Annotated in this window: 51 protein-coding genes (2 of these 51 only partly in view); 35 read left to right on the top strand and 16 right to left on the bottom strand. The window is 71.3% G+C overall.

Going from position 1 to position 57671, the window contains the following annotated elements; genetic code table 11:
• Positions 1-1718: the 3' portion of an ABC transporter ATP-binding protein gene (locus tag ACNYC2_RS22205; protein ID WP_419703865.1), read on the top strand. 112 nt of this gene lie to the left of the window's left edge; the window shows 1718 of its 1830 coding nt (coding positions 113-1830); its start codon lies off the left edge, out of view; its stop codon occupies positions 1716-1718.
• A 141-nt stretch (positions 1719-1859) separates the two neighbouring features.
• Here the strand turns inward: ACNYC2_RS22205 and ACNYC2_RS22200 are convergent, their stop codons facing one another.
• Together ACNYC2_RS22200 and dapD are read right to left on the bottom strand one after the other, a co-directional pair.
• The gene (locus ACNYC2_RS22200) at positions 1860-2828 is read right to left on the bottom strand and encodes a hypothetical protein (RefSeq protein ID WP_419703864.1); all 969 of its coding nucleotides are present in this window, start codon (positions 2826-2828) and stop codon (positions 1860-1862) included.
• A gap of 38 nt (positions 2829-2866) precedes the next feature.
• A complete protein-coding gene (gene dapD, locus ACNYC2_RS22195; protein WP_419703863.1) occupies positions 2867-3814 on the bottom strand; it encodes a 2,3,4,5-tetrahydropyridine-2,6-dicarboxylate N-succinyltransferase in 948 nt (315 codons plus the stop codon).
• 43 nt (positions 3815-3857) lie between these two features.
• Between dapD and dapE the strand changes: the two genes are divergently transcribed.
• The 4 genes from dapE to ACNYC2_RS22175 all read left to right on the top strand — a co-directional run bounded on the left by dapE (position 3858) and on the right by ACNYC2_RS22175 (position 7163).
• Entirely contained in the window at positions 3858-4997 is a 1140-nt protein-coding gene (gene dapE / locus ACNYC2_RS22190; protein ID WP_419703862.1) for a succinyl-diaminopimelate desuccinylase, read from the top strand.
• A gap of 9 nt (positions 4998-5006) precedes the next feature.
• Positions 5007-5861, top strand: coding sequence for a TIGR00730 family Rossman fold protein (locus tag ACNYC2_RS22185; RefSeq protein WP_419703861.1), 855 nt, complete (start codon positions 5007-5009; stop codon positions 5859-5861).
• Positions 5862-6851, top strand: coding sequence for a dihydropteroate synthase (locus ACNYC2_RS22180; RefSeq protein WP_419703860.1), 990 nt, complete (start codon positions 5862-5864; stop codon positions 6849-6851).
• A gap of 144 nt (positions 6852-6995) precedes the next feature.
• A complete protein-coding gene (locus tag ACNYC2_RS22175; RefSeq protein ID WP_419703859.1) occupies positions 6996-7163 on the top strand; it encodes a DUF3117 domain-containing protein in 168 nt (55 codons plus the stop codon).
• Positions 7164-7215: 52 nt separating this feature from the next.
• On the opposite strand, the gene ACNYC2_RS22170 is transcribed toward ACNYC2_RS22175, so the two are convergent.
• Entirely contained in the window at positions 7216-7788 is a 573-nt protein-coding gene (locus tag ACNYC2_RS22170; protein WP_357445173.1) for an O-methyltransferase, read from the bottom strand.
• Between the two features lie 245 nt (positions 7789-8033).
• On the opposite strand from ACNYC2_RS22170, the gene sigE reads away from it, so the two are divergent.
• From sigE to ACNYC2_RS22135, 7 genes are all read left to right on the top strand, one after another.
• Positions 8034-8567, top strand: a complete 534-nt coding sequence (gene sigE, locus ACNYC2_RS22165) for an RNA polymerase sigma factor SigE (RefSeq protein WP_377139156.1) — start codon at positions 8034-8036, stop codon at positions 8565-8567.
• Entirely contained in the window at positions 8564-9514 is a 951-nt protein-coding gene (locus ACNYC2_RS22160) for a zf-HC2 domain-containing protein (protein WP_419703858.1), read from the top strand. The genes sigE and ACNYC2_RS22160 overlap by 4 nt, the downstream gene beginning before the upstream one ends.
• A complete protein-coding gene (locus ACNYC2_RS22155; RefSeq protein ID WP_419703857.1) occupies positions 9511-10962 on the top strand; it encodes a S1C family serine protease in 1452 nt (483 codons plus the stop codon). Before ACNYC2_RS22160 ends, ACNYC2_RS22155 begins: the two co-directional genes overlap by 4 nt.
• A gap of 55 nt (positions 10963-11017) precedes the next feature.
• Complete coding sequence (locus ACNYC2_RS22150; RefSeq protein WP_419703856.1) at positions 11018-11404, top strand: twin-arginine translocase TatA/TatE family subunit; 387 nt, start codon at positions 11018-11020, stop codon at positions 11402-11404.
• A 40-nt stretch (positions 11405-11444) separates the two neighbouring features.
• Positions 11445-12518: a tryptophan--tRNA ligase gene (trpS, locus tag ACNYC2_RS22145; RefSeq protein WP_419703855.1), complete on the top strand. Its 1074-nt coding sequence runs from the start codon at positions 11445-11447 to the stop codon at positions 12516-12518.
• Positions 12515-13051, top strand: coding sequence for a 2'-5' RNA ligase family protein (locus tag ACNYC2_RS22140; protein ID WP_419703854.1), 537 nt, complete (start codon positions 12515-12517; stop codon positions 13049-13051). The genes trpS and ACNYC2_RS22140 overlap by 4 nt, the downstream gene beginning before the upstream one ends.
• Positions 13052-13178: 127 nt before the next feature.
• Entirely contained in the window at positions 13179-14069 is an 891-nt protein-coding gene (locus ACNYC2_RS22135; protein ID WP_419703853.1) for a YihY/virulence factor BrkB family protein, read from the top strand.
• A 56-nt stretch (positions 14070-14125) separates the two neighbouring features.
• Here the strand turns inward: ACNYC2_RS22135 and ACNYC2_RS22130 are convergent, their stop codons facing one another.
• The 4 genes from ACNYC2_RS22130 to sdhC all read right to left on the bottom strand — a co-directional run bounded on the left by ACNYC2_RS22130 (position 14126) and on the right by sdhC (position 17652).
• Positions 14126-14884, bottom strand: a complete 759-nt coding sequence (locus tag ACNYC2_RS22130; RefSeq protein ID WP_419703852.1) for a succinate dehydrogenase iron-sulfur subunit — start codon at positions 14882-14884, stop codon at positions 14126-14128.
• On the bottom strand, positions 14884-16716 hold the full coding sequence (sdhA, locus tag ACNYC2_RS22125) for a succinate dehydrogenase flavoprotein subunit (protein ID WP_419703851.1): 1833 nt from the start codon (positions 16714-16716) through the stop codon (positions 14884-14886). The genes ACNYC2_RS22130 and sdhA overlap by 1 nt, the downstream gene beginning before the upstream one ends.
• An 88-nt stretch (positions 16717-16804) precedes the next feature.
• Entirely contained in the window at positions 16805-17269 is a 465-nt protein-coding gene (locus ACNYC2_RS22120; protein WP_357505714.1) for a succinate dehydrogenase hydrophobic membrane anchor subunit, read from the bottom strand.
• On the bottom strand, positions 17269-17652 hold the full coding sequence (gene sdhC / locus ACNYC2_RS22115; RefSeq protein ID WP_357505716.1) for a succinate dehydrogenase, cytochrome b556 subunit: 384 nt from the start codon (positions 17650-17652) through the stop codon (positions 17269-17271). The genes ACNYC2_RS22120 and sdhC overlap by 1 nt, the downstream gene beginning before the upstream one ends.
• Before the next feature lie 269 nt (positions 17653-17921).
• On the opposite strand from sdhC, the gene ACNYC2_RS22110 reads away from it, so the two are divergent.
• From ACNYC2_RS22110 to deoC, 12 genes are all read left to right on the top strand, one after another.
• Positions 17922-19055 (top strand): mannose-1-phosphate guanylyltransferase, encoded by a 1134-nt coding sequence (locus tag ACNYC2_RS22110; RefSeq protein WP_419703850.1) that lies wholly within the window; start codon positions 17922-17924, stop codon positions 19053-19055.
• Positions 19056-19268: 213 nt separating this feature from the next.
• Positions 19269-20498 carry an amidohydrolase gene (locus ACNYC2_RS22105; RefSeq protein ID WP_419707884.1) on the top strand — a complete coding sequence of 410 codons (1230 nt, stop codon included), beginning with the start codon at positions 19269-19271 and terminating at the stop codon, positions 20496-20498.
• Positions 20499-20652: 154 nt separating this feature from the next.
• The gene (locus ACNYC2_RS22100) at positions 20653-21729 is read left to right on the top strand and encodes a BMP family lipoprotein (RefSeq protein ID WP_419703849.1); all 1077 of its coding nucleotides are present in this window, start codon (positions 20653-20655) and stop codon (positions 21727-21729) included.
• Positions 21730-21851: 122 nt separating this feature from the next.
• Positions 21852-23375, top strand: a complete 1524-nt coding sequence (locus tag ACNYC2_RS22095; protein WP_419703848.1) for an ABC transporter ATP-binding protein — start codon at positions 21852-21854, stop codon at positions 23373-23375.
• Positions 23372-24721 (top strand): ABC transporter permease, encoded by a 1350-nt coding sequence (locus tag ACNYC2_RS22090; RefSeq protein WP_419703847.1) that lies wholly within the window; start codon positions 23372-23374, stop codon positions 24719-24721. The genes ACNYC2_RS22095 and ACNYC2_RS22090 overlap by 4 nt, the downstream gene beginning before the upstream one ends.
• On the top strand, positions 24718-26016 hold the full coding sequence (locus ACNYC2_RS22085) for an ABC transporter permease (RefSeq protein WP_419703846.1): 1299 nt from the start codon (positions 24718-24720) through the stop codon (positions 26014-26016). The genes ACNYC2_RS22090 and ACNYC2_RS22085 overlap by 4 nt, the downstream gene beginning before the upstream one ends.
• Entirely contained in the window at positions 26013-26453 is a 441-nt protein-coding gene (locus tag ACNYC2_RS22080) for a cytidine deaminase (protein ID WP_419703845.1), read from the top strand. The genes ACNYC2_RS22085 and ACNYC2_RS22080 overlap by 4 nt, the downstream gene beginning before the upstream one ends.
• Positions 26450-27826, top strand: a complete 1377-nt coding sequence (locus tag ACNYC2_RS22075) for a thymidine phosphorylase (RefSeq protein ID WP_419703844.1) — start codon at positions 26450-26452, stop codon at positions 27824-27826. Before ACNYC2_RS22080 ends, ACNYC2_RS22075 begins: the two co-directional genes overlap by 4 nt.
• 112 nt (positions 27827-27938) lie before the next feature.
• Positions 27939-28871, top strand: a complete 933-nt coding sequence (locus tag ACNYC2_RS22070) for a hypothetical protein (RefSeq protein WP_419703843.1) — start codon at positions 27939-27941, stop codon at positions 28869-28871.
• Positions 28868-29080: a hypothetical protein gene (locus tag ACNYC2_RS22065; protein ID WP_419703842.1), complete on the top strand. Its 213-nt coding sequence runs from the start codon at positions 28868-28870 to the stop codon at positions 29078-29080. Before ACNYC2_RS22070 ends, ACNYC2_RS22065 begins: the two co-directional genes overlap by 4 nt.
• Positions 29081-29116: 36 nt before the next feature.
• Positions 29117-30265 carry an adenosine deaminase gene (locus ACNYC2_RS22060; RefSeq protein ID WP_419703841.1) on the top strand — a complete coding sequence of 383 codons (1149 nt, stop codon included), beginning with the start codon at positions 29117-29119 and terminating at the stop codon, positions 30263-30265.
• The gene (deoC, locus tag ACNYC2_RS22055; protein ID WP_419703840.1) at positions 30262-31014 is read left to right on the top strand and encodes a deoxyribose-phosphate aldolase; all 753 of its coding nucleotides are present in this window, start codon (positions 30262-30264) and stop codon (positions 31012-31014) included. Before ACNYC2_RS22060 ends, deoC begins: the two co-directional genes overlap by 4 nt.
• 134 nt (positions 31015-31148) lie before the next feature.
• Here deoC and ACNYC2_RS22050 read toward each other — a convergent pair whose 3' ends face one another.
• Positions 31149-33905: a glycosyltransferase gene (locus ACNYC2_RS22050; protein WP_419703839.1), complete on the bottom strand. Its 2757-nt coding sequence runs from the start codon at positions 33903-33905 to the stop codon at positions 31149-31151.
• An 81-nt stretch (positions 33906-33986) separates the two neighbouring features.
• Here ACNYC2_RS22050 and ACNYC2_RS22045 point away from each other — a divergent pair, with 81 nt between their 5' ends.
• Positions 33987-34604: a DUF402 domain-containing protein gene (locus ACNYC2_RS22045; RefSeq protein WP_419703838.1), complete on the top strand. Its 618-nt coding sequence runs from the start codon at positions 33987-33989 to the stop codon at positions 34602-34604.
• Positions 34605-34652: 48 nt separating this feature from the next.
• On the opposite strand, the gene ACNYC2_RS22040 is transcribed toward ACNYC2_RS22045, so the two are convergent.
• Complete coding sequence (locus ACNYC2_RS22040; RefSeq protein WP_419703837.1) at positions 34653-35456, bottom strand: siderophore-interacting protein; 804 nt, start codon at positions 35454-35456, stop codon at positions 34653-34655.
• 150 nt (positions 35457-35606) lie between these two features.
• Here ACNYC2_RS22040 and ACNYC2_RS22035 point away from each other — a divergent pair, with 150 nt between their 5' ends.
• Entirely contained in the window at positions 35607-36773 is a 1167-nt protein-coding gene (locus tag ACNYC2_RS22035; protein WP_419703836.1) for a nucleotide sugar dehydrogenase, read from the top strand.
• 3 nt (positions 36774-36776) lie between these two features.
• A complete protein-coding gene (gene rfbB / locus ACNYC2_RS22030) occupies positions 36777-37772 on the top strand; it encodes a dTDP-glucose 4,6-dehydratase (RefSeq protein WP_419703835.1) in 996 nt (331 codons plus the stop codon).
• 59 nt (positions 37773-37831) lie between these two features.
• On the opposite strand, the gene ACNYC2_RS22025 is transcribed toward rfbB, so the two are convergent.
• Positions 37832-38452, bottom strand: a complete 621-nt coding sequence (locus tag ACNYC2_RS22025) for a dTDP-4-dehydrorhamnose 3,5-epimerase family protein (protein WP_419703834.1) — start codon at positions 38450-38452, stop codon at positions 37832-37834.
• Positions 38453-38512: 60 nt separating this feature from the next.
• Here ACNYC2_RS22025 and rfbD point away from each other — a divergent pair, with 60 nt between their 5' ends.
• Positions 38513-39385 carry a dTDP-4-dehydrorhamnose reductase gene (rfbD, locus tag ACNYC2_RS22020; RefSeq protein ID WP_419703833.1) on the top strand — a complete coding sequence of 291 codons (873 nt, stop codon included), beginning with the start codon at positions 38513-38515 and terminating at the stop codon, positions 39383-39385.
• A 73-nt stretch (positions 39386-39458) separates the two neighbouring features.
• On the opposite strand, the gene rfbA is transcribed toward rfbD, so the two are convergent.
• Positions 39459-40322 (bottom strand): glucose-1-phosphate thymidylyltransferase RfbA, encoded by an 864-nt coding sequence (rfbA, locus tag ACNYC2_RS22015; protein ID WP_419703832.1) that lies wholly within the window; start codon positions 40320-40322, stop codon positions 39459-39461.
• 131 nt (positions 40323-40453) lie between these two features.
• Between rfbA and ACNYC2_RS22010 the strand changes: the two genes are divergently transcribed.
• From ACNYC2_RS22010 to wecC, 3 genes are all read left to right on the top strand, one after another.
• Entirely contained in the window at positions 40454-40675 is a 222-nt protein-coding gene (locus ACNYC2_RS22010) for a hypothetical protein (protein ID WP_419703831.1), read from the top strand.
• 342 nt (positions 40676-41017) lie between these two features.
• Positions 41018-42826 (top strand): glycosyltransferase family protein, encoded by a 1809-nt coding sequence (locus tag ACNYC2_RS22005; protein ID WP_419707883.1) that lies wholly within the window; start codon positions 41018-41020, stop codon positions 42824-42826.
• Positions 42827-42848: 22 nt separating this feature from the next.
• On the top strand, positions 42849-44102 hold the full coding sequence (gene wecC / locus ACNYC2_RS22000) for a UDP-N-acetyl-D-mannosamine dehydrogenase (RefSeq protein ID WP_419703830.1): 1254 nt from the start codon (positions 42849-42851) through the stop codon (positions 44100-44102).
• Between the two features lie 13 nt (positions 44103-44115).
• Here wecC and ACNYC2_RS21995 read toward each other — a convergent pair whose 3' ends face one another.
• Positions 44116-46551, bottom strand: coding sequence for a polysaccharide lyase 8 family protein (locus ACNYC2_RS21995; RefSeq protein ID WP_419703829.1), 2436 nt, complete (start codon positions 46549-46551; stop codon positions 44116-44118).
• Positions 46552-46680: 129 nt separating this feature from the next.
• On the opposite strand from ACNYC2_RS21995, the gene ACNYC2_RS21990 reads away from it, so the two are divergent.
• Genes ACNYC2_RS21990 through ACNYC2_RS21975 form a run of 4 tightly spaced genes read left to right on the top strand, consistent with a single transcriptional unit; the run spans position 46681 to position 53425 of the window.
• Entirely contained in the window at positions 46681-49599 is a 2919-nt protein-coding gene (locus ACNYC2_RS21990) for a glycosyltransferase family 2 protein (RefSeq protein WP_419703828.1), read from the top strand.
• Positions 49592-51163 (top strand): polysaccharide pyruvyl transferase family protein, encoded by a 1572-nt coding sequence (locus ACNYC2_RS21985; RefSeq protein WP_419703827.1) that lies wholly within the window; start codon positions 49592-49594, stop codon positions 51161-51163. The genes ACNYC2_RS21990 and ACNYC2_RS21985 overlap by 8 nt, the downstream gene beginning before the upstream one ends.
• A 1-nt stretch (position 51164) precedes the next feature.
• On the top strand, positions 51165-52226 hold the full coding sequence (locus ACNYC2_RS21980; protein WP_419703826.1) for a glycosyltransferase family 4 protein: 1062 nt from the start codon (positions 51165-51167) through the stop codon (positions 52224-52226).
• Entirely contained in the window at positions 52223-53425 is a 1203-nt protein-coding gene (locus ACNYC2_RS21975) for a hypothetical protein (protein ID WP_419703825.1), read from the top strand. Before ACNYC2_RS21980 ends, ACNYC2_RS21975 begins: the two co-directional genes overlap by 4 nt.
• 16 nt (positions 53426-53441) lie before the next feature.
• Here ACNYC2_RS21975 and ACNYC2_RS21970 read toward each other — a convergent pair whose 3' ends face one another.
• The 4 genes in view from ACNYC2_RS21970 to wecB are tightly spaced (at most 4 nt apart) and all read right to left on the bottom strand, a layout consistent with a single transcriptional unit that may run on beyond the window.
• A complete protein-coding gene (locus ACNYC2_RS21970) occupies positions 53442-54560 on the bottom strand; it encodes a hypothetical protein (protein WP_419703824.1) in 1119 nt (372 codons plus the stop codon).
• The gene (locus ACNYC2_RS21965; RefSeq protein ID WP_419703823.1) at positions 54529-55206 is read right to left on the bottom strand and encodes a sulfotransferase; all 678 of its coding nucleotides are present in this window, start codon (positions 55204-55206) and stop codon (positions 54529-54531) included. The genes ACNYC2_RS21970 and ACNYC2_RS21965 overlap by 32 nt, the downstream gene beginning before the upstream one ends.
• Before the next feature lie 4 nt (positions 55207-55210).
• Positions 55211-56932: a DUF6270 domain-containing protein gene (locus tag ACNYC2_RS21960; protein WP_419703822.1), complete on the bottom strand. Its 1722-nt coding sequence runs from the start codon at positions 56930-56932 to the stop codon at positions 55211-55213.
• On the bottom strand, positions 56929-57671 hold the 3' portion of the coding sequence (gene wecB, locus ACNYC2_RS21955; RefSeq protein ID WP_419707882.1) for a non-hydrolyzing UDP-N-acetylglucosamine 2-epimerase. It continues 466 nt past the right edge of the window; only the last 743 of its 1209 coding nucleotides appear in the window; its start codon lies off the right edge, out of view — the gene reads right to left on this strand; it ends in the stop codon at positions 56929-56931. Before wecB ends, ACNYC2_RS21960 begins: the two co-directional genes overlap by 4 nt.

Here is a 57671-nt window from a genome sequence, read left to right as displayed (position 1 = left end):
CGGTCAAGGGGATCGACCTGGAGGTGCGCCCCGGCGAGGTCGTGGCGCTCGTGGGCGAGTCCGGCTCGGGCAAGTCCGTCACCTCGATGACGGCGCTGGGCCTGCTGCCCAGCAACGCGCGGGTCAGCGGCACCATCCGCGTGGGCGACAAGGTGGTGGGCGGCCTCGACGGCCGGGGGCTGCGTGACATGCGCGGCAACGACGTGGCCATGGTCTTCCAGGAGCCCATGACCGCGCTGAACCCCGTGCTCACCATCGGCGACCAGCTCACCGAAGGCCTCCAGCTGCACGGCATCGCGTTCGGCAAGCAGGCCATGGCGCGTGCCGCGGAGCTGCTCGCCATGGTCGGCATCCCCGAGCCGGAGCGCCGGCTCAAGCAGTACCCGCACGAGCTGTCCGGCGGTCAGCGTCAGCGCGTGGTCATCGCCATGGCCATCGCGTGCGACCCCAAGGTGATCATCGCCGACGAGCCCACCACGGCCCTCGACGTGACCGTGCAGGCCGACATCCTCGATCTGCTGCGCTCGCTCAAGGACAAGCTGGACACCGGCATCCTGCTGATCACCCACAACATGGGTGTCGTGGCGGACATGGCGGACCGCGTCGCCGTCATGCTCAAGGGCGATCTCGTGGAGACCGGCACCGCCGACCAGGTGCTCAACCACCCCCGCCACGAGTACACGAAGCGCCTGCTGGCCGCCGTGCCCCACCTGGGGTCCGGGCCGGGCCAGTTCGGTGACGTCGCCCCGGTGGCGGCGGCTCCGGAGGACCTGCCGGCGCTCGACCTGGGCAACCTGGTCATCGAGTACCGCCGGCTGGGCAAGCCCACCTTCCGGGCGGTCGACGACGTGTCGCTGACCGTGGCGCAGGGCGAGATCGTCGGGCTGGTGGGCGAGTCGGGTTCCGGCAAGTCCACCATCGCCAAGTGCGCGCTCGGGCTGATCCCCGCCGCGTCCGGCTCGGTCTCGATCCTCGGCAGCGACTTCACGAGGACGCGGGGCAAGGAGCTCAAGGCCCTGCGCCGCCGCATCGGCGTCGTGTTCCAGGACCCGGCGTCGTCCCTGAACCCGCGCCTGCCGATCGGCGACGTGATCGCGGAGCCGCTCGTGGTGCACAAGGAGGGCGACGACAAGTCGCGGCGCCGCCGCGTGCTGGAGCTGCTCGACGCCGTCGAGCTGCCCCGCAGCGTCTACAACCGCTACCCGCACGAGCTCTCGGGCGGCCAGCGCCAGCGCGTGAGCATCGCCCGCGCGCTCACGCTCGACCCGGAGCTGCTGGTCGCGGACGAGCCGACGTCGGCCCTCGACGTGTCCGTGCAGGCCAACGTGCTGAAGATGTTCACGGCGCTGCAGGAGCGGTACAAGTTCGCCTGCCTCTTCGTGAGCCACGACCTCGCGGTGATCGACCTGCTCGCCCACCGCGTGGTGGTGCTGCAGAACGGCAAGATCGTGGAGCAGGGTCCGCGCGACGAGGTGCTGCACCACCCCCGCGAGGAGTACACGCAGCGCCTGATCGCGGCGGCGCCCGTGCCGGAGCCGCTGGAGCAGCGCCGTCGCCGCGAGGCGCGGCACGCGCTGCTGAACAAGCTCGGCGACGAGGTCGCGGAGCTGCACGTGGACGAGGACTACGAGCGTCCCCGGCCGCGGCAGGACGAGGGCGGCAACTCCTCCGGTTTCGGCGGCTTCATGGCGGCCGGCGGCGGCGACAGCAGCAGCTGACCCGCCGAGATAGAACTGCAGCGAAGTAGAACCGAGGTTGGTTCTACTTCGCTGCAGTTCTATCTCGCCAGAGTTCTACTTCGCCCTGGTTCTACTTCGCCAGAGTTCTGTCTCGCCCTGGTTCTATCTCGGCGGGGCCGGCTACTCGGCAGTGTCCACCGTGATGCGGACCTCGCCCGGGGCGAGCCGGGTCTCGGCGCCCACCCAGGCGGCCTCCTCGCGGAGCCACACGCGGTCGGCCACGTGCACCTCGACGGCCCGCGTGGCATGGGCCGTCGCGACGGCCCACTGGCCGGTCGCCCAGCCGCCGCGCTGGGGGTCGTCCGGCGTGAGCGGCGTCGCGTCCACGGTCACCGTGGAGGACGCCGGGTCCTGCCGGTTCGGGTCCGCGGCGCCGGTCGCGGGAGCGAGCCCCAGGTCGCGGCCCAGGCGCCCCGCGACCACGTCGCGGGCGGCGTCGGGCGCGAGCTGGTCGCTCTCGGCGACCGGACCCAGCTCGCACGACAGGGCCCCGGGGGAGTTGCCGGTGAGGGCCGACGCCCAGGCGCGCGACCGCGTCTCGTGCTGGGCGTAAGCGTCCGGGTACGCCGAGCGCTGCACGGTCTGCGCGGCCTCCGTCACCGCCATGTCCTTGTACCCGTCGACCTCCACCAGCACGTCGTAGAACGCGTTGGTCGAGTACACGGGGTCCATGATCTCCTCGACGGTGCCCCACTGCTGCGAGGGGCGCTGCTGGAAGAGGCCCACCGAGTCGCGGTCGCCGTAGTCGATGTTGATGAGCTTCGACTCCTGCAGCGCGGTGGCCAGCCCGATCGTCGCCGCCCGTGCGGGCAGCCCGCGGGCGACGGAGGTGCCGGCCACGAGCGCCGCGTTGTCCGCCTGGTCGGGCGACAGGTACCAGTCCGAGCCGTTCAGCTTTGCGGCGCACCGTTCGGTGACCGGACCGGCGCCGGTCAGGCTGTTCAGCCCCACGACCACGCCCACCGTCGCGACGGCGCACACCGACCCGACGGCCAGGACGTACTTGAGGGCGCGTCTCAGCGGCCGGTGCGACCGCGGACCGTCTACGGGCGGCGGGGCCGGTGGACCGGCCTCGGCCAGGAGTGCCATGCGTGCTCCCTGTTGTCCGTGCTGGTCAGAGTTGCAGGTCAGTTGGCGTGCAGAGCCTCGTTGAGCTCGATCCCGACACCCGTCCGGTCGAGGACCTCGACGGCGCCGTTCGTGGAGTTCCGCCGGAACAGGAGGTTGCTGCGGCCCGCGAGGTCGCGCGCCTTGACCGCGGCGGTGCCGTCACCGGTCGGGTCGACGGCGGCGCCCAGCACGGTGACCTTGCTCCCCGCCGTGAGGTACAGGCCCGCCTCGACGACGCAGTCGTCCCCGAGCGGGATACCGAGGCCAGCGTTGGCGCCCAGGAGGCACCGCTCGCCGAGCGAGACGACTTCCTTGCCCCCGCCGGACAGGGTGCCCATGATCGAGGCGCCGCCGCCGACGTCCGAACCGTCTCCGACGGTGACGCCGGCCGAGATGCGGCCCTCGACCATCGACGAGCCGAGGGTGCCGGCGTTGTAGTTCACGAAGCCCTCGTGCATCACGGTGGTGCCCGGGGCGAGGTAGGCGCCGAGGCGGACCCGGTCGGCGTCGGCGATACGGACGCCCGACGGGACCAGGTAGTCGACCATGCGCGGGAACTTGTCGACGCCGAACACCGTGACGTGGCCGCGGGCGCGCAGACGCAGGCGGGTCTCCTCGAAGCCCTCGACGGCGCACGGGCCGGCGCTGGTCCAGACGACGTTCGTCAGCACGCCGAAGATGCCGTCCAGGTTGAGCCCGTGCGGGCGCACGACCCGCGCCGAGAGCAGGTGGAGCCGCAGGTAGGCGTCGGAGGTGTCCTTGGGCGGGTCCGCGAGGTCGATCTGCGTGCTCACGACCTCGAGCCGCACGCGACGGGTCTCGTCCGTGCCGACGAGCGCCGTGAGGGCCTCGGGCGCGGTGGCGCCGGCGGGTGCCTCGCCGAGGGCGGGCTCCGGGTACCAGGTGTCGAGGGTGGTGCCGTCGTCGGCGATCGTGGCAAGGCCGAAACCCCATGCGGTCGTCATGGCTTCAGCCTAACGGCCCTGACCAGCACCTAGGGTTGGGCCTGTGGACAACGTGATCGACCCTGCTCTGCTCGACCCGACGGGCAACCCGACCGGTAAGAAGTCCGACCTCGTCGCCCTGACCAGGGCCATCTGCGACATCCCGTCCGTCAGCGGGGACGAGACGGCCCTCGCGGACGCGATAGAGGCTCTGCTGCGCGGCTGTGCGCACCTCGAGGTGCTGCGCGACGGCGATGCCCTGGTCGCACGGACGAACCTGGGCCGGGACCGGCGCGTCGTCGTGGCCGGGCACATCGACACCGTGCCGATCGCGGACAACCTGCCCACGCGCCTGGTGGGTGCGGGGGACGACGCCGTGCTGTGGGGGCGGGGGACCGTCGACATGCTGGGCGGGGTGGCCGTGGCGCTCGCGCTGGCGGTCGAGCTGGGGGCGCCGGGCAGCGAGCCGGCGCACGACCTCACGTGGATCTTCTACGACCACGAGGAGGTCGACTCGGCGCTGAACGGCCTGGGCCGCCTCGCGCGCAACCACCCGGAGCTCCTGCGGGGCGACTTCGCGATCCTCGGTGAGCCGACCGACGCCGGGATCGAGGGCGGATGCAACGGCACGATGCGTATCGAGCTGCGCACCCGCGGCGTCGCCGCGCACTCGGCGCGGGCCTGGACCGGCGAGAACGCGATACACGCCGTGGCCCCGGCGCTGGCCCGGCTCGCCGCCTACGAGCCGCGCGAGGTGGAGGTCGACGGCCTCGTCTACCGCGAGGGCCTCAACGCGGTGCGGATCGAGGGCGGCATCGCGGGCAACGTGATCCCCGACGCGTGCGTGGTCGAGGTGAACTACCGCTTCGCGCCGTCACGTTCCGTCGAGGAGGCCGAGGCCCACCTGAGGGAGGTGTTCGAGGGCTTCGACGTGGTCGTGACCGACGCCGCCGGCGGCGCGCGCCCGGGCCTCGACGACCCGCTGGCCGCCGAGTTCGTGCGGTCGGTGCTCGCCACGACCGGCGGTGTTCCGGCGCCGAAGTACGGGTGGACCGACGTCGCCAGGTTCTCCGAGCTGGGCGTCCCGGCGGTCAACTTCGGCCCTGGCGACCCCCTGCTCGCGCACAAGGACGACGAGCACCTTCCGGTGGCGCAGCTCGCGCAGTGCAGGGACGCGCTGCGAGCCTGGCTGCTCGGCGGATAGTTTGGGCGCATGAGCGACGACGGCATTCCACAGTCCGGCCGCGGTTACCGCCGCGGCCCGGTACTGCTCCGCGGGAACCAGATCCCGCAGACCACCACGGACCAGCGGCTCCTGGCCTCCGACCAGGGCAGCGACTGGCTGCACGGCGACCCGTGGCGCGTGATGCGCATCCAGAGCGAGTTCGTCGAGGGCTTCGGCGCGCTCGCGGAGCTCGGCCCGGCGGTGTCGGTGTTCGGTTCGGCGCGCACCAAGCCGGATCACGAGGACTACCTCGCCGGGGAGACCGTGGGCAGGTTGCTCGTGGAGGCCGGGTACGCCGTCATCACGGGTGGTGGACCCGGCGTGATGGAGGCCGCGAACAAGGGTGCCGCCGAAGCGGGTGGCACATCCGTGGGTCTGGGTATCGAGCTGCCCTTCGAACAGGGCGTCAACGAGTACGTGAATCTGGGCATCAACTTCCGGTACTTCTTCGCGCGAAAGACGATGTTCCTGAAGTACGCGCAGGGATTCATCGTGATGCCCGGGGGATTCGGCACCTTCGACGAGCTGTTCGAGGCAGTCACCCTTGTTCAGACGCACAAGGTGACGCAGTTCCCGCTCGTCCTGGTGGGCAAGGAGTACTGGGGCGGGCTCCTGGAATGGATCCGGTCCACGGCGCTGGCGCACGGCACCATCAGCCAGGCCGACCTCGACATCATCTACCTCACCGACGACCCCGCCGAGGCGGTGGAGCACGTCGTCGAGCGGGTGCACCAGATCGAGGCGGAGCAGGCCGCGCTGCAGGCGGCCGCGGCCGCGGAGCGTGCCACCGAGGAGGCAGCGCTCGAGGGCCCCGGCCTGCCGAGCACCGTGGGCGGCGCATAGGTGGACGGTCCCGACGTCCCCGCCGCGGCGGTTCCGCGCGGGTCCGCGCCGCTGGTGCTGCGCGGACGCGAGGTGGGGCGCGACGGGCGCGCCGTGCGTCCCGTCGTGATGGCGGTCCTGAACCGCACCACCGACTCGTTCTACGCCCCTGCCCGGCTGCCCGACGACGCCGCCGCGCTGGCCGCGGCGGAGCGCGCGTACGAGGACGGCGCGGAGATCCTCGACGTCGGCGGTGTCCGGGCCGGCCACGGGTCGCCGGTCGACGAGGCCGAGGAGATCCGCCGCGTCGTCCCGTTCGTGGCGGCGGTCCGCCGCGCGGTGCCCGACCTGCTCGTCTCCGTCGACACCTGGCGTGCGGGCGTGGCCCGCGCGGCGATCGACGTCGGCGCCGACCTGATCAACGACACCTGGGCCGGGCACGATCCGGCCCTGGTGGAGGTGGCGGGAGCAGCCGGCGTCGGCGTCGTCTGCTCCCACACGGGCGGGGCGACGCCGCGCTCGGACCCGTACCGCGTCGAATACCCCGACCTGTCAGACGCACAGGTCACTGCGGTGACCCACGCGTCTGACACGTCGGGGGGTGACGGGCGGGACGGCCTGCTGGCCGACGTCGTGACCACCCTCCGCGCCGCCGCCGAGCGGGCCGTGGAGTGCGGGGTCCCGCGCGGGTCGGTCCTCGTCGACCCGACCCACGACTTCGGCAAGAACACCTGGCACTCCCTGCACCTCCTGCGCCGCACCGGCGTGCTGGCGGGGCTCGGCTTCCCGTTGCTGATGGCGCTCTCCCGCAAGGACTTCGTGGGGGAGACGCTCGACCTCCCGCCCGAGGAACGGCTGGAGGGGACGCTGGGCGCGACGGCGGTGGCGGCATGGCTCGGAGCCCGCGTCTTCCGCACCCACGACGTGGTCGCCACACGACGTGTTCTCGACCTCGTGGCGGCGGTCCGGGACGAGGCGCCACCGGCCGTCGCGCTGCGCGGTCTTGCCTGATCCGGGCCTGATCGGACGAGGGGCGACGAATTGGCGCGTGGAAAGTAAGGGGCGCCAATTGAACTAGAATGGTTCTGTGCCCTCGGCGTTCGCCGGGAACATGAATGCTGCTACACACCGGACAACGGAATGGGAGAGCCACACATGGCTGCGATGAAGCCGCGAACGGGTGACGGACCGCTCGAGGTCACCAAGGAGGGGCGCGGCATCGTCATGCGTGTGCCGCTCGAGGGCGGCGGTCGGCTCGTCGTCGAGCTCAACGCGACCGAGGCAAGCGAGCTCGGCGACGCTCTCCAGACCGTCGTCTCGTAGGAACTGATCCTCGCGCTGGCCGTCCGCCGTGGAAACCGGCCCTCCCGGCGGGTCAGCGACGGACGGCCAGCAGCAAACCGTCTCCGCTCGGCAGCATGGCAGGCAGCACCCGCTCGTCGTTCCGCAGGGTCCGGCCCACCTCGCGCACCACTGTGGTGAGCTCGTCGCGGCGGGCAGGATCCGCCACCCGGTCCCGCAGCAGCGCACCGTCGATCGCGAGCACGCCCCCCGGGCGGAGCAGCCGCAGGGCCTCTTCGACGTACTCGGGGTAGCCGAGCGGGTCGCTCGCCACGAGCACGAGGTCGTAGGCGCCGTCCGCCAGGCGCGGCAGCACATCACCCGGCCGGCCGGGGATGATCCGCGTGCGCTGGGGGGCGACGCCGTCCTCGGCGAACGCCGCCCGCGCCGCCCGCTGGTGCTCCACCTCACGGTCGATGGTGGTGAGCTGGCCGTCGTACGGCATCCCCCGGAGCAGCCAGAGCGCCGCCACACCGGCACCGGTGCCCACCTCCACCACGGCATGCGCCCTCGTCGCGGCGGCGAGCACCCGGAGCACCGCGCCGACGCCGGGCAGCACGGCCGGGCAGCCCAGCTCGGAAGCGCGTTCGCGGGCGCGCAGGAGCACCTCGTCCTCGGGGACGAAGGCCTCGCTGTAGACCCATGCCGCGACCTTGCCGTGGCCTGACGGCTCCGCTGTGCTGATGGCTTCCTCCGCTGGAGTCGGACAGTTGTGTACATCACGTGCGGCGTCAGGGTACAGCCCGTGGGAACGCCTGGGCTTTGACGTACGTTGAGAGGACGATGACTTCTGTGAGCACTCGCGCAGCGGACCTGAGCGCGTCGGCACCTTCCGGGGCCGGCGCCGTCGACATGCCATGGCAGCCGCCTACCTGGGAAGAGATAGTCCGTGAGCACTCCGCTCGGGTCTATCGGCTGGCCTACCGGCTGACCGGCAACAAGCAGGACGCCGAGGATCTCACCCAGGAGACCTTCATCCGGGTGTTCCGCTCGCTGTCCAGCTACACGCCCGGCACGTTCGAGGGCTGGCTGCACCGCATCACGACCAACCTGTTCCTCGACGGCGCGCGCCGCAAGAAGCGCATCCGCATGGAGGCGATGGGGGACGACGACGGTCACGTCGCCGACACGGGTGACTTCGGCCGCCCCGAGCGCGGGTACGAGCACGCCAACCTGGACCAGGACGTGCAGAAGGCGCTCGACGCCCTGCGCCCCGAGTACCGCGCCGCCGTCGTGCTGTGCGACATCGAGGGCCTGAGCTACGAGGAGATCGCCGTGACGCTCGGCGTCAAGCTCGGGACGGTGCGTTCCAGGATCCACCGGGCACGCGCCCAGCTCCGCGACGCACTGGAGCACCTGGCGCCCACGCGCGGGGGCGTGCGATGAGCCACCTCGGGGACCTGATCAGCGCGCTCGCGGACGGACAGCTCTCACCCGCCGAGACCGAGCGGGCGCTGTCCCACGTGACGATGTGCCGTCTGTGCGCCCGCGAGCTGGACTCGGCTCGCGCGGCCCGGCGTGCGCTCTCCTCCGCTGCCGACGTGGTGCCCGACCCGGCGCTCACCGCGCGCCTGATGGCGCTGCAGGCGAGCATCCCGCCCACCGACGACGACCCGCTGCGCCGGCCCTTCCTCGGCCCCGACCCGCTGTCGGTGCCGATGTGGCAGACGTCTGCGTTCGACGTCGGTGCCGGGTTCGACGGCCGTGTCGACCGTCCGGCGCGGCGCCGTCGTGCCGCGCGGATCACCGCGCTCGGGGTGGGCGGCGTCGGCGTCCTGGGGCTCGCCCTGTTCACGCTGGGCGACGTCCCTGTGGTGTCCCCGCAGCTCTCCGCGCAGACCAGCATGACCATGCTGGGCCGCACGGGCCCGGACACGGCGGCGGCCGGCCAGGACGTGCTCGCGACGCTCGACGTCGCACCCGACCAGCTCACGCCCGCCGCGCTCGACTGGGCGGCGGACAACGGCTGGGCCGCGCCCGCCGAGCTGCCCGAGGGGTACACCGTCTCGGCGATGCGGCTCGTGGGTGACCAGGGACAGACGCTCGAGATCGACCTCGTCGGGCCGTCCGGCCACGCCGTGGTCCGTGAGCGCCCGGGCCAGCTCGCCCAGGACGGCGCCGTCGGCACCGGGGGAGTCCAGGTGCTCGCGTCGGAGCCCGCCCACGTGGCATGGCAGTCGGAGGACATGGTGGTCGACGTCGTCGCGGACGCGCCGGATGAAGTATTGACCCAGCTCGTGGCGTCCTTCGGTGAGCATGGCTACGATGCCGGGGTCCTGCCCCGCATCGCCCGCGGCTGGCACACCGTGACAGGAGCCATCGAAAGCCCATGACCGACGAGAACCCGTTCGCGCCGCCCACGCCGCGTGCAGCAGTACCTTCCGCGAACGAGTCGAGGACTCCGGCCGCGGATCCCGCACCCGTACCCGCGCCGCCCACAGCGCCCGAGCAGGTCACCGAGCAGCTTCCGGTCCCGGCACCGCCGGCTGCGGGTCCCGGTGAGCAGCCCACCGAGCAGCTCCCGGCGTCGGGGTTCCTGACCACCGTGGCGGCCCCCTCGCCCGGCGGGACGAGCACCGGCCAGCCGCACGCGCCGCAGCACGCACCGCAGGAGAACCCGCACCAGGCCCCGCACGGGACCGAACCGCACGCCACGACGAAGGGCGCCAGGTCCCGGCGCGGCAAGCTCGGCGCGCGTGCCGTGTCCGCCGTCGTGGCGCTGGGTCTGCTCGCGGGTGCCGGTGGTGGCGCTGCCGCCTTCGCGCTGCTGGAGTCGCAGGAGTCCGCCCGACCGGCGGACGCCGCGCTCCCGAAGCCCGCGGCGGGTGCCACCCAGGTGGAGCGTCCCGAGGGTTCGGTGGCCGCCATCGCCGCAGCGGCGCTGCCGAGCGTGGTCTCGATCGAGGTGCGTGCCCAGCAGGGCGTCGCGACCGGGTCGGGCATGATCCTCAAGGCGGACGGCTACATCCTCACCAACAACCACGTGGTCGCCGAGGCGGCATCCGGCGCGGACGTCACGGTGACGTTCTCGGACGGCCACGAGCAGCCCGCCGAGCTCGTGGGCGCGACCCCGGACTACGACCTCGCGGTGATCCGCGTCAAGGAGAAGGGCCTGGAGCCGCTCGTCCTCGGCGACTCCGACGAGGTGGTGGTCGGCGACTCGGTCCTCGCCGTCGGCTCCCCGCTGGGCCTTGAGGCCACGGTCACGACCGGGATCGTCAGCGCGCTGCACCGTCCCGTGAAGGCGGGCGAGGCCGCCGAGGCCGCGTTCATCGACGCCATCCAGACCGACGCCGCCATCAACCCCGGCAACTCGGGCGGGCCGCTCGTGAACTCCGCGGGCGAGGTCATCGGCATCAACTCGGCGATCGCGCAGGGGCCGGGCACGACAGGGGCCACCGGCAACATCGGCCTCGGCTTCGCGATCCCGTCCAACCAGGCGCGGCACACCGCCGAGCAGCTGATCGAGACGGGTACCGCGACGTTCCCGATCATCGGCGTGCTGCTCGACCCGGCCTATCAGGGAGAGGGCGTGCAGGTCTCCAAGGAGCCCCAGCAGGGCACGCCCGCCGTGACGCCGGACGGTCCCGCCGACCAGGCGGGCCTCAAGCCCGGCGACGTGATCCTCTCGATCGACGGCCGGCCGGTGTCGGTGGCCGACGAGCTCATCGTCGCCATCCGGGCCAAGGCGCCCGGCGATCCGGTCACCCTCGAGGTGCGTTCCGACGGCGACGAGCGTGATGTCCGCGTAGTCCTCGAAGAGCGGTCGAGCGGTCAGTGAACCGGGTTCATCTGGCGTTCTCCGGCTGGTCTCGCGACGCGAGTAGGCTCTGAGCGTGTTCGGCATCAATGGCTGGGAGCTCGTGATCATTCTGGTGGTCGCGATGCTCGTGATCGGCCCGGAACGGCTGCCCGTCTATGCGGAGCAGCTCGGCTCGCTCGTGCGTCGCGGCCGGGACCTGCTCCAGACCGCGAAGGCGCGGGTGGACGACGAGCTCGGGCCGGAGTTCAACGACGTCGACTGGTCCAAGCTGGACCCGCGCCAGTACGACCCGCGCAAGATCGTCCGGGACGCGCTGCTCGACGACACGCCGTACGCGGGGCCGGCGGGCGCCGGCTCGCTGGCCGCGGAGCGTGCGGCGGACCGGTACGGCACGCCCGCGGCTCCGGCCGGGGCGGTCGCGGAACCCGGGAAGGCGCCGTACGACGACGAAGCGACCTGACGATTCGGTGAGCGCGCATGGACCTGCCAGAATGTTCGCCATGTCGTCCGAAACCACTAGCCCGGCGGGCGCTGGCGCCGCTGCCCACCGCCCCGCCCGGGAGCGCATCTTCTCCGGGATGCAGCCCACCGACGGGTCGCTCCACCTGGGCAACTACATCGGGGCGCTGTCCCAGTGGGTCGCGCTGCAGGACTCCTACGACGCGCTCTACTGCGTGGTGGACCTGCACGCCCTCACGGTGAGCCCCGACCCGGCGTTGCTGCGCGAGCGCACCCGGCGGACCGCGGCGCAGTACCTCGCCGGTGGCGTCGACCCCGAGCGGTCCATCCTGTTCGTGCAGTCCCATGTGGCCGCGCACGCCGAGCTCGCGTGGCTCCTGAGCTGCCAGACCGGGTTCGGCGAGGCCGGGCGGATGACGCAGTTCAAGGACAAGTCGGCGAAGCAGGGCAGCGAGGGCACCACCGTCGGGCTCTTCACCTACCCGGTGCTGATGGCCGCCGACATCCTCCTGTACGACGCCGCGCTCGTCCCCGTGGGCGAGGACCAGCGCCAGCACCTGGAGCTCACCCGCGACCTCGCCGAGCGGCTGAACACGCGGTTCGGTGCGGAGACCGCCGTCGTGCCGGACGCGCACATCGTCAAGGCCGTCGCGAAGATCCAGGACCTGCAGGACCCGAGGGCCAAGATGAGCAAGTCCAGCACGGGCGGCAAGGGCGTCGTCTGGCTGCTGGAGGACCCGAAGAAGGCCGTCAAGGCCATCAAGTCGGCCGTGACCGACGCCGACGAGTCGTACGGCGTGCGGTTCGACCCGGTGGAGAAGCCGGGCATCTCGAACCTGCTGACGATCTTCTCGGCAGTGACGGACCGGGACATCGACGAGATCGCCAAGGAGTACGACGGCCGCGGCTACGGCTACCTCAAGGTGGACCTGGCCGACGCCGTCGTCGCGTTCCTCGAGCCGTTCCAGGCCCGGGCCGACACCTACCTCGCGGACCCGGCCGAGCTGGACCGGGTCCTGGCCGACGGCGCGGACCGGGCGCGCGCGATCGCGGGCCCGGTGCTGGACCGGATGTACGAACGGTTCGGGCTCCTCCCCGCACGAGGCATCCGGTGAACCTGCCCGAGCGGGGCCCCGGCCAGATTCGCATCGGGATCGCCATCGAGATCCCGGAGCCCTACGCCGCCGAGCTGAGCGCGGCGCGGGTCGCCGCCGAGGACCCGCTCGCCCACTTCATCCCCCCGCACATCACGCTCCTGGGTCCCACCCTGCTCGACGTCGAGCAGCTCGACCAGGCCCGGGAGCACCTGGCGGCCGTGGCCGCCGCGGCGCCGCCGTTCACGGTGCAGCTCCGCGGTACGGCGACGTTCCGGCCGGTCTCGCCGGTCGTGTTCGTGGCGCTGGCGCAGGGGATCTCCGAGTGCGAGCTGCTCGAGGCGAGCGTACGGACCGGCATCCTCGACGGAGAGCTTCGGTTCAACTACCACCCGCACGTGACCATCGCGCACGAGGTGCCGGACTCCTCGCTCGACAAGGCGTTCGAGGCGATGGCGGACTACTCCGCCGAGTTCGACGTCGACCGCTTCTACCAGTACGAGCACGGCGACGACGGCATCTGGCGCCCCCAGGCGGCCTTCCCCCTCGGCTGAGCCGGAGGCGTCGCGCAGGGTGTGGGCCGAGGAACGAGGCACGCGCCCGGAGCGGAACCGCAGGCTCAGCCGATACAGGTAGAGCCTGACCTGCCCGTATGGCGCCGTTGCGCATAGGCTCGTCGCGATGAAGCGGCTGATAGAGCTCGGACAGGCGGCGTGGAAACGCTGGGAGGCGACCCGTGCCGGTCGCACGCTGGCACAGTACGACCTCGCGAACGGTTCGGTGCTCTGCGGCGGCATCGCCTACGCCGCACTGTTCTCCTTGTTCGCCGCCCTGACCCTCGGCTACACGCTGTTCATCCGGGTGCTCGGGGGCAACGCCGACCTGCGCCTGGCTGTCCTCACCCAGGTGGACACCTGGATACCGGGCCTGGTGGACACCGGCAGCGGGGGCGTCCTGACGCCGTCGGACCTGGTGCTCTCCACGGGCATCAGCTGGACGTCGGTCGTCGCGGTGGCCGTGCTGCTCTGGTCCGCCACGAACTTCATGGGCGCGCTGCGCACGTCGGTCCGCGCGACGTTCGGCCTGACCGAGAACGCCGGCAACCCGATCACGGAGCGCCTCCGCCAGCTCCTGGGCTTCGTGCTGCTCGGCGTGGGCGTCCTCGTCACGGCGGCCGCGAGCGTGGCGGTGGCGGCCGCGGTCCCCTGGATCCTGGAGAGCCTAGGCCTGGAGGGCCAGGCGGTCTCGTTCGGCGTCCGAGCCGGCGGAGCCCTGGTCACCCTGGCGCTCGACGCCGCGGTGGTAGCCGCCGTCGTCCGCTACGTAGGCGGCATGCACGTCCCCCTGAGAGACCTGCTGACCGGCTCCCTCGCCGTCGGCGTGGTCGCGGGCATCCTCCGCTACCTGGGTACCGAGGTCGTCACCACGGCAGCCGCCCGCAACGCCCTCCTGGCATCCTTCGCGGTAGTGGTCACGGTCCTGGTCCTGGTCAACCTCCTGGCCAGAGTCCTCCTCCTGGCCACCTCCTGGATGTCCCAGTCAAGGGCCCTCACAGAGGCAACCGACGCCTGAGGCGCGCCAACAGCCGCCAACAGCAGAGCCGCGGGCGGAGGAGGAACAAAGAAGCGTCAGAAAGCCCGAGTAATCATCGCCCGCTTGACTTCCTGGATCGCCTTGGTGACCTCAATCCCACGAGGGCAGGCCTCAGTGCAGTTGAAGGTGGTGCGGCACCGCCACACCCCCTCCTTGTCGTTGAGGATCTCCAGCCGCTGCGAGCCACCCTCGTCACGGCTGTCGAAGATGAACCGGTGCGCGTTCACGATCGCCGCCGGCCCGAAGTACTGCCCGTCCGTCCAGAACACCGGGCAGGACGACGTGCACGCGGCGCACAGGATGCACTTGGTGGTGTCGTCGAACCGGGCGCGGTCCTCGGGGGACTGGTAGCGCTCCTTGGACGGCTCGTTCCCCTTGGTGATGAGGAACGGCATGATCTCGCGGTAGGAGGCGAAGAACGGCTCCATGTCGACGACGAGGTCCTTCACGACCGGCAGGCCCTTGATGGGCTCGACCAGGATCGGCTTGTCCGGGTTGACGTCCTTCAGCAGCGTCTTGCAGGCCAGCCGGTTGCGGCCGTTGATCCGCATCGCGTCGGAGCCGCAGACCCCGTGCGCACAGGAGCGGCGGAACGTGAGCGAGCCGTCCATGTCCCACTTGATCTTGTGGAGGGCGTCGAGCACGCGGTCGGTGCCGTGGGCCTCGACCGTGAAGTCCTCCCACGTCGGCTCGTCGGACACCTCGGGGTTGAACCGCCGGACCCGCATCGTGACCGTGAACGAGGGGATCTCGCCCGCGGGTGACGGTGCGGCGGCTTCGAGAGTGGCAGTCATCAGTACTTTCGCTCCATCGGCTCGTACCGGGTCTGGATGACGGGCTTCGAGCCCAGGACGACCTTGTAGCCGTCGAACTCCTCGACGTGGTCGAAGTAGCCCTCGACGTGGCCCTCGGCCTGGTTCGACGCCTCGGGCGGGCGGCGGTAGGCCATCGTGTGCAGCATGTAGTGCGCGTCGTCGCGGTTCGGGTAGTCCTCGCGGTAGTGCCCGCCGCGGGACTCCTTGCGGTTGATGGCCGCGACCACGGTGACCTCGGCGATGTCGAGCAGGAAGCCGAGCTCGATGGCCTCGAGGAGGTCGGTGTTGAAGAGCTTGCCCTTGTCCTGCACCGAGGCGTTGCGGTACCGCTTCTGCAGCTCGCGGATGTCGGCGAGGGCGTCGTTCAGCGACTCGCCGGTGCGGAACACCTGGGCGTTGAGGTCCATGCTGTCCTGCAGCGCCTTGCGGATGTCCGCCACGCGCTCGCCGTCGGGCCGGTTGCGCATCTCGTCGAGCTGCGCGACCACGCGGACCGTCGGGTCCTCGGGAAGCTCGTGGAACTCCGCCGTCTTGGCGTACGCGGCGGCCGCCCGCCCGGAACGCTTGCCGAACACGTTGATGTCGAGCAGCGAGTTGGTGCCGAGCCGGTTCGAGCCGTGCACGGACACGCAGGCGACCTCACCGGCGGCGTAGAGGCCCTTGACGACGTTGACGCCGTCGCGGAGCACCTCGCCCTTGATGTTGGTCGGCACGCCGCCCATGGCGTAGTGCGCCGTGGGGTAGACGGGGACCGGCTCGGTGTAGGGCTCGATGCCGAGGTAGGTCCGCGCGAACTCGGTGATGTCCGGGAGCTTCGCGTCGATGTGCGCGGGCTCCAGGTGCGTCAGGTCGAGCAGCACGTAGTCCTTGTTCGGTCCGGCGCCCCGGCCCTCGCGGACCTCGTTCGCCATGGACCGGGCGACGATGTCGCGCGGCGCGAGGTCCTTGATGGTGGGGGCGTAGCGCTCCATGAAGCGCTCACCCTCGGAGTTGCGCAGGATGCCGCCCTCGCCGCGGGCGGCCTCCGACAGGAGGATGCCCAGGCCCGCGAGGCCTGTGGGGTGGAACTGGAAGAACTCCATGTCCTCCAGCGGCAGGCCGCGGCGGTAGGCCAGGGCCATGCCGTCACCGGTGAGCGTGTGCGCGTTCGAGGTCGTCTTGAAGATCTTCCCGGCGCCGCCGGTGGCGAAGATGATCGCCTTGGCCTGGAACACGTGGATCTCGCCGGTGGCGAGGTCGTAGGCCACGACGCCGGTCGCGTTGACCTCCTCGCCGTCCGCGATCTCCTCGGTGGTGAGGTCGTGGTCCGTGATCAGGTCGAGCACGTAGAACTCGTTGAAGAACTCCACCTCCTGCTTGACGCAGTTCTGGTAGAGCGTCTGGAGGATCATGTGACCGGTGCGGTCGGCCGCGTAGCACGCGCGGCGCACGGCGGACTGGCCGTGGTCGCGCGTGTGCCCGCCGAAGCGGCGCTGGTCGATCTTGCCCTCGGGGGTGCGGTTGAACGGGAGGCCCATCCGCTCCAGGTCGAGGACCGACTCGATCGCCTCCTTGGCGAGGATCTCGGCCGCGTCCTGGTCGACGAGGTAGTCACCGCCCTTGACGGTGTCGAACGTGTGCCACTCCCAGTTGTCGTCCTCGACGTTCGCGAGGGCTGCCGCCATACCGCCCTGGGCGGCACCGGTGTGGGAGCGAGTGGGGTACAGCTTGGAGATCACCGCGGTGCGGGCCTCCTTCGACGACTCGAGGGCGGCGCGCATGCCTGCGCCGCCGGCGCCGACGATGACTACGTCGTACTGATGGGTCTGCATCGGGCTCGATGCCTCCTGCTAAGAGTTTCGGAGGGTGGGGCTGGGGGGACTTGCCGGTGCTGCGCCGTGCTGGGCCGTGCTGGAGGTGCTAGGCCGTGCAGAAGGAGGCCAGCAGCTCCGCGGGAGCGTCCGGCGGGCACGGGTCGAACGTGAAGATCACCAGGGTGCCGAGCACGACCACGACGGTGAACGCCAGGAGCAGCAGGCCCTTGAGGATCCCGCGCGTCAGGTCCCGCGTGGCGTAGTCGTTGATGATCGTGCGCACGCCGTTGGTGCCGTGGATCATGGCGAGCCACAGCATGAGGAGATCCCAGATCTGCCACATCGGGTTGGCCCACTTGCCGGCCACGAAGCCGAAGTCGATCGCGTGGACGCCGTCGCCGACCATCAGGTTCACGAACAGGTGCCCGAAGATCAGGACGAGCAGCACGACGCCGGACGCCCGCATGAAGACCCACGAGTACAGCTCGTAGTTGCCGCGCGTCGTCTTGCGCCGGGCGTAGGGGGAGCGCGGGGAGTCGAGCTTCGCCACCGCTGCGGTTCCGTGTGCCATCAGTGACCCCCGGTGAAGACGTTGATGAGGTGACGGGGCAGGAAGCCCGCCATCGTCACGACGAAGAGACCGATGACCACCCAGAGCATCGTCTTCTGGTACTTCGGGCCCTTGGCCCAGAAGTCCACGAGGAGGATGCGGATGCCGTTGAAGGCGTGGAAGACGATCGCGGCCACGAGTCCTGCCTCGCCGAGTCCCATGATCGGGGTCTGGTACGTGCTGATCGCGGCGTTGTACGCCTCGGGGGACACGCGCACCAGCGCAGTGTCGAGCACGTGCACGAGCAAGAAGAAGAAGATCAGCACGCCGGTCACGCGGTGCGCGACCCATGACCACATGCCTTCACGGCCGCGGTACAACGTGCCTGCTGGTGCGGTGGGCACTTCGGGAGCCTCCTATGGCTGTCCGGCTGGGGGTGGCTGGTCCCCACTGTAATGACAACTGGTCGCCTCGATCGCCGCCCGGCAGCCCTCACAGGCATCAAGACGCGGCATTTGTGACTGATCCCACAGGGGAGATGCCGTCGCTTCGGGCACCCGTCAGGTAGCCCGCGCGTTGCTACCCGGACCCGCCCCTGGGATCAGCCAGGGTTCGCCCGGAGATCGGCGAGTTTTGGCTGCGGGAACGCTGTCCGGCTGACATCCTGCGGGGCATGACTTCGGCCGCCGCCCTATCGTCCCCGATCGACGACTTCTTCGCAGTGGTACCAGCCGGTGGGTCGGGCACCCGGCTCTGGCCTCTCTCCCGTGGAGGGGAGCCCAAGTTCCTGCACGACCTGGTGGGTTCCGGCATGTCGCTGCTCCAGGCCACCGAGCACCGGCTGCGTCCGCTGGTCGGGCCGGACGGGATCGTCCTGGTCACCGGTGAGCAGCACGTCGCGGCCTGCCGCGCGCAGCTGCCCGGCCTGTCCGACGACGCCGTGCTCGCCGAACCGTCCCCCCGCGAGTCGATGGCGGCGATCGGCCTGGCCGCGGCGGTGCTGGAGAAGCGGCACGGCGACGTGGTCATCGGCTCGTTCGCCGCGGACCACGTGATCCACGGCACGCGCGCGTTCCAGCTCGCGATCCGGGAGGCGGTGGCCGCGGCGCGCGCCGGCTACGTGACGACCGTCGGGATCGCCGCTTCCCGGCCGTCGGTCGCCTTCGGTTACGTGCGCTCGGGCGAGCCGCTCGGCATCGAGGGTGCCCCGCACACGCTCCACGTGCGCGGCTTCACGGAGAAGCCCGACGCGGCCACGGCGCGGCGGTACCTCGCCTCGGGCGAGTACCGGTGGAACGCGGGCATGTTCGTCTCGCGCACGTCGGTGCTCCTCGGGCACCTCGCCGAGCAGCGTCCGGAGCTGCACGACTCCCTGCGCCTCGTCGCGGACGCGTGGGACACCCCGCGCCGCGCCGCGGTGCTCGCGGACGTGTGGCCGGGCCTGGAGAAGATCGCGATCGACCACGCGGTGGCCGAGCCCGTCGCGGAGGCGGGCGGCGTCGCCGTCGTGCCGGGGACGTTCGGCTGGGACGACGTCGGGGACTACAACTCGCTCGCCGTCCTCCTTCCGTCCGACGACGACAGCGGCGCCAAGGTGCTCGGCGACCCGGCCGACGTGCTGCGCATCGACAGCGCCGGCTCCGTGGTGGTCCCGGCGTCGGGCCGCCTGGTGACGGTGCTGGGGCTGGACGACGTGGTCGTCGTCGACACGCCCGACGCGCTGCTCGTCACCACGCGGGCGCGCGCCCAGCAGGTGAAGGAGGTGGTGGCGGCGGTGCGCGAGCGCGGCCGCGAGGACCTGCTCTGACCCACTGTTGGCCGAGCTCTGACCCACCGTTGGTCGAGCCTGTCGAGACCTGGCTCGACCAACGAGAAGCCGCCGATCTCAACGATGCCCGCATCGTGAGACGGATCCGCCCCGGCCGTGTCTCGCGGGGCGGACAGCGCTACCGTGGGTCAGGTGAACCCCACCCAGCCCGTCAGTCTCGCCGACTTCGATCAGATCGTTTCGGGCGATCAGATGCCGGTGGGTGACGTGCCCGGAGGGAACGCGACGGACGTCGTCGCGGCGCTGGCCGCCCGTGTGGGCGAGCTCTCCGATGCCTTTGACGCCGAGCTCATCGCGTTCCGCCGCGACGTGCACGCGCACCCCGAGCTGTCCCGCAAGGAGACCCGCACCACGCAGGTCGTCGCCGAGCGCCTGCGCGCGGCGGGCCTGGAGCCGCGCCTGCTGCCGATCGGCTCGGGCCTGGTCTGCGACATCGGCCCCAACCGCGGGCCCGACGGTGAGGGCAGGGTCGGCCTGCGTGCCGACCTCGACGCGCTCCCGCTGCAGGAGACCAGCGGGGTGGAGTTCGCCTCGACCGAGCCGGGGGTCGCGCACGCCTGCGGGCACGACGTGCACACCACCGTCGTGCTCGGCGCGGGCCTCGTGCTCGCCCGCCTGGCGGAGGAGGGGCGGCTGCGACGCGGCGTCCGGCTCTTCTTCCAGCCCGCCGAGGAGGTCTTCCCCGGCGGCGCCGAGGACATCATCAACAAGACCTCCGAGCTCGACGGCGTCGACCGGATGGCGGCGCTGCACTGCGACCCCAAGTTCGACGTCGGGCACGTCGGCACCCGGATCGGCCCGATCACCTCGGCCAGCGACTCCGTGATGGTGACCATCTCGTCGCCCGGCGGCCACACCTCGCGCCCCCACCTCACGGGCGACGTCGTCTTCGCGCTGGGCCAGGTCATCACCCAGACGCCTGGCGTGCTCGGCCGCCGGCTCGACCCGCGCTCCGGCGTCAACCTGACCTGGGGTGCCGTGCAGGCGGGCTCGACGCCCAACGCGATCCCGTCCACCGGCATCGTCAAGGGCACGCTGCGCTGCCTCGACGTGCGCGCCTGGGAGAAGGCGGGCGAGCTGGTGCGCGAGGCCGTGGAGCAGATCGTCGCTCCCTACCAGGTCAGCGTCTCGGTGACCGTGACGCACGGCGTGCCGCCGGTCGAGAACCAGACCGAGGCGACGGGCGACCTCGAGAACGCGGTCCGTGAGGCCGTCGGTCCGAACGCGGTGCAGCTGACCGAGCAGTCGATGGGTGGCGAGGACTTCGCCTGGTTCCTCCGCAAGGTGCCCGGCACCATGGCCCGCCTCGGTGTGCGGACTCCCGGCGGCCGCACCTACGACCTGCACCAGGGCGATCTCGTGGTCGACGAGCGCGCGATCGGCGTCGGCGTGCGGGCCCTTGCCCAGTTTGCGGCGAGCTGACCGCAGGATGTTCCTGTCGATGACGCTTCGGTAACGACTTACTCCGGTTACCGTCTCGAAACGCGAAATGCGGGATGCGCTGGCTACCCTCGGTGCGGTATAGGGCCCCAGACCTGTTTGGATCAGGCCCGTCTGGACCATCGAAGGAGCACCAGTGAAGAAGGCTGTTCGGCTTACCGCCCTCGCGGGAGCAGCGGCGCTCGCGCTCTCGGCGTGCGGCGCCGCCCCTGAAGAGACCACCGGTGGCGAGGCCACCAGCGACTTCAAGCCCTGCATCGTGTCGGACGCGGGTGGCTTCGACGACAAGAGCTTCAACCAGCTCAGCTTCGAGGGCGCCACCGCGGCCGCGGAGGAGCTCGGCACGGAGCTGGTCGACGTGCAGTCCACGTCGGAGAGCGACTACAAGGGCAACGTCGAGTCGCTCGTCGGCGAGGGCTGCAACGCGATCGTCACGGTCGGCTTCGCGCTTTCCGCCACGACCGTCGAGTCGGCCACCGCCAACCCCGACATCGACTACATCCTCGTCGACGACGCCGCGGACGCTGACTTCGATGGCAAGGCTGACGCCGAGAACATCAAGCCGCTGCTGTACGACACGGCGCAGGCCGCGTTCCTCGCGGGCTACCTCGCCGCGGGCTACTCGGAGGCCGGCAAGGTCGGCACCTTCGGCGGCATGGACTTCCCGACCGTGACCATCTTCATGGACGGGTTCAAGCAGGGCGTCGACTACTACAACGAGACCAAGGGCGAGAGCGTCGAGCTCGTCGGCTGGGACGGCAAGAAGGGTTCGTTCACCGGCGGCTTCGCGGCCGACCCGGCGGCGAAGACCACCGCCCAGAACATCCTGGACCAGGGTGTCGACGTGATCCTCCCGGTGGGTGGCCCGATCTACCAGTCGGCGATGGACGCCATCGCGGACTCGGGCGAGGACGTCGCCCTGATCGGCGTGGACGCCGACTTCTACGAGTCGGACCCGACCACGCAGGACCTCGTCCTGACCTCGATCCTCAAGGGGATGGACGTCTCGACGAAGGAGGCGGTCATCGCCTCGGGTAACGACGAGTTCGACCCGACGCCGTACGTGGGCACCCTCGAGAACGGTGGGGTGGACCTCGCGCCGCTGCACAACTTCGAGGACAAGGTGGACCCGGCCCTCTGGGAAGAGGTGCAGACTCTCAAGGAGTCCATCATCGCGGGCGAGGTCGAGGTGAAGTCCTACCTCGCCGAGTGACGGCCCGTGACGGCTGATCGGTAGCTGTCCACAAGTTGACGCAAGATGGTCCCGGGGGGCACGGTTCACGCCGTGTGTCCCGGGACCTGTCATGAGCAGGACCCCTTTCGGGAAGGATTCCTATGCGGCTCGAGCTGCGCGGCATCACCAAGCGCTTCGGCGCGCTCGTCGCGAACGATCACATCGACCTGGTCGTTCAGCCAGGCGAGATCCACTCGCTCCTCGGCGAGAACGGGGCGGGCAAGTCCACCCTGATGAACGTGCTCTACGGCCTGTACCAGGCGGACGAGGGCGAGATCCTGCTGGACGACGTCGTCCAGCAGTTCTCCGGCCCCGGCGACGCCATGGGTGCGGGCATCGGCATGGTGCACCAGCACTTCATGCTCGTCCCGGTCTTCACCGTCGCCGAGAACGTCATGCTCGGCCACGAGCAGACCCGTGGCGGCGGTCGGCTCGACCTGGAGGCTGCCCGCGCACAGGTGCGCGAGATCTCCGCCCGGTTCGGGTTCCACGTGGACCCCGACGCCGTCGTCGAGGACCTCCCCGTGGGCGTGCAGCAGCGCGTCGAGATCATCAAGGCGCTCTCCCGCAACGCGGACGTGCTGGTCTTCGACGAGCCGACGGCCGTGCTCACGCCGCAGGAGACCGACGAGCTGATGGCGATCATGCGCCAGCTGCGCGACGAGGGCTCCGCGATCGTGTTCATCACCCACAAGCTGCGTGAGGTGCGCGCCGTCGCGGACCGCATCACCGTGATCCGCCACGGCAAGGTGGTGGGCGAGGCCAGTCCGACGGCGTCGGACGCCGAGCTCGCCTCGCTCATGGTGGGTCGCGCCGTCGAGCTGACCGTCCAGAAGGACGCGCCGACGCTGCGGGACAACGGGCTGAAGGTCACCGACCTGGTGGTCACCAGCGAGTCGGGCACCGTGGTGGTCGACAAGGTCAGCTTCGAGGTGCGCGGTGGCGAGGTGCTCGTCGTCGCGGGTGTGCAGGGCAACGGGCAGACCGAGCTCACCGAGGCCCTGCTCGGCCTCGAGGGCGACGTGTCGGGGAGCATCACGCTCGACGGCAAGGAGCTCGTGGGCCGGTCGGTGCGCCACATCCTCGACGCCGGCGTGGGCTTCGTCCCCGAGGACCGCACCCACGACGGCCTGATCGGCGAGTTCACCATCGCCGAGAACCTCATGCTCGACCGCTCCGACGGCCGGCCGTTCGTCAAGGGCGGCGCGCTCCAGCTCGGGTACCGCGACAAGTTCGCAGAGGAGAAGGTCGCCGAGTTCGACGTCCGCACGCAGGGCATCACCACGCCCGTGGGGCGCCTGTCGGGCGGCAACCAGCAGAAGGTGGTGCTCGCGCGCGAGCTGTCGCGCGACCTGCGCCTGTTCGTCGCGGCACAGCCGACCCGCGGCGTGGACGTCGGCTCCATCGAGTTCATCCACAAGCGGATCATCGAGACCCGCGACGCCGGCGTGCCGGTGATGGTGGTCTCCACCGAGCTGGACGAGGCGGTGGCCCTGGCCGACCGCATCATGGTGATGTACCGCGGCACGGTGGTCGGTGTCGTACCCGCGGACACCCCGCGTGACGTGCTGGGCCTGATGATGGCGGGGATCTCCCCGGAGGACGCGAAGGGAGAGGTCGCGTGAGCGCACCCGAATCGAGCTCCGGGTCCAACCCGGAGCAGGAGCCCGGTCTCGACCCCGGCACGGCTGAGGAGCTGGAGCAGGAGCGAGCCCGCGAGGCAGGATCGCTCGTCGACGGCGGTCCCGACACGGAGAGCCGCCTGGCGAAGGCGCTGCAGCAGACCATGAGCAGCTCGTGGACCGTGTCCGTGGGCGCGGTGCTGCTGGCCGTCGTCGCGGGCTCGATCATGATCGCCTTCACCAACGAGGGCGTGAAGGAGGCCTCGACGTACTTCTTCGCGCGGCCGGGTGACACCTTCGTCGCACTGGGTCAGGCGATCGGCGGCGCGTACTCGGCGCTGTTCCGGGGCTCCGTGGTCAACCTGCAGGCGCCGGACCTCGTCACCGCCATCCGGCCCCTGACGGAGACGCTCAGCTACGCGACGCCGCTCATCGCGGCAGGTCTCGGTGTGGCGCTCGCGTTCCGGGCCGGCCTGTTCAACATCGGCGGCCAGGGACAGATGCTCGTCGCAGCGGCGGCGGCCGGCTGGGTCGGCTTCGGCGTCAGCGGCGTGCCGTTCCCGCTGCACCTGCTGATGGCGCTCGTGGCAGGCATCGCGGCGGGTGCGCTGTGGGCCGGGCTGGCGGGCCTGCTCAAGGCCCGCACCGGTGCGCACGAGGTGATCGTGACGATCATGCTCAACTACGTCGCGTTCTACCTGATCTCCTACTTCCTTGCGACGCCTGGCCTGCTGCAGGCGCCGGGATCGAACAACCCGAAGACACCGCCGACGCCCGAGTCGGCGCAGCTGCCCAGCCTCCTGGGCGACCGGTTCAACCTGACGTGGGGCTTCGTGCTGGCGCTGCTCGCCGTGGTCGGCGTGTGGTGGCTGCTCAACCGGTCCTCCACGGGCTTCGCGTTCCGCGCCGTCGGTGAGAACCCGCGCGCCGCGCGGGTGGCCGGCATCGACACGGGTCGCGCCACCGTGAGCTCGATGCTCGTGGCCGGCGGTCTCGTCGGCCTGGCCGGTGCGTCGCAGGTGCTGGGTGGCGTCACCACCGGCTTCAGCTCCGACATCGACGCAGGCATCGGGTTCGACGCCATCACCGTGGCCCTGCTCGGTGGGTCCAGCCCGTGGGGCGTGCTCGCCGCGGGCATCCTGTTCGGCGCGTTCAAGGCCGGCGGCACCACCATGCAGGCCGCCGAGGGCGTCCCGAGCGACATCGTGCTCGTGGTCCAGTCGCTCATCGTGCTGTTCATCGCGGCGCCGCCGCTGGTCAGGGCGATCTTCCGGCTGCCGGACCCGAACCGGCGTCGGGCAGCGAAGAAGACGAAGGCGACCCGGAACCGGAAGGAGGCGGCCGCGTGAGCGCCGACCAGAGGACCACACAGCTGGACGCACCCCTCTCGGAGACGGCGCGCACCGTGACCGTCGTGTCATGGAAGACGGCGGGCGTGCTGCTGGCCGTGATCGTGCTGTACGCGCTGCTGCTCGTGGCCGTACCCCACTCCGGTGACACGCGGTTCCTGCTCTCGGGGCGCAGCGACTTCTTCCAGATCCCGGTGATCGTGCTGCCGTCGGCGCCGCTCGCCTGGGTGTGCGGTGCCGTGCTGCTCGCCGCTACGGCGTTCGCCGCCGTGCTCACGGCGCGCGGCACCAGGACGCCGCTCTGGGTGGTCGTTGTGTTCGCCCTGGCCGGCCTGACCGGCTTCCTGGCGTGGGCAGGGGCGGGCAGCCCCCGTGACCTGTCGATCGTCGGCCTGCTCGGCGGTGCCGTGCTGTGGTCGGTCCCGTTCGTGTACGGCGCGCTGGGCGGCGTGATCGGTGAGCGCGCGGGCGTGGTCAACATCGCCATCGAGGCACAGCTGCTCGGTGCCGCGTTCACCGCCGCGATCGTCTCGTCGATCACCAACAGCGCGGTGATCGGCCTGGCGGCCGCGGTGCTCGCCGGAGCGCTCGTGTCGCTCGTCCTCGGCCTGTTCGCGATCACGTACCACGTGAACCAGGTGATCGTCGGTGTGGTGCTGAACGTGCTGGTCGTCGGCCTGACGAGCTTCCTGTACTCGCAGGTGCTCGTCCCCGGCGCGGAGCAGCTGAACTCGACCACGCGCTTCACGTCGATCCCGATCCCGATCCTCTCGGACATCCCCGTGCTCGGTCCGGTGCTGTTCCGTCAGCCGCTGCTGATCTACCTGATGTTCCTCGCGGTGCCCGCCGTCTGGTACGCGCTGAACCGGACCCGCTGGGGCCTGCGGCTGCGCGCCGTGGGCGAGCACCCGAAGGCCGCCGACACGGTGGGTATCAACGTGGTGCGTACCCGGTACAACGCACTGCTCGTCGCAGGTGCCGTGGCGGGCCTGGGCGGCGCGTTCTACACGACGGTGCAGCTCAGCCAGTTCGGCGAGAACATGACGGGAGGCGCCGGCTACATCGCGCTGGCCGCCGTGATCTTCGGCAAGTGGGACCCGGTGCGTGCCGCGTTCGCGGGCCTGCTGTTCGGCTTCGCGTCGAACCTGCAGAACGTGCTGTCCGTGGTGGGCTCGCCCGTGCCCAGCCAGTTCATGCTCATGATTCCGTACGTGGTCACGCTGCTCGCCGTCGCGGGCCTGGTGGGACGCTCGCGCCCCCCGGCCGCGTCGGGCGAGCCGTACGTCAAGGGATGAGAGTGGTGGACGTGAGCTCTGTGGATTCAGGTGCGGTGGACTGGGACGGCCTGCGGGCCGCCGCCCGGGAAGCGGTGGACAAGGCGTACGCGCCGTACTCGGGCTTCCCGGTCGGCGCGGCGGCCTTCGCCGACGACGGCCGGCTGCTCGTCGGCGCCAACGTCGAGAACGCCGCGTACGGTGTGACGCTCTGCGCCGAGTGCTCGCTGGTCAGCGCCCTGGTGATGTCGGGCGGCGGCCGGTTCGCCGCGTTCACGTGCGTGAACGCGCTCGGCGAGACGATCATGCCGTGCGGCCGGTGCCGGCAGATCCTCTGGGAGCACGGCGGGCCGGAGCTGCTCGTCGACACCCCGCAGGGCGTGGTGCCGATGACCGAAGTACTGCCGCAGGCCTTCGGGCCGGGCGACCTGAACCATGTGCGAGAGGCAAGCCGATGACCGAGCAGTTCGACGCAGTCGACATCATCCGGACGAAGCGCGACAACGCCGAGCCCCTCACCGACGAGCAGATCGACTGGCTCCTCGACGCCTACACCCGTGGCGTCGTGGCCGACGAGCAGATGTCCGCCATGACCATGGCGATCCTGCTGAACGGCATGTCCCGCGCGGAGATCTCCCGGTGGACCCACGCGATGATCGCGTCCGGCGAGCGCATGTCGTTCGCCGACCTCTCCCGGCCGACGGCGGACAAGCACTCCACCGGTGGCGTGGGCGACAAGATCACGCTGCCCCTCGCACCGCTCGTCGCGGCGTTCGACGTGGCGGTACCGCAGCTCTCCGGCCGCGGGCTGGGCCACACGGGCGGCACGCTCGACAAGCTGGAGTCCATCCCCGGCTGGCGCGCGTCCCTGTCGAACGACGAGATGATGGCGCAGCTGGAGTCCGTCGGCGCCGTCATCTGCGCCGCCGGGGCGGGCCTCGCTCCCGCCGACCGCAAGCTCTACGCGCTGCGCGACGTCACCGGCACGGTCGAGGCGATCCCGCTCATCGCGAGCTCGATCATGTCGAAGAAGATCGCCGAGGGGACCGGTGCCCTGGTGCTCGACGTGAAGGTCGGCTCGGGCGCGTTCATGAAGACGCTGGAGAGCGCGCGCGAGCTCGCCCGCACCATGGTCGACCTCGGGACCGACGCCGGCGTGCGCACCGTGGCCCTGGTCACCGACATGTCGGTGCCGCTGGGGCGGACGGCGGGCAACGCCCTGGAGGTCCGTGAGTCCCTGGAGGTCCTCGCGGGCGGCGGACCGTCCGACGTCGTCGACCTGACCGTCGCGCTCGCCGTCGAGATGCTCGCCGCGGCCGACCGTCCCGCCTCGGAGGCGGACGTGCGCGAGGCCCTGGCCGACGGCCGGGCCATGGACAAGTGGCGGGCGATGATCGCGGCGCAGGGCGGCGACGTCGACGCGCCGCTGCCGGTCGCCAAGGAGTCCGAGACCGTCGTGGCGCCCGAGTCCGGCGTGCTGGCCTCGCTCGACGCGTACGCCGTCGGGGTGGCCGTGCACCGGCTGGGCGCGGGCCGGGTGCGCAAGGAGGACGCCGTCCAGGCCGCCGCGGGTATCGAGATCCACGTGAAGCCGGGGGAGACCGTGGCCGCCGGCCAGCCGCTGTTCACCCTGCACACCGACACCCCCGAGCGGTTCGGCCGGGCGCGCGAAGCGCTCGAGGGTGGCTGGACGGTGGAGCCCGAGGGCGCGCTCGGCGGCGCACTGGCCGGCGCGGCGAGCGCGCTGTCGATGGTGGACGTGGGCGCCGGGGCACTGGTCGGAGCCACGCTGGCGTCCGACGAGTCGGTGGTCCTGGACCGGATCGTCTGACCTTGCGGGCCCGTTTCGCGGGCTGACCTGCACTTCTGGGGTGCGCGGGATCGCTCGCGCACCCCAGCGTGGCGAACCGGCGAGTCGCTCCGGCCCGGCTTAGCCTGTGGACGTGCCGTCGACATTGCACCTTTCGTCCATGCTCGGCGCCGTGCGTGCCTTCGCGGGGCCGGTGCCTGCCCCGCCGCCGCCGGGCCGCTTCGCCCGGCCTGCCGTGCCCGAGGACGTCGAGCAGCGCCTCGAGTCGGTGACGTCCCGCGCGCGGCGTTCCGTCCTGGACCCGCTGGCGCGGGAGCGGGGCACCGGGACGGTCGGCTTCCCGCGGCGGCTGAACCTGCCGTCGCTCGACGGGACCATCGCTGCGGCCGTGCAGGTCGACGAGCGGACGTGCGGGTCGGCGGTGCTGGCGATGCTCGGGCTGGCAGGCGACCCCCGGGCGGCCCTGCGGCTCGCGAGCGGCGACCCTGCCGAGCGGTTCGTGCGGCTGCAGCATGCCGTCCAGGTCGCGACCAACCGGCGCGGGCTCGTCGTCGCGGGCTGGCCACGCACCTACGGCACACCGCCGTGGGGTGCCGCGCGGTTCGCCACCTACGGCGGCGTGCGCTACACCCACCGGGTGGCCGGGTCGCGGGCCCTGCTGGAGGCAGCCGTGGCGAGCGCGCGTGCGGGTGTCCCGGTGCCGCTGTACACGGGTGGCGACGTCACGGGTGGCTGGGACTCCGCGGTCCCGCGCCACGTGGTGCTGCTCACGCTCGCCGACGGCGAGGGCGCGGACGGCAACGCCGTCCTGTACGAGCCGTCGGGCGCCGGGCTGCACACGGTTCCCGTCGCCGCGCTCCTCGACCCGCCCCCTGCGCCGTCGGCCAGGGCGGACGTCTCGCCGTCGACGGGCGACCGGACGACCGCACGCGTGCGCAAGGCGCTGACCGCGGCGCTCGGTGGCTGGCCGCACGTCGCCTGGGTGCTGCTGCCCGAGCGCGCCGGGCGGTGGCACGGCGACGAGACCCGGGTGACGATGGAAGCACCCGACGAGGAGGCCCGATGAGCACACTCCCTGGTCCCGACTCCTGGCGCGACGCCGGCCTGGATCCGCTCGAGGACACCGAGGTGGACGCCACGCACGACCCGGACGAGTACGTCCCCGATGCGCCGCGTCCCGACAGCGACGGCGCAGCCGCCGAGGCGGACGTCGTCGAGCAGGCGCTGGACGTGCCCGCCGACATCGACGAGGAAGAGAGCCCCGAGGTCGGCTGACGGCCGGCTGTCGGTGCTGGACGGTAGGTTGTCAGCATGACCACGCAAGACCCCGGGGCGCGCCCCGGTGAGGCGCTGATACGCGCCCTGCCCAAGGTTGTCCTGCACGACCACCTCGACGGAGGGCTGCGACCGCAGACCGTCCTCGAGCTCGCGGACGCCGCAGGCCACACCCTGCCCGCGGCCGACGCCGAGTCCCTCGCCGACTGGTTCCGCGAATCGGCCGACTCCGGATCGCTCGTCCGGTACCTGGAGACCTTCGAGCACACCATCGCCGTCATGCAGACGGCCGACAACCTGGCGCGCGTCGCCCGCGAGGCGGTGCTCGACCTCGCCGTGGACGGCGTCGTGTACGCGGAGCAGCGCTGGGCGCCGGAGCAGCACCTGGCCGGCGGGCTGTCGCTCGCGGAGACCGTCGAGGCCGTGCAGTCCGGGATCGACGACGGCATCGCCCTGGCCGCCGCGGACGGGCACATCATCCGGGTGGGACAGCTGGTCACGGCCATGCGGCACCTGGACCGCTGGCAGGAGGTCGCGGAGCTGGCCGTCGCGTACCGGGACCACGGCGTGGCCGGGTTCGACATCGCGGGGCCAGAGGCGGGGTTCCCGCCGTCGCGCCACCTCGGGATCTGGCGCTACCTCGCGGAGCACGACATGCCCGTGACCATCCACGCGGGCGAGGGCGACGGCCTCGACTCCATCGGGCAGGCGGTGCACCTCGGGCACGCCGACCGGCTGGGCCACGGCGCCCGGATCATCGAGGACATCGCCTTCGTACCCGGCGACCCCGCCGAGAGCGGCCTCACGGGTGACGGGCACGGAGGGTCGGCCGACCTCGGCCGCCTCGCACACTGGGTGCGCGACCACCAGATCCCGCTCGAGCTGTGCCCGGTCTCGAACCTGCAGACCGGCACCGCCGAGTCCATAGCGAAGCATCCGATCACCCGGCTCAAGGAGCTGGACTTCGCCGTGACGCTCAACACGGACAACCGCCTGATGTCTCGTACGTCGATGACGCACGAGATGAAGCTGCTCGTCGACGAGGCGGGCTGGACGCTCGACGACCTCGTCGACGTGACGGTCACCGCCGCCTGGGGTGCGTTCATGCACCACGACGAGCGGCGTGACCTCGTGGAGCAGGTAATCCTGCCCGGAATCCAGAAAGTCGAAGGTGCACTCGTATGACCGCTCAGCCCGAAGCGCCCCGGACCCCGGCCGTGCCGCACGACAGGGCGGCGCTCGCCGCGTACGTCGACCACACGCTGCTCAAGCCGGAGGCCACCGCGGCCGATGTCGCCACGCTCGTCGAGGAGGGCGCCGCGCTCGGTGTGTTCTCGGTGTGCGTGTCCCCGTCGTTCGTGTCCCTCGCGGTGGAGGTGGCCGCTGGACGGCTGGCCGTCGCGACGGTGTGCGGATTCCCGTCGGGCAAGCACATGGGCGACGTGAAGGCCTTCGAGGCCGCTCGCGCCGTGTCCGACGAGGCGGACGAGATCGACATGGTGATCGACGTCGGCATCGCGCGGACCGGCCGGTTCGACGCCGTGGAGGCCGACATCGCGGCCGTGCGCGCCGCGGTCCCGCACGACCGCATCCTCAAGGTGATCATCGAGTCGGCGGCACTCACCGACGAGCAGATCGTGGGCGCGTGCAAGGCGGCGCAGGCCGCCGGCGCGGACTTCGTGAAGACGTCGACGGGCTTCCACCCCGCGGGCGGCGCCTCGGTGCACGCGGTGTCGCTCATGGCCCGGACCGTCGGCGCTGCGGGTGGCGGCCGGCTCGGGGTCAAGGCCTCGGGCGGGATCCGGGACCTCTCCGCTGCGCTCTCGATGATCGAGGCGGGCGCGACCCGGCTCGGTCTGTCGAGCACGGCGTCGGTCCTGAACGGCTTCGACGCGGGCGCCGCCACCCCGGCCCCGTCCACCGACACCTACTGACCCCGCCGACCCCGCCGAGATAGAACCAGGGCGAGATAGAACTCTGGCGAAGTAGGACTCTGGCGAAGTAGAACTGGGGCGAGATAGAACCGCACCGCAGTTCTATCTCGCCCTGGTTCTACTTCGCCCTGGTTCTACTTCGCTGCAGTTCTATCTCGGCGGGGGGCCAGCCACGCCTCCGTGGCCGTCCAGTGCTCCTTCAGGAGGATGTACCGGTCGTCGTGCCACGGCTTCACCGGCCCCGCCCAGTGGATCAGCGCGGGTTCGGTGACCACCTCCTGCGTGGGCCACGCGTTCCAGCGCGCGTCCAGCTCCCGGTAGCGCGAACCGGCGTAGGCGTTGAGCACGTCCTGGTCGTTCAGCCCGTACCGCTCGGCGTACGGCACGAACTCGTGGGTGAACCGGTCGGCGCGCATGACCGCCAGGTCGAGCAGCAGGATGCCCGCGTTGAACCCGCGGTACCCGTACCGGTGCCGCTGGGTCATGGCGCGTACCAGGTCGCGTGCGGCGCCGGGGTCGTGCCCGAGCAGCCTGGTGGACCGGATGACGTTCCCGATGCCGTGCCGGTAGTTGTACGAGATCGACGGGCGGGCCGCCAGGGGCGCCCCGCCGAGGTCGGCGTCGTACAGCTCGGCCAGGTCGACCACGGACAGCGCGTCCAGGTCGTGATAGATCACGCGGTCCAGGTGCGGCAGCAGCTCGGGCAGCAGCAGCCGGTCCATCGTCGCGACCGTGATGTGCTTGAGCATGCCGAGCACGGTCCCGTAGTCGATCCCGTCGCAGGCGTACCACTCGAACGTGACCTCGGGGAAGATCTCCGCGAGCCGGTCGTGGTCCGCCGACGTGTGGTCACGCGTGAGCGCGACCACCCGCACCGGCCGGTCGGTGTGCCGCACCACTCCGGCGACCACCACCTCCATCTGCGAACGCAGGTTCCCGTCCAGGGCCACTGCCACGTTGAGGGTGTCGGCTTCACCCGACGCGGGGAGCTTGCTCGGCCGGGCCGCCTCCACGACGACGCGCGTGGCGCGAACGCCCGCGACCACGTCGTCCACCGAGCAGCTGCCGGACGGCGCGGGCACCGGCGCCTCGTGCACCGCCAGCGCGTGCTCGACCTCGTCCGCGACGGACGCGCGCCACGTGGCGTAGACCTCGTCGCGGGAGGCCCCGGCGAGGATCTTGGCCATCGCTGGCGCGACGACGCCCCGGATCCGTTCCTGCATGGCACGCCGCCCGCCCTCGTCGGCGTCGAGCAGGCCGGCGAACCGGATGTCGGCGTCGTTGCGGGGCCGGAAGTCGACGTCGGCCCCGATGGCCCACGACGGCAGGAAGGCGTGCAGGCGCGAGGTGACGACCCGGGAGTACCGGCCGCGGTACGCATCGAGCAGGTCGACGGCGGTGTGCAGGTTGCTGCCGAAATCGTTGGAGCGCACCGAGGGATGCAGGTGGGTGACCAGCTCGCTCCCGGCGTCGTGCTCCGGGACGGGGGTGTCCACGTACACAGCGGGAGCCCCGGCGGGCGCGCGCGTGAAGTCCCCCGGGAAGACCGTGTCGATGGTCGTCGTGAGGCAGCCGCTGAAGAATGCCGGGACGCCCGCGTTGAGCAGCAGGTGCACCGTGGTCCAGTCGCGGCAGCCGATGGGCCCGTGCGCCTTGAGGTAGTCGACGGCGGTGGGCGTCAGGATGGCGTGCTTGTTGACGTGGAACGAGACGAACAGCGGCTGCAGGTTCTCGTGGAACGGGAAGTCGAAGCGCAGGTCGAACTGGCTGTGCATGTACCAGCCGAACGCGAGCATCCACGTGTTCTCCGGGACGGCGTCCAGGCGGGACATGTCGCGCTGCACGAGGGTCAGCTGCACGTCGGCGCCCGGTCCGGCCACCTTCTGGTCGGGGCGCACACGATCGGCGAGGAACCGCACGGGATCCGCGACGGCGTCGTCGCCGTGCAGGCGCAGGCCCTCGTGCCGCAGCAGGTGGCCGAGGCTGGCGATGGTCTGCACGGCATCGCCGATGTTGCTGGACGACACGTTCTCGTCGGGCGCCTTGTAGTCGATGACGGCGAACGAGACATGGCCGGTCGGCACCCGTGCGGGCTTGGCCGGCCTGAGCGCCTTCTCGACCCACGGGGCCAGGTAGTCGATGGACGCGTCGATCTGCTCGGTGCGGTCCGTGCCTCGCCGGGCGGCGTCGAGCACCTCGGCCGACGCCTCGGGCTCGTCGCCGATGAACAGGAGCTTCGCGATCTCGAGCAGCACCGCCGCGTCGGTCACGAATCCGTGGCGCACCCAGGTGGCCGCCGTCCGGGCGACGCCGGGGTCGGCCATGGCGATGCCCGCCCGGAGGTACTCCGCGGGGGCGAGGCGCGCGGCGTCGTCGGGCCCGAGCTGGCGCAGCAGGTCCCAGGCGAGCTCGCGCAGGCCGACGCGCTGCGCGACGAGCGCGGCGCCGGCGACACCGGCACGGCGTGTCTCCGGATGCGCCATCAGCGAGTGGCACAGCGACCGCCACTGAGCGGTGTCCAGGCTGCGGGTGCCACGGATGGAGCTGGTGACCGCCTCGTCGATGGGGAGGCCACGCCGGAGGGCCGCGGTGAGCACCGCGTCGCCGGAGAGCGGCTCCGGCCGTTCCTGGAAGGGGCGGTCCGCGGCGCGGTCCGGGGCGGACCACACCTCTCGCGGCTGACGGTTCGCTTCCTTGGCGGACGCCCAGGCCTCCTGGTCGGGCAGCGGCAAAGGGCGGGCATCGGGTATCGGATCGGGCCGATCGGGATGCGGGTTGTGGAGGGGAATCGCGGCGACGTCCAACAGCGCCTCGGCGATCATCTCGTCAGCGGACGGGACCTGGTGCGCAGTCTCACCGGACGCGGCGAGACGGCGGCTTGCAGGGGACATGAGGCTCCTCGTGGGTAGGCGGTGGCCAGAGCGTAGTGCCACTGGGTTACGCCCCGGCGACGTCTGGGTAGGCTCCCGGACATGTCTGCGCAACAACCTGCTGACCAGGGCTTTCTGCCGTCGGTGCCGACCGAGCCGGGGACCCGTGTGCGGGTGCGCTATCGCAAGTGGGACGGGGCGCCGCACTGGGTCTTCGAGGGCCGGTACCTGGGCGCGGACGAGCACGGCCGGTGGGTCGGCTTCCCGGCCGGGACGCGGTTCGCGCGGCCGGGTGCGCGGTACCGGTCGTCCGGGCCTGGGGTCGGGTTCTTCGGGGACGTCGGCTGGACCCCGGCCTTCTACCGCGGCCATCCGAACGGCATGCGGGTCTACAGCGACCTCAGCACGGTGCCGCTGTGGCGGCGGTTGCCGGCCGGCCTCTTCGCGGCCCGCGGCCGCGCGCGGTTCGAGGTGTCGGCCGTCGACCTGGACCTCGACGTCATCGCCTTCGAGTCCGACACGGACGAACCGCGGGGCCAGTACTTCATCGACGACGAGGACGAGTTCGCGGAGCACGCCGTCACGTACGGCTACCCGGCCTCGGTGGTGGCCCAGGTCCGCGCGGACGCCGACGCGCTGCTCACCGCCGTCCGCGCGGGAGACCCGCCCTACGACGAGGCGACGGAGAAGCGGTGGTTCGCGGTGCTCGACGGCCTGTGAGCGGACGCGGGAAGGCCCCACGTCCGCGCACAGGTCCTGCTGCGCGCCTCAGTGCGCGCTGAGCACCAGGTCGTCCTGCTCCACCGCTGCGCGCCACTCGGCCTTCTCGGCCCGCCAGTGCTCGTCGTCACGGCCCCGGCGCCAGTAGCCCGACGCCGACAGCAGCTCGCGGGGCACACCCAGCGTCGCGCGCGCCCAGCGGCGCAGCTCGCGCACGCAGCCCGCCTCGCCGTGCAGGAACGTGTGGGGGACGCCGTCGGGCAGCTCGGCGGCCTGCACGACGGCGGCCACGCTCGCCCCCGCGGACCGGTGCACCCACGTGAGGTGCAGGTCCCCGGCGCTCGTGATCGCCTGCTCCTCGGACGCGTCGGAGACCTCGACGAAGACGTGGGCCACGGCGCCGTCGGGCAGAGCCTCGCACGCGGCCGCGATGGCCGGCAGGGCTGACTCGTCGCCGACCATGAGGTGCCACGGGGCGTCGGGGGAGGGCGCGTAGTCGCCGCCGGGTCCCACGAACGAGACCTCCTCACCGGGCTGGACGCGCTGCGCCCAGGGGCCGCCGTAGCCGACGTCGCCGTGGGTCACGATGTCGATGTCCCAGCTGGACTCGGCGACGTTGCGGATCGTGTAGGTACGCAGCACGGGACGGCCCTCGGGTTCGGGGGACTCGGCCATGACCAGCTTGATGTAGCGGTCCGTCTGCGACGTGGGGTCGACGGCGGCGAGCGTCTCGCCGCCGATCGTCACCCGGATCATGTGGGGCGTCAGGTGCCGGACCGCAGTCACGGTCGCCGTGGTGCGAGCTGCCTTGCGGGGCTTGCCTGTCGGTGCGTTCGTGGTCTGCGTAGTCATTGTGAGGTAAGCCTAACCTCCGCGCCCGGCGAGCGCCGGTGTGGCGTGCGTCACGGATGAAAGGCCTCGGCCATCACGGGGCTGCTGGGACGGCCCGGGTCCGGGTTCTAGCATGGGTGCGTCATCGACCTTTCCTGTCAGGAGTTAGTCGTGAAGATCGCTGTTGTCGGCACCGGTTATGTCGGCCTGTCCAACTCGGTGCTGCTCGCCCAGAACCACGAGGTCTGGGCCCTGGACGTCGACCCGGTCAAGGTGGCACAGGTCAACGACCGGATCTCGCCGATCGCCGACGCCGAGCTCGAGGAATACCTCCGGGACAAGCCCCTGAACCTCACCGCGACCCTCGACAAGGACCAGGCCTACGCCGGTGCGCAGGTGGTGGTCATCGCGACGCCGACGAACTACGACGAGGTGACCAACTTCTTCGACACGTCCTCGGTCGAGTCCGTGATCGCCGAGGTCCTGCAGATCTCCCCCGACGCGACCATCGTGGTCAAGTCCACGATCCCGGTCGGGTTCACCGAACGCGTCTGGGCCGAGCACCCCGGCGCGGGCATCGTGTTCTCCCCCGAGTTCCTGCGCGAGGGCCGCGCCCTGTACGACAACCTGCACCCCTCCCGCATCGTCGTCGGCGACCGCGGCGCACGCGGCAAGCAGTTCGCCGACCTGCTCCTGGAAGGCGCCGTCACCAAGGACGTCCCGATCCTGCTGACCGACGCCACCGAGGCCGAGGCCATCAAGCTGTTCGCCAACACCTACCTCGCCCTCAGGGTCGCGTACTTCAACGAGCTGGACACCTACGCCGCGACCCACGGCCTGGACACCGCACAGATCATCGAGGGCGTCGGCCTGGACCCCCGCATCGGATCGCACTACAACAACCCGTCCTTCGGATACGGCGGCTACTGCCTGCCCAAGGACACCAAACAGCTCCTCGCGAACTACGCCGACGTCCCGCAGAACCTGATCAACGCCGTCGTGGACGCCAACACCACCCGGAAGGACTTCGTCGCCGCCGACATCCTGCGCCGCGAACCCAAGACCGTCGGCGTCTACCGCCTCGTGATGAAGTCCGGGTCGGACAACTTCCGTGCCTCCAGCATCCAGGGCATCATGAAGCGCATCAAGGCCAAGGGCATCGAGGTCATCGTCTACGAACCCGCCCTGGAGGAGACCGAGTTCTTCGCGTCCGAGGTCGTCCGCGACCTCGACACCTTCAAGACCCGCGCCGACGTCATCATCGCCAACCGCCGCACCGAGGCCCTCGACGACGTCGCCGACAAGGTCTACACCCGCGACATCTACGGACGGGACTGAGCCGTGAAGGTACTGGTCACCGGCGGCGCCGGCTTCATCGGCGCCAACTTCGTCCACCAGACGGTGCGGGAGCGTCCGGAGGCGCGGGTCACCGTGCTCGACGCCCTGACCTACGCGGGCGACCGGTCCTCGCTCGACGGCGTCGCCGACCGGATCGAGCTGGTCGAGGGCTCGATCACGGACGCGCCGCTCGTCGACCGGCTCGTGGGGGAGTCGGACCTGGTCGTCCACTTCGCGGCGGAGTCGCACAACGACAACTCGCTGGACGACCCCTCGCCGTTCGTGCAGACCAACCTCGTGGGCACGTTCACGCTGCTGGAGGCGGTGCGCAGGCATGCGGTGCGGTTCCACCACATCTCCACCGACGAGGTGTACGGGGACCTGCCGCTGGACACCCCGGACCGGTTCACGCCGGAGACGCCCTACAACCCCTCGTCGCCGTACTCGGCGACCAAGGCGGGGTCCGACCTGCTGGTCCGGGCGTGGGTGCGGTCCTTCGGGGTGCAGGCCACGATCTCGAACTGCTCCAACAACTACGGCCCGTACCAGCACATCGAGAAGTTCATCCCGCGTCAGATCACCAACCTGATCGACGGCGTGCGCCCCCGCCTGTACGGGGCGGGCCTGAACGTGCGCGACTGGATCCACGTCGAGGACCACAACTCGGCCGTGTGGACCATCATCGAGAAGGGCCAGGTCGGCGAGACGTACCTGATCGGGGCGGACGGCGAGACCAGCAACCTCGACGTCGTGCGGACGCTGCTGGAGATCTTCGGGCGCGACGCCGACGACTTCGACCACGTGACCGACCGGCCGGGGCACGACCTGCGGTACGCGATCGACGCGAGCCGCCTGCGGACGGAGCTGGGCTGGGCCCCGCGATACACGGACTTCCGTGCGGGCTTGGGAGCGGCTGTCGACTGGTACCGCGACAACGAGAACTGGTGGCGCCCGGCAAAGGCGGCCACGGAGGCCAAGTACGCGGCCTCAGGCCAGTAGCCCGTTGAGTGCTGGGTATTTGTCCCTCTGGCACACAGAAAACGACAAATACCCAGCACTCAACGATGCTGGAGGGTGGTGAGGTAGGCGGTGACCGCTTCCGTCGTGGGGAGGAGGTTCTGGGTCCTGGCCTCGGCCAGGGTCGGGGCCGCCTCGTCCTTTTCCGAGAGCTGTGGGGTGATCGGGGTGCCGTCGCGGGCCGTCGTGGGCCACTGGATGTTCAGGGCCGGGTCGAGGGGGTGGATGCCGTGCTCGCGGCCCGGCGCGTAGCCGGTCGAGCACAGGTACACGACGGTGGAGCCGTCCTCGAGGGACATGAAGGCGTGGCCCAGGCCTTCCGACAGGTAGATGGCGCGGCGGTCGACGTCGTCCAGCAGGACCGCGTCCCAGGTGCCGAAGGTGGGGGAGCCGACGCGGATGTCCACCACGACGTCCAGCACCGCGCCCTTGGCGCACATGACGTACTTGGCCTGGCCGGGCGGCACGTCAGCGAAGTGGATCCCGCGGAGGACGCCGGCGGCCGACACGGAGGTGTTGACCTGCTGGAGGTCGAACGGGTGCCCGACGGCGTCGGCGAACGCGCCCGCCTTGAACGCTTCGAGGAAGACGCCGCGCGGATCGCCGAACTGCTTGGGGGTGATCTCGAACGCGCCCGGCACGGTCAGCTCGCGGTACTTCATGGGGCTCCTCGCGGGGATCGGTAGTGGCCCTAGGATCCTAGGGTGGCTCAGGATCCCGAAGTGACCAGGACGCAGGGCGCGGCGCAGCGGTGGCTGGTCGTAGGCGCCGCCGGAATGCTCGGCCAGGACGTCGTGGAGGCGGCAGCGGGTGCCGGCCATCAGGTGACCGGCGTCGGCCGGGCCGACCTGGACGTCACCGACGCCGCGGCGACGCGGGCCGCGGTGGTGGGCTACGACGTCGTCGTCAACTGCGCCGCCTGGACGGCCGTGGACGACGCCGAGACGCACGAGGCCGAGGCCTTCGCGGTCAACGCGACGGGCGCCGCCAACCTCGCCCGGGCCGCTGCGGCGGCCGGCGCCCGCCTGGTCCACGTGTCGACGGACTACGTGTTCGACGGCGACGGGACCGAGCCCTACCTGGAGGGCGCGCCGGTGTCGCCGCGCTCCGCGTACGGGCGTACCAAGGCCGCCGGCGAGTGGGCGGTCCGCGCGGAGTCGGCCGACGCCGTCGTGGTCCGGACCGCCTGGCTGTACGGGGCGGGCGGACGCTGCTTCCCCCGGACCATCGCGCGTGCCGCCGGCGAGCGGGACCGGCTCAGCGTCGTGGACGACCAGACGGGGCAGCCCACGTGGACCGCCGACCTCGCGGACCTGATCGTGCGGCTGGTCGCCGCCCGGGTCCCGGGCGGGATCTACCACGGCACGTCGTCGGGGCAGGTGACCTGGTGCGGCTTCGCCCGCCAGGTGGTGGCGGCGTCCGGGCACCCCACCCCCGTCGACGCCACGACGAGCGCCGCCTACCAGCTGCCCGCGCCGCGGCCCGCGTACTCGGTGCTCGGCCACGACCAGCTCCACGAGGCCGGCGTCGAACCGATCGGCGACTGGGCCGAACGCTGGAACGCGGCGGCGCCTACGGTTCTCGCGGGCCGCTAGCTTCGTCGGTCGAGCTTGTCGAGACCCCTCGACGGCTTCAGCAGGTCTCGACAGGCTCGACCAACGGCGTGGGTCACTCGTCCAGCAGGCCCAGAAGGTAGCTGCCGTACCCGGACTTGGTGAGCTTCTCCGCGCGGGCGCGCAGCTCGTCGTCGGACAGGAAGCCGCGCCGCCAGGCGACCTCCTCCGGGGCGCCGATCTTCAGGCCCTGCCGTCGTTCGATGGTGCGGACGTAGTCGGAGGCCTCCAGCAGCGAGTCGAACGTCCCGGTGTCGAGCCAGGCGGTGCCACGGGGCAGCACCTCGACCTGGAGCCGCCCCTGGCGCAGGTACTCGGCGTTGACGTCGGTGATCTCGTACTCGCCGCGGGCCGACGGCTCCAGCCCTTCGGCGATGGCGACGACGTCGTTGTCGTAGAAGTACAGGCCGGGCACCGCATAGCTGGACCTGGGCCGCGCCGGCTTCTCCTCCAGGGACAGCGCCTTGCCGTCGGCGTCGAACTCGACGACGCCGTACGCGGTCGGGTCCGCGACGCGGTAGGCGAAGACGGCGCCGCCGTCGATGTCGGCGAAGCGGGTGAGCTGGTGGCCCAGGCCCGGGCCGTAGAAGATGTTGTCGCCCAGCACGAGCGCTACCGAGTCGTCACCGATGAACTCGGCGCCGAGCACGAAGGCCTGTGCGAGCCCGTCCGGTGACGGCTGCGTCGTGTAGCTGATCGAGACACCGAACTGCGAGCCGTCGCCGAGGAGCCGGTGGAACTGGTCGGCGTCGTGCGGGGTCGTGATGACCAGGATGTCGCGGATCCCCGCCAGGATCAGGGTGGAGAGCGGGTAGTAGATCATCGGCTTGTCGTAGACCGGGACGAGCTGCTTGCTGATGCCCTGGGTGATCGGGTGGAGGCGAGTGCCTGAACCGCCGGCGAGAATGATTCCGCGCATGTGCGGGATCCTCCCACGCCTGGGTCTTTCGAGGGGCGGACAGTTGGCCTCCTGATGGGGCGGGCGAGGGTGAACCGGGGGTGATCTCCCGTCGCTATTGATGCGGAGGCAGTCCCGCAGCCTGTAGTTACATGGGTATGCATGAAACCTATGGCGGCACAGGCACCCTCGCCCGGCCCGAGACTCCCGACCCGGCGCCCCACCCCGCACGCCGCGCTCGGCGTCGCAAGGGATTCGTCGCGGCCCTCGTAGCCGGCGCCGTGGTGCTCCTCTGCGCCAACGGTGCCGTCGCCTACTACGGCTACCGGATCTCGCTCGACGAGAAGGCCGGAGGCATCGAGAGCGTCCGCTGATGCCGGGGCCTGGCGTGCCAGGATGTCCAGGGGAACGCTGCCTGAGAGTTGCCCGGGTGAACCTGGGTGCTGCGCGCCCACTATCGGTGATCTGGGCGGACTCCGCTTGTAGCATGAGGCCACCAATGGCGCATCCTGGACTTCCGGCACCTTCATTCAGCGCCTGGCAGGGTGCTCTTTCTGGCTTCTTGCTTGCAAGCAGCCTTTCGAGCAGACAGGGACATTCTTGCCGTGAAGGATCGCGCGCCGGGCATGGTGGGCAGGCTTCGCCGCGCGCTGTGGCACCTCCGGCACGGAGGACCCGCCCAGCTGCGGACCTATCTCCGCAGGCAGCGGGTGCCGATGGCCGCGCAGACCGGTGGAGCACGACGGACGAAGAACGGTCTGACGTTCGACCCGTGGCCCGCCCGGCCCACGTCCGGCACGGGGACCGCGCCGGCTGTCGCGCCCGACCGGCGGAACCTGCGTGTCGGCGTCATCCTCGACGACTTCTCGCGGCTGGCGTTCGCGCCCGAGTGGAACCAGGTGGCGCTGACGCCGGCAACCTGGCGTGACGAGCTCGCCGCGGGTCTGGACCTGCTGTTCGTGGAGTCGGCCTGGAACGGCAACGGCGGCGCCTGGCAGTACCACCTGACCGGCACGTCGGCTCCCCGGCCGGCGTTCGTCTCTCTCGTCGAGGCCTGCCGGGCCGCAGGCGTGCCGACGGTCTTCTGGAACAAGGAGGACCCGGTCCACTTCGAGGACTTCCTCGACACCGCCCGGTTGTTCGACCGCGTCTACACGACCGACGTCGACCGCGTACCCGCCTATGTAGCGGCCCTGGGGCACGAGCGGGTCGGGGTGCTGGAGTTCGCCGCGCAGCCGGCGATCCACAACCCGGTCCGGCTGCACGGCCGCGGCCCGGAACGCGACGTCGCGTTCGCCGGCATGTACTTCGCGCACAAGTATCCGGAGCGGCGCGAGCAGATGGACCTGCTCCTCGGCGCGGCGCTGGACGTGTCGCCGAAGATGGAGCACGGCCTGGAGATCTTCAGCCGGTTCCGCGGCAAGGACCAGAAGTACCAGTTCCCCGCGCCGCTGGACGGTCGCGTCGTCGGCTCGCTGGACTACGACCGGATGCTGACCGCGTACCGCGAGTACAAGGTCTTCCTCAACGTGAACTCGGTGGTCGGCTCGCCGTCGATGTGCGCGCGCCGGATCTTCGAGATCACGGCGAGCGGTACACCGGTCGTCTCCACGCCGAGTGCCGCGGTGGGGGAGTACTTCCCCGCCGACGAGGTCTTCGTGGCGGCCACCCGCGAGCACGCGGCGCACACCATCCGCGCGCTGGTGCGCTCCCCGGAGCTGCGCGACCGGGCAGTCCACAAGGGGCAGCGCCGCATCTGGCGTGAGCACACCTACGCCGCGCGGTCGCAGCGGGTCCTGCACGACGTCGGCCTCGCAGAGTCGCAGGCAGTGCCACGACCCCGCGTGACGGCCCTGGTCTCGACCAACCGCCCGCACCAGCTCGACCATGTGCTGGCCACGCTCGGGGCCCAGCAGGACGTGGACCTCCAGGTCGCCCTGCTGACGCACGGCTTTCAGGCGGACGACGGCGACCTGCGGGCGCGCGCGAAGGAAGCCGGCGTCGAGACGTTCGAGCTGCTGTCGGCGCCGTCCGACGTGCCGCTGGGCGCCTGCCTGAACCTGCTGCTGGACGCCGCGGACGGCGACGTCGTGGCCAAGATCGACGACGACGACCTGTACGGCCCGCAGTACCTGTCGGACCAGCTGTACGCCCTGACCTACTCGGGCGCGGACGTGGTCGGCAAGCAGGCGCACTACATGTACCTCGAGGGGCCGGACGCGACGATCATGCGGTTCGCGGACCGTGAGCACCGGTACACCGACCGCGTGATGGGGCCGACGATCGTCGCCGCGCGCGCGGTCGCCGCCGACGTGCGCTTCCGCGAGCTGGCCCGCGGCGAGGACACGGCGTTCCTCGAGGACGTCACCACGGCCGGCGGGGTCATCTACTCCGCCGACCGGTTCAACTTCGTCCAGGTGCGGTCCGCCGTCGGCGGGCACTCCTGGGACGTGACAGATGCCGAGCTGCTCGCGAGCGGCGAGGTCAGGTACTACGGGCGTGCGGCGACCCACGTCTTGTTCTGAGACGGGAAACGAGACGGGAAACATGGGGATCAGTAGCGTCAGTGTGATCGGGCTGGGGTACATCGGGCTCCCGACGGCGGCGATCCTCGCCGCGAACGGCGTGTCGGTCACGGGCGTGGACGTCAGTCCCGCGACGGTCACCGCGGTGAACCGCGGGAGTGTGCCGTTCGTGGAGCCGGACCTGGCGGGATACGTCGCGGAGGCGGTGTCAGCGGGCAAGCTCCGTGCGGTACCGACGCCGGAGCCCGCCGACGCGTACATCGTCGCCGTGCCCACGCCGTTCATGGCCGACCACAAGCCCGACCTCTCCTACATCAGGTCGGCCGCCGAGGCGCTGGCGCCCACGCTGCGCGGCGGTGAGCTGGTGATCCTCGAGTCCACGTCGCCGCCGGGTACGACGCAGCGCATGGCGGACTGGATCCTCGCCGAACGTCCCGACCTCAGCCTCGACGGCTCCGACGGCCGGCCCCGGATCTACGTCGCGCACTGCCCGGAGCGGGTGCTGCCGGGGAAGATCATGGTGGAGCTGGTCACGAACGACCGGATCATCGGCGGGATCACGCCGGAGGCCGCGCAGCGTTCGCGCGACCTGTACCAGGTCTTCTGCCAGGGCGAGATCCTGCTGACCGACGCCGCGACCGCCGAGGCGGCCAAGCTCGTCGAGAACTCGTTCCGCGACGTGAACATCGCCTTCGCCAACGAGCTGTCCCTCGTCGCGGACCGGCTGGGCATCGACGTCTGGGAGCTCATCAGGCTCGCGAACCACCACCCGCGCGTCAACATCCTGCAGCCCGGCCCCGGCGTGGGCGGGCACTGCATCGCCGTGGACCCCTGGTTCCTCGTCGACGCGGCGCCGCAGGAGGCCCGGCTGATCCGGACGGCCCGCGAGGTGAACGACGCGAAGCCCCGCTGGGTGCTGGACAAGGTGCACGACGCCGTCGCGGGGATCGAGGCCCCCGTCGTCGCCGCCTACGGGCTCGCGTTCAAGCCGAACATCGACGACCTGCGCGAGTCGCCGGCCGCCGAGATCGTGCGCGAGCTGGCGACGGCGTCCCCGGACATGACGGTGCTGGCCGTCGAGCCGCACATCGACGAGCTGCCCGCCGCGCTCGCGGACCTGCCCAACGTGCGGCTCGTCGACGCCGAGGAGGCGCTCGCGAGCGCCGACGCGCACGTGCTGCTCGTGGACCACACGGTGTTCCGCGCCCTGGCCGAGAGGCTGGCGGCCAAGCGGCTCGTCGACACGCGGGGCATGACGGTGGCCAGGCGCGCCTGACCGCCGCCGGCGGTCAGGCGGTCTCGAGGACCGCTGTGAACGTCTGCCCGCGCGCGTCGGACAGGTCGACGAGCAGCGTCGTGGCAGTCCCTTCCGTCTGTACCTGGATCCGCGGGTCGGCGCTGATTACCTGGAGGACGTGATGGTCGAGCCCGACCCGTGCCCGGCCCTGCACGGTCTGGCTCGGGTCGCTCAGGGCCACGGACAGCGTCGTCCCGTCCTGGACGACCACCACGGACACCCTGGTCCGGGCGGTGATGCCGGCGACCGACTGCTCGCCGGTGGACCCGAAGCTGGCTCCGACCGTGTTTCCCCTGCGCACGGCCTGCAGTCCGAGCGTGTTGGAGAGCACCGTCACCGGCGGGCTCGCCGCGTAGGCGCGGACGGCCTCACGGGAGGCGCCGGGCAGCAGGACGTACGCGTACCGGGCGCCCTGCGGCCCGTGCCCGTGGTCGATGCGGAGCGTCACGTAGTCGTTCCGGACCTCGTCGTCGAAGTCGAACGCCGTGCTCCGGTTGATGTCGGACCAGCGCCCGGTCCGCGACTCCCGCGACGCGCGGACCTGCGCGTCCGACAGCAGGACGTAGCCGATGTCGGACCCGCCGGCGGGGCCCGTGAGGTGCGCCCAGCCGGGGTTGTCGAACGACCGGTCGGTCGGCGCTGTCCCGAGGTCGGTCCCGTCGACGACGAACGGCTGGGCGGCGCCGGCGGAGAGCCTGCGGTTCTCGACGACGGTCTCGACGGGGCGGCCGCCGGGACCGGTGATCCCGGCGCCGAGCGCCACGATCTCGTCCCCGAGCAGGAACCAGGTCTTGCGTCCCGTCACGGCGGCGGGGGAGTCGGCGGGGGTGCGGAACGCCATGGTGGCGAGACCGTTCGAACCGAGCGAGACACCACCGGCCAGCGCGGCGTCGCTGAGCGCCTCCGCCCCGCTCCCCGGCGCAGGCTCCCCGGTGGGGACCGTCGTGCCGGGGATGCGGGTCGCGTCCACCGTCGGCCAGTAGCCGTCGTCGAACTGGGCGAGGTCGTCGTCGTACAGGTAGGTCGCGCCGCTGCCCGTCCACCAGCCGTGCTGATTCTCGCCGTTGATCGCCTCGTAGGTCGCGATCCGGGAGGACGACATGGCTATCGCGAACGTGAATCCGGGACGCCGGTGCACCACGCGATCCATCCCGGCGAAGACCTTGGTCCCCTCCTCCGGAGCCGCGGCGGGCACGCCGGAGCTCAGCAGGCGATGGGCGGCCGCGACCGCGGGCACGTTGTTCGTGCCGGGGAACGGTGTGAGCGTGTCCTGCTCGATGACGAGGCGGGTGAGGCCCGCCAGCTCGTCCCGTCGTTCCGGCCCTGCCAGCTCGCTGAGCGCGAGGAACGCCGCCATCGCGATGTGGCCGGCGTTGTGGTCGGTGGCCGGCCGCCGCGAGATCTCGCGACCGCGCACGGGGCTGAGGAGAGCGCCCTTGTGCAGCCACGGCGCCACGCCGTCGACGGCGAAGTCCAGGAGGAAGCCGAGCTGCGCGTCGTCGACCTGCCAGCGGGAGCCGTGCAGCAGCTCCACGAGCCGTACGGAGCTCCTGAGGAACGCGATCCCGTACCCACCCGTGTACGGGTGGTGCTGGTGCTGGACGAACGATCCGTCGGGGTAGACGCCGTCGCCCGACGTCACGGTGCGGAGCGCGCGCTGCAGGCCCTCGCGGGCCGCGTCGAGCTTGGCGCCGTCGTCGAGGAGCATCGCGCGCTCTGCCACGACCTGAGAGGTCCAGACGAGGTTGGCCCCCTCCTTCGAGGGTTCCGGCGTGAACGAGTCGACGGGTGCCAGGTACCGCTCGAGACGGTCCGTGGCCAGGTCGTCACGCAGCAGCAGGCAGATCGAGGTCAGCGCGAGCGGGACGCTGATCTCCCGGTCGAACCACGGTTCCTCCAGCGTCGTCTCGTAGCCCGCATAGCGTTCGTGCAGGAGGTCGAGCCCGTCGACGAGGCGGGTCCGCAGCTCGGGGTCGTGGTACAGCGTGCCGCCCGCCGTGCCGTAGGCGAGGGCCATGGAGCTGAGGCGGCCCGACGTGTGGCGCAGCGCCACGGCGCGGGTGCGGCCGGTGCCGTCGAGCGGGAGGTCCGGCCAGACGCCCGTCCGGTCCCCGCGCGGGGACATGTCGGCGACGGCCTTCCTGGCGGCGGCATCGACGCCCTCGACGGCCTGGGCGATCTCGGGCACCGACAGATCGACGTCACCCCCGGTGAGCTGGGTGTACCAGCGCGCCCGCAACCGCGCGTACGGGCCGGTCGCAGTAGCCTCGGCGGGTGGTGTCGGACTGCTCGTCGGGTCGGGTTCGCCCCGGCGCGAGTACGTGACGCCGAAACCCGCCCCGGCCACGACCAGACCGCCCACGATCAGGAGCTGGCGGCGGCCGATGATCAGGCGGCGGTTCGGCTGTTCGCCGTCGGTGGAGGTCATCAACGTGCGAGGGTACCGGTCGGACACATTTTCTCGCTGGTCAGCCGCTAGCATGGGCCGACCGATGACGCATCTTGAAGCTGTGATTTTCCACGCCGGAAGCTGGATCACGAAGGGGAGCAGAAGATCTTGACGGGGACTCCCGGGATACGGGACGAGCAGATACCGCTCCTGTCGGTCGTGGTGCCGGTCTACGGGGTGGAGAGGTACCTGGACGACTGTCTGAACAGCCTCGTCGACCAGGACGTCTCGCAGGAGATCATCGTCGTCATCGACGCGTCTCCGGACCGCTCGGTGGAGATCGCGCGTGAGTTCGAGGCCGCGTACGACCAGGTCCGCGTGGTGGAGAACCCCGTGAACGTCGGGCTGGGGGCCGCTCGCAACGTAGGCCTCGGCCACGCGCGGGGAAAGTACGTGACCTTCCCGGACAGCGACGACATGGTCGTGCCGGGTGCGTACGCGTCGCTGGTCGCCTCGCTCGAGCGGTCCGGCTCGGACTTCGCCACCGCGTACGCGGACGAGTTCGGCACGTCGTCGGGCCGGCACCGGTACTGGACCACGCGCCCCGCCGTCTACACGACGGGTGCGGAGGGTGCGACCCTCGCCGACCTGCCGGAGCTGGTGTACGACCACACCGCCTGGACCAAGGTCTTCCGGCGCGAGTTCCTGGTGCGCGAGGACATCCGCTGGCCGGAGACGACCAAGTGCGAGGACGTCGTGCCGTCGATGCGCGCCTACGCGGCGGCGTCGGCCTTCGACGTCGTGCCCCTCTGCCTGTACCTGTACCGGCGCCGGCCGGGGTCCATCACGACCGCGCTGACGTCGTCCCGGACGATCCTGGACTGGGCGGTCCAGGTCCGGGAGGCCTTCCGCGTGGTCGACGGCGTTGGCGTCCCGGAAGCCGTCCAGCTCTTCGTCGAGAAGGTGATGCGCTACGAGGTCGCCTCGCGCATCAAGTCGCTCGACGAGGTCGACGACGAGACGCGGCTGCTGGCCACGACCTTGGTGACGGAGCTGCTCGAGGCGAGCGAGGCCGCGACGCTGCGCCGGGTGCCGACGCCGACGCTCACGGCTGCCCTCGACCTCCTGGCCGGCCCCGAGCAGGAGGCGACGTACGACGGCCTGCCGGCGGCCTTGCTCGAGGCGCTGGCCCTGACGGCCGACGGCGCCGGCTCCGCCGCGGCCGCGCACACAGGACCGATGGTCTCGGTTGTCATGCCCACGTTCGACGTGGACCCGTGGATCGACGCGTGCGTCCGCTCCGTGCTGGAGCAGACGATGGGCGACCTCGAGCTGATCGTCGTCGACGACCACTCGACGGACGGCACGTGGGAGAAGGTCCTCGACTGGGCCCGCCGGGACGCCCGGGTCGTGCCGGTGCGCAATCCCGGCAGCGGGGGCGCGCAGGCCAGGAACGCGGGGCTCGAGCTGGCCGCCGGCAGGTACGTCATCTTCTGCGACGGCGACGACCTCGTACCGCGGCACGCGTACCGGACGCTCCTCGACCTCGCCGAGAGCAGCGCGGCCGACGTCACCGTCGGCGGCTTCCAGCGGGTGTGGACCTCGACGACGTGGAGCGACCCCAAGAAGTACGGGCTGGAGACGCGGATCGAACGGACGACGCTCGACCTCAACCCCCGCATGATCCGGAACCGGACCTGCTGGAACCGGCTCGTCCGCAGGGACTTCTGGGTGGAGCACAAGCTGCACTTCCCGACCACGCCGCGGGGCAACGACATGCTGCCCATGACCGCCGCCATGCGGTTCGCGCGGAGCATCGCCGTGACGCCCGAGGTGGTCTACCACTACCGCGCACGCCCCGGCGCGAGCTCGATGACTGCACGCCTCGGCGACGTGCGGTCGCTGATCGGCTACTTCGTGCAGGAACGCCTCTGCGCGGTGCTGGTGGCGGAGGACGACCGGAGCGAGCTCGCGCGCGAGTACTGGCACATGGCGCTCGGCTCCGACGCGTGGGCGACGCTCGGGAAGCTGCTGCAGGACGGGTTCGACCAGCTGGAGAAGGAAGACCTCGCGGCGGTCTCGGCCGCCGTCGCCGGGCTGGTCTCGCTCGCGCCCTTCGAGGCGCTGGAGCGGATCGGCGCGCGGCGCGCGCTCGTCTTCCACCTCGCCGCCCACGGTCACCTCGACCTGGCGCGCACCGTGTGGGAACGTGAGGTGGGCAAGAGGTTCGCCGGTGGCTCGGACACGATCACGACGTTCGCCGAGGCGCTCTCGACCGCCATGGCCGACGGTCTCGACCGCCGTCTGGCCGGGAAGCTCTGGCGCAACGACGTGATGCGCCCGTTCATCGACGTGTCCCATGCCTGGGACGACAGGCTCGGCGAGCGGATGATGGGCTTCGCGAGCAAGTTCGACCCGGAGATCTCGCTGCGGTCGACCGCGACCCCGGCGACGAGGGAGGTCCGCGTCGCGGAGGCCCTGCTGCACGGGGAGCTGAACGACGTCTGGCGCGAGTCCCAGTACAACCCGTACAAGTACCGGCCGAAGTTCAACGCCTCCGTCACGGGGGTCCGGGGCCGCGTGCTGCACCTGCGGGGCAGCGGACCGGTCCGCCCGGGCGTGCGGGTGCTCCGGCTGCTCGCGCTCGGCTCCGTGGGCAAGCAGCGGGACGTGCACAGCCAGCGGCTCTTCGGCCGCGTCTCGGTGAACGAGAAGGGCTGGTCGGTCGACGCGGACCTGACGGCCCTCGAGCCGGGGTACGACTGGCGGCTTCGGGTGATCGTCGAGGACGCGTTCGGCGAGCTCGAGCTGCCGGTCCGGATCGAGTGGCCGGGTGGAGCCTCGTCGCTGAGCGTGGTCCGGCCCATGCGGCTGGCGGACGGCGACGAGCTCGGCCTGCGCACGTTCGCCTCCGGGACGGCGCGCGTCGCTACCGCGGTTCGCTGGCGCGGTGTCCGGGTCGGTCGGCGCGCCAGAAAGCTGCGGGCCTACCGCGCCGTCGAGTGGCGGATCCAGCGAGCCCAGAAGAACCGTAGGAACCGGAAGAAGGCTGAGCTTCAGAGTGCGGCACGGAGGAACGATGCCTGAGGTGAGCAGCCTGCTCGCGGAGCCGGGCACCGCAGAGCCAGATACCGCCGTGCCCGCTGCCGCCGCCACGGCCGGTGCCCTCGGGGGAGACCGGGCCGTCACCCGGATCGCGGGGGTACCGGTGGTGCACTGGAACCCGATCCGGTCCGGCGCACCGGTGGCGAACTTCGGCGACGTCCTGGGCCCGGCGATAGTGTCCCGCCTGGTCGGGTCCTCGGCCCGCACCGTCGCGCCCGACGGGCCGGCGCTGCTGTCGGTCGGCTCGATCCTGCACCTCGCGCCGGAGCGGTCCGTCGTCTGGGGGTCCGGGGTGAACGGGAAGATGCTCGCCGCGACCAAGGACATCCCGGACGGTGTGGTGTTCCGGGCCGTTCGTGGCCCGCTGACCCGGCGCTTCCTGTCGGGCCACGGGTTCGACGTGCCCGAGGTCTACGGCGACCCGGTCCTGCTCCTCGCCGACGTCATGCCGGAGCTGCTCCGGGTGAGCCGCGCTCCCGTGCGGGACGTGCTCTTCGTGCCCAACTTCAACGACAAGGACGACGTCTCGGCGGTGGCCGGCGAGCACGAGCTGGAGACGCTCGACTCGCAGGACCACGTGGACTCGGTGCTCCTGCAGATCGCCTCGAGCCGGTTCGTGATCAGCACGTCGCTGCACGCCGTCATCGTCGCGGAGGCGCTCGGGATCCCCGCCCGCTTCGTGCGGTCCCCGCACGAGCACCCGTTCAAGTACCGCGACTACCTCGCAGGCACGGGCAGGACGTTCGAGCCGATCGCCGAGACCGTCGAGGAGGCGTTCGTGCTGGGCGGCCAGCCGGAGCCGAGGTTCGACGCCGACGCGCTGCTCGAGGCGTTCCCCTGGGAGCTGTGGTCCGCGGGCGACGGGACGCCCTGGGCGGCTCCGGAACGCGAGCGGACGGTCCCTGACGACCGCGACCGGGTCTGGATCGCCGCCATGGCGGACTCGCGCGGCGCCGAGCTCGACCGTGCGCGGGCCGAGTACGAGGGCCTCCTGCGCGGCCTCACCGACGCCGCCGGCCGCGCTGACGCCGGCGCGGCCGAGCTCGCGGACCTGCGGCAGTGGCACTACGCCGAGGTCGCGCCGGACTCCCTGCCGGTCGAGCTCAGGAGCCTCGACGCAGCGGTACGCACGTTCTCCGTGGCACGGATCGAGGAGGCCGCCCGGCGGGTCCGGGACGGGCTGCGCGCCGTGGCCTACGCGGCGGTGCCCCGGCCGCGGGGGACCGTGGTGAGCCTCGCGCTGCTGCTGGCCGACACGCAGACCCCGATCGGCGAGGTGCGGCTCACGAACGAGGCGCTCGGCGACCACGTCAGCCTGCCGCACCACGTGCTGCCGCCCAGGACCGCCCAGCTGGACCTCGACGTCGTCCTGCCGCCCGCCTGGGGCGCACCGGAGGCCACGCGCTGCCTGGTCTCCGTCCGCTACGACGACGGGACGGTCCGGACGACGGAGCTGGCCTGGTCCGAGGACCTGCCCCGGCTCGCGCCCGAACCGGTGCCCGCGGAGCCGTCGACCCTGGTCGGCGCCCAGGAACAGGAGCGATGACGTGGCCAGGATCAGTGTGTTCCCCTACTGGACCACGAACCCCTACCTGAACATGCTCTACATGGAGGCTCGTTCGCAGGGCTGGCGGGTCGACGGCAAGTGGCGCTACCACGAGCTGCTGAACGAGCTCCAGGTGCTCGAGCCCGGTGACATCCTGCACATCCACTGGACGAGCCCGGTCGCCGAGAACGTCAAGGACGCGGCGGAGCTCCGGTCGCGCATCGCGCGGCTCGACGGCGCGCTGTCCGGCGCCCGGTCGCGTGGCGTCGAGGTCTTCTGGACCGTGCACAACACCATCTCCCACGACACGGAGTACCACGCCGAGGAGGTCCAGCTCGCGAAGGTGCTCGCCCGCCGGTCGTCCCGGATCATCGTGCTCAACTCGCAGACCGCCGAGGTGGTCTCGGAGTACTACGAGCTCCCGGCCGAGAAGGTGTCCCGGGTGCGGCACGCGAGCTACCGGGGCGTCTACGAGCCGTCGCCGGGGCGTCGGGCGGCGCGCCGACGGATCGGCACCATCCCGCCCGGCGACCTGGTCATCGGGATAGTGGGCGGGATCCGCCCGTACAAGGGTCTCGGGGACCTGCTGCGGGCCGCGGGCCTCCTCGCCGAGCGCAACCCCCGGGTCTCGATGCTGCTCGCCGGTGGCACCACCGCCGAGGCGATGGCGGAGATCGAGGCGGCGATGCCGGGGAACGTCACGGTGCACCGGCGCCACGGACAGCTCACCGACGAGGAGGTGGTCACCTGGGCCTCTGCCTGCGACCTGTTCGCGCTGCCGTACACGCGGATCCTGAACTCGGGGAGCATGCTGCTGGCCGCGAGCCTCGGCGTCCCGTGCGTGGTGCCGGGCGAGCCGCACCTGCTCGCGGAGTACGGCGACGAGCAGTGGGTCGAGTTCTTCGACGTCGAGGCCACGTCCCGGGTGGACGCGCTGGCCGAGGCGATCGAACGCGGCCTGGACCGGCAGGGCGGTGCGCGGGCGCAGGCCGCGGAGCAGTTCGCGGCGTCCTACACGATGCACGACATGTCGGTGGACTTCGCGGAGCTGCTGCCGAGATGACCGTCGAAGCCGGAGAGCCGGAGAACACCGTGAACGAGGTACCAGCACTGCCCCGGGGTACCACGGTGCTCCACATCGGCGCGCCCAAGACCGGCACGACGTCGCTGCAGCAGTCGGCGGCCGGATCCCGGCCGCGGCTCCGTGACGGCGGGGTGCTGTACCCCGGCCGGTACGAGAACCACCGCCGGTTCGCGAGGTCGTTGCTCGGCTACCGCAAGGAACCGTGGCTCACGGAGCTCGCTCCGGCCCACTGGTCGACGGGCATCCTCAAGCAGCTCGTGAACAACGAGCACGACTACGCGCTCGTGAGCAGCGAGGCCTTCTCGACCGCGGGCGCGCGCGACCTGGTCCCGGTCCGGGAGGCGTTCACCATGCCTACCCACGTCGTGCTGACGCTTCGGCCGCTGCCCGGGATGCTCCTGTCCATGTGGCAGCAGCGCGTCAAGAACGCTGAGTTCCGGCCTCTCGACGCGTGGCTGGACGAGGCGTTCCGCGAGCTGCCGATGCTGCACATGCCCGGCGGCGACGTCTTCGACGAGAGCGACGGCACCAACCTCGTGGGGCGGTGGGCGGACGCGTTCGGCCCGGAGAACATGACGGTGGTCGTGCTCGACCCCACCGACCGCGACCACATCTTCCGGGTCTTCGAGGACCTGCTCGGACAGCGCCGCGGGACGCTGGAGCGGGTCACCGCCAACTCGGGCATGAGCGCGGTCGAGACCGAGTTCTTCCGGCAGGCGGCGGAGCGGATCTTCCAGGAGACAGGGTCCCGCGCCCGCCGGGGGCTCTTCCACGGCGGTGCGGTGAACGCCGTCATCTCCGGGCGGCCGCGGCGGCCCGACGAACCCTCGCTGCGGGTGCCGGAACGGGTGACCCGGCACGCGGCGACCGCCGCGATCCGGATCGCCGAGCAGATCGAGTCCGCCGGCGTCCGCGTCGTCGGCGACCTCGCCGATCTCGCGGCGGCGGGACGGGTCGGCGACCAGGTGCCCTTGCCCGACGAGGTGCCGAGCGACCTCGCCCTGATCGCGGCCGACGGACTGGTGCGCCGCGCCGTCCAGCTCGGGACCTTGGACGAGGCCGGCGCGCGCCGGCTGCACGCGTCCGCCGTCCAGCGGGTCGCCGGCGCGCCGGAGCGGATCCCGAGCGAGCTCGCGCTGCAGACCGTCATCGGCGTCTACGAGGGCGCGCGGGGCTGACCCGGGACCAGGCGTCCTAACGCGCCAGCGGCCTCGTGTGGTCCGCGGTCCAGCCCGTGGAGCGCGCGAACATGCCGAGCAGCGCCTGCACCGCGAAGTCGAACGGGACGGTATCGGGTGCCGCGGGCGCTTCGTCGTCGGCCGTGGGTACCGGACGCTCCAGCTCTGCCAGGTCTCCGACGACCCGTACGCCCGTCGACCGCACGCTGTCGGCCAGGATGCGCCCCGCCTCGACGCACGACTGGGCGGCCCATCCCGGGATCCGCAGCCTGCCCTCGGACTGCGCGGGCTCCCGGCTGGACAGCAGGCGGTTGACGACGCCGTTGTGCACGAGGTTCCGGTGCTCGCGCGACGAGGCCTGCCACTCGCCGATGACCTGCTGGTTGAGCCGGTGGACGAGCGCGGCTTCTGCGGCGGACATGCTCCGGTTGGCGCCCGCGCCGACCGGGGGCTCGGAGTGCAGGATCCCCTCCGGGAGGTCGAGCATCGACTCGAAGGTGTCGAGCAGGCGCGTCGGCCGGTCCTTCTCGAGGACGATGACCGTGACGTTCTCCGGGCCTACCGCCGCGGACCACCGTTCGAGCAGGCCGTAGCCGTCACGCCGGTGGAAGGCGCCGGACGCCTCGACCGTGGCCGGGTCCTTGAGCACGCGCTCGAGGTACGTGTCGAGCGACTCGGTGTTTCCCCGCTTGAGGCTCTCCTGCCAGTAGGACGGCACGAACGTGCCGAAGTTCCGCAGGACCAGCGTCACGTGCACGGGAACCCGCCCGCCGTCCCCGAGCGCGTCGACGGTACGGCGTGCGCCGCCCAGGTTCGTCGTGCAGATCATCTCGAAGGAGACGAGACCGCGCCTGGACTCGTGCTGGTCGAGCTCCTTCTTGAGGTTCAGCCACCACTGCTCCTGAGGGGTCGGGTCGGAGAGGTACCCGACCCGCAGCCCGGCGAGCCACGAGGTCGCCTTGTGGTGGTTCTCGCCCCGGCCCGGGTAGATGACACCCTCCTTGCGGAGCCTCTTCTTGAGCCGCGAGGCCGCGTACTGCAGCGCGGTCGACCCGGTCTTCGGCAGGCCGATGTGCAGCAGCCGGGCACCGGCCGGGACGGGCTCAGTAGGAGTGCTTGCGGGTGAGGACGTCATCGACGCGGTCCTTGTCGAAGGGTTCGCCGAGCCACTTGAACATGCCCTCGAGCGAGCTGGAGTCGGTGGTGTAGTCGTTGTAGTGCACGCGGTAGGTGCGGTTCGGGTAGGCGGCCTCCAGCTCGTTGAACTGGGCTTCCGCGCGCTCGAGGATGGCGGCGCCGTTCTCACGGTCCTTCCACCACTTGCTCGCCAGCACGTCGGTGTGGTCCCGGGTGTTGATGACGAACCGGGCCCGGGGGAAGAGGCGGACCAGGAAGTCGGCGTAGGGGCGCCAGTTGGAGTGCACCCAGCGGATCTCCTTGAAACCCGTGACGCGGGTTCCTGCCGGAGGCTGCAGCAGCGAGGCCAGGACGAGCGAGCGCAGCAGGGCGAGAGTCGTCTCGGGCGAGAACTGGTTGATCCCGAACCAGGGGTGCGACGGCGTGTCCGGAGCCTTCTTGGCCGGATCGGTGTGCTCGCGGCTCGCCTTGTCGAGCGTGTTGAAGTACGCGAACAGGCTGTACAGGGAGTCGCCGTTCTCGCCGCGGATCACGTAGCCCGGGATCGAGTTGAGGATGCCCTGGAGCAGGGTCGAGCCGGATCGCCCGTACGTGACGATGAAGACGCAACCGAGGGGGTCGCGTGCGGCGGATGAGTCGTACACGGTTCTACTTTCCTTCGGCGGTGTACTGCTTGACGAGGCGCCCGACGTTGTGCCATCTCGGCAGCTCACGGCCGAGCAGCTCCTCCATGAACCGGATGTCGTCGGCGTAGAGCGCGTGGAGCGCCGCGATCTCCTGAGCGGTGATAGGGCTCTGCTTCTTGAACTGCGGGAGCCAGCCGACGTTACCGACCTTCACCTTGGGTTTGAGGGAATCCCAGAACTCCGGCGCGTCACCGACCCGCAGGGCGCTGAGCGCCTCCTGCAGGTAGACGCGCGGACGCTCGACGAGGTCGTCGAAGACGAGCACCCGCAGGCGTTCCGGGCCGAGCGTGCGGGCCCAGTCCTCGTAGTGCCGCCGGTAGAAGCCGCGGTCGACGATCCCCAGCCGGGCAGGGGTCTGGAAGATCCCGGCGCCCAGCTCGATCTCGGCGTTCGAGAAGTGCCGCCAGTACGCCGAGATCGCTCGTTCGACGGGGTTGCGCAGGCTGAGGAGGACGGGAGCGTTCGGGTCCAGCATGTCCCGGATCGCGGCGGCCGTGTCGTGCTTCCGTGGCGGGGAGAACTCGCTCCGGGGGTCGGCCACCCAGAAGTATCCGGGTGAGCGGTGGCCCCGCAGCGGCTTGCTGCCGTCCGCGAAGGGCTCGAGGAACTTCTGGATCTCCTCGTCCTTGGTGAGCCGGGCAGGCCGGCTGAAGAACGGAGCGGCGTCCTTGGCCACGTCGACGTGCGGATGACGGCTGAGCTGGTGCTGCAGCCACTGCGTCCCACCCTGCTGGGTGCCCGCGATGAGGAAGTTCGGACCGCCCTCCAGCCGCCGGAGCGGCGCGGCGGAGGCTTGCCCGTGCTGCCCGGCGCCGGGGACCCGCTGCTGGACCGTGGCGGGCGCCGCAGCACCCGGAGCTGCTGCCCGGGCCGCGCCCCCGGCGTCTTGCTGGACCGGCAGGTCCGCGGTCATCGTCCGGGTCGCGCCCGCCCCCCAGATCACCCGGCCCTCGGTACCCGTGAGCCGCTGCACGATGTTCAGGTACACGTTCTCCGCGTAGTGGAACGGCGCGTCACCCCACGGGTGGGTGGGGCTGGACACGACCTCGGACGGGTCCAGCGAGATCACCTGCGTGGCCAGCGTCTGCGCCGCGAACTGTGCGTAGGACTGGAACACCGGGTTCGCGTCCCGGGCCGAGACGCCGAAGGAGTCCGGCGTCTTCTCGCCGGTCTCGGACCACTCCGCCCACGGGATGTCGAGCAGCACCACGTCGGCCTGCGGCATGTAGTGCCGCAGGCGTTCCCCGATGTAGCTGATCGCCGTCTGCCAGTACTCGAAGTGCTGCTGCGTGCCGAACGCGAGGTACTGGGAGCCCTGAGGCAGGTACTGCTCGGAGCCGGACTGGATGAGCTCCAGCGAACGGGTGATCACCGACCCGTCGGGCAGCAGGTAGGCGCCCAGGCGCTCGTCGACGAGGTCGACCAGCACGAGGTCGGTGCCGGCAGCCGCCGAGGCGATCTGCGGCCGCAGCGTCGACGCGAAGTCACCGGAGATCATCCGCTGCTGGAACTGCGACTCGAGGGTCGGCGGCGCCATGAGCTCGACCGGACGGGTGTACGCGCTCAGCGCCGACTGGCGCGCCACGTACGCGACGAGCTCGAACTGCTCGGGATCCAGGTGTTCGAACGTGTCCCGCGACACGCACGAGCCGTAGATGAAGACCCTGGTCTTGCTCTTGCTCATACCCCACCCTCTGCTGAAACTGCCTCTGCGGAGACGGCCTTCGCCGAAACAGTGCTGAACTGCTCGTCCACCAGGTCGAAGTCGGGCAGCACGTCGGGCAGCACCGGCGCGAGCACGCGCGCCGTCGCGTCCAGCACCCGCTTCGCGCTGTGCCCGTCCCCGTACGGGTTCACGGCCTGTGCCATGGCGGCGTAGGCGGCCTCGTTCGTCAGCAGCCGGTTCACCTCGGCCACCACACGCTCCTCGGCGGTCCCGATCAGGCGGGCGGTGCCCGCCTCGACGGCCTCGGGGCGTTCGGTGTTGTCCCGCATCACCAGCACCGGCTTGCCCAGGCTCGGCGCCTCCTCCTGGAGGCCGCCGGAGTCGGTGAGCACCAGCGTCGAGAGCGACAGCAGGTGGGTGAACTCGCCGTAGCCCAGCGGCTCGGTCACCGTGACGTTCGGCAGCCCTGCGACGTGCGGCAGCACGGCGTCACGCACCACGGGGTTGCGGTGCACGGGCAGCACCACCTCGACGTCGGGGAACCGCCTGGCGATCCGCGCCAGGGCCCGGCCGACGCCCTCCATGGCGTCGCCCCAGTTCTCCCGGCGGTGGGTGGTCACCAGCACCACCCGGCGGCCCGACGACGCCACCCGGGCGACCGCCGGGTCGGTGAACGCCGTCCGGCGCTGCACCGCGAGGTACAGGGCGTCGATGACCGTGTTGCCGGTCACCACTATGTTCTCCAGCTGGACGCCCT

The sequence above is a fragment of the Promicromonospora sp. NFX87 genome (assembly GCF_048564965.1).
Classification (GTDB): domain Bacteria; phylum Actinomycetota; class Actinomycetes; order Actinomycetales; family Cellulomonadaceae; genus Promicromonospora.
This window is presented reverse-complemented; position numbering and strand designations above follow the sequence as displayed.

Bases quoted from the DNA above. Each gene is read 5' to 3' on its own strand.
- ACNYC2_RS22200 (WP_419703864.1), bottom strand. From the start codon at position 2,828: ATGGCACTCCTGGCCGAGGCCGGTCCACCGGCCCCGCCGCCCGTAGAC.
- dapD (WP_419703863.1), bottom strand. From the start codon at position 3,814: ATGACGACCGCATGGGGTTTCGGCCTTGCCACGATCGCCGACGACGGC.
- ACNYC2_RS22185 (WP_419703861.1), top strand. From the start codon at position 5,007: ATGAGCGACGACGGCATTCCACAGTCCGGCCGCGGTTACCGCCGCGGC.
- ACNYC2_RS22175 (WP_419703859.1), top strand. From the start codon at position 6,996: ATGGCTGCGATGAAGCCGCGAACGGGTGACGGACCGCTCGAGGTCACC.
- sigE (WP_377139156.1), top strand. From the start codon at position 8,034: ATGCCATGGCAGCCGCCTACCTGGGAAGAGATAGTCCGTGAGCACTCC.
- ACNYC2_RS22160 (WP_419703858.1), top strand. From the start codon at position 8,564: ATGAGCCACCTCGGGGACCTGATCAGCGCGCTCGCGGACGGACAGCTC.
- ACNYC2_RS22155 (WP_419703857.1), top strand. From the start codon at position 9,511: ATGACCGACGAGAACCCGTTCGCGCCGCCCACGCCGCGTGCAGCAGTA.
- trpS (WP_419703855.1), top strand. From the start codon at position 11,445: ATGTCGTCCGAAACCACTAGCCCGGCGGGCGCTGGCGCCGCTGCCCAC.
- ACNYC2_RS22135 (WP_419703853.1), top strand. From the start codon at position 13,179: ATGAAGCGGCTGATAGAGCTCGGACAGGCGGCGTGGAAACGCTGGGAG.
- ACNYC2_RS22130 (WP_419703852.1), bottom strand. From the start codon at position 14,884: ATGACTGCCACTCTCGAAGCCGCCGCACCGTCACCCGCGGGCGAGATC.
- sdhA (WP_419703851.1), bottom strand. From the start codon at position 16,716: ATGCAGACCCATCAGTACGACGTAGTCATCGTCGGCGCCGGCGGCGCA.
- ACNYC2_RS22120 (WP_357505714.1), bottom strand. From the start codon at position 17,269: ATGGCACACGGAACCGCAGCGGTGGCGAAGCTCGACTCCCCGCGCTCC.
- ACNYC2_RS22110 (WP_419703850.1), top strand. From the start codon at position 17,922: ATGACTTCGGCCGCCGCCCTATCGTCCCCGATCGACGACTTCTTCGCA.
- ACNYC2_RS22105 (WP_419707884.1), top strand. From the start codon at position 19,269: ATGCCGGTGGGTGACGTGCCCGGAGGGAACGCGACGGACGTCGTCGCG.
- ACNYC2_RS22095 (WP_419703848.1), top strand. From the start codon at position 21,852: ATGCGGCTCGAGCTGCGCGGCATCACCAAGCGCTTCGGCGCGCTCGTC.
- ACNYC2_RS22080 (WP_419703845.1), top strand. From the start codon at position 26,013: ATGAGAGTGGTGGACGTGAGCTCTGTGGATTCAGGTGCGGTGGACTGG.
- ACNYC2_RS22075 (WP_419703844.1), top strand. From the start codon at position 26,450: ATGACCGAGCAGTTCGACGCAGTCGACATCATCCGGACGAAGCGCGAC.
- ACNYC2_RS22065 (WP_419703842.1), top strand. From the start codon at position 28,868: ATGAGCACACTCCCTGGTCCCGACTCCTGGCGCGACGCCGGCCTGGAT.
- ACNYC2_RS22060 (WP_419703841.1), top strand. From the start codon at position 29,117: ATGACCACGCAAGACCCCGGGGCGCGCCCCGGTGAGGCGCTGATACGC.
- deoC (WP_419703840.1), top strand. From the start codon at position 30,262: ATGACCGCTCAGCCCGAAGCGCCCCGGACCCCGGCCGTGCCGCACGAC.
- ACNYC2_RS22050 (WP_419703839.1), bottom strand. From the start codon at position 33,905: ATGTCCCCTGCAAGCCGCCGTCTCGCCGCGTCCGGTGAGACTGCGCAC.
- ACNYC2_RS22045 (WP_419703838.1), top strand. From the start codon at position 33,987: ATGTCTGCGCAACAACCTGCTGACCAGGGCTTTCTGCCGTCGGTGCCG.
- ACNYC2_RS22040 (WP_419703837.1), bottom strand. From the start codon at position 35,456: ATGACTACGCAGACCACGAACGCACCGACAGGCAAGCCCCGCAAGGCA.
- ACNYC2_RS22025 (WP_419703834.1), bottom strand. From the start codon at position 38,452: ATGAAGTACCGCGAGCTGACCGTGCCGGGCGCGTTCGAGATCACCCCC.
- rfbA (WP_419703832.1), bottom strand. From the start codon at position 40,322: ATGCGCGGAATCATTCTCGCCGGCGGTTCAGGCACTCGCCTCCACCCG.
- ACNYC2_RS22010 (WP_419703831.1), top strand. From the start codon at position 40,454: ATGGGTATGCATGAAACCTATGGCGGCACAGGCACCCTCGCCCGGCCC.
- ACNYC2_RS22005 (WP_419707883.1), top strand. From the start codon at position 41,018: ATGGCCGCGCAGACCGGTGGAGCACGACGGACGAAGAACGGTCTGACG.
- wecC (WP_419703830.1), top strand. From the start codon at position 42,849: ATGGGGATCAGTAGCGTCAGTGTGATCGGGCTGGGGTACATCGGGCTC.
- ACNYC2_RS21995 (WP_419703829.1), bottom strand. From the start codon at position 46,551: ATGACCTCCACCGACGGCGAACAGCCGAACCGCCGCCTGATCATCGGC.
- ACNYC2_RS21985 (WP_419703827.1), top strand. From the start codon at position 49,592: ATGCCTGAGGTGAGCAGCCTGCTCGCGGAGCCGGGCACCGCAGAGCCA.
- ACNYC2_RS21975 (WP_419703825.1), top strand. From the start codon at position 52,223: ATGACCGTCGAAGCCGGAGAGCCGGAGAACACCGTGAACGAGGTACCA.
- ACNYC2_RS21970 (WP_419703824.1), bottom strand. From the start codon at position 54,560: ATGACGTCCTCACCCGCAAGCACTCCTACTGAGCCCGTCCCGGCCGGT.
- ACNYC2_RS21960 (WP_419703822.1), bottom strand. From the start codon at position 56,932: ATGAGCAAGAGCAAGACCAGGGTCTTCATCTACGGCTCGTGCGTGTCG.